Annotated in this window: 62 protein-coding genes (1 of these 62 running past the window's edge); 46 read left to right on the plus strand and 16 right to left on the minus strand. The window is 38.0% G+C overall.

The features are described from left to right. From AC1DCY_RS11475 to AC1DCY_RS11485, 3 genes are all read left to right on the plus strand, one after another. Positions 1-141, plus strand: a 141-nt coding sequence (locus tag AC1DCY_RS11475; protein WP_477350370.1) for an IS3 family transposase, incomplete at its 5' end; no start/stop codon positions are given. Between the two features lie 141 nt (positions 142-282). Beyond that, on the plus strand, positions 283-726 hold the full coding sequence (locus AC1DCY_RS11480; RefSeq protein ID WP_477350209.1) for a CidA/LrgA family protein: 444 nt from the start codon (positions 283-285) through the stop codon (positions 724-726). Then, on the plus strand, positions 719-1,396 hold the full coding sequence (locus tag AC1DCY_RS11485) for an LrgB family protein (RefSeq protein ID WP_477350211.1): 678 nt from the start codon (positions 719-721) through the stop codon (positions 1,394-1,396). Before AC1DCY_RS11480 ends, AC1DCY_RS11485 begins: the two co-directional genes overlap by 8 nt. A gap of 36 nt (positions 1,397-1,432) precedes the next feature. On the opposite strand, the gene AC1DCY_RS11490 is transcribed toward AC1DCY_RS11485, so the two are convergent. Then, positions 1,433-2,029 (minus strand): class I SAM-dependent methyltransferase, encoded by a 597-nt coding sequence (locus AC1DCY_RS11490; protein WP_477350213.1) that lies wholly within the window; start codon positions 2,027-2,029, stop codon positions 1,433-1,435. A 590-nt stretch (positions 2,030-2,619) separates the two neighbouring features. Here AC1DCY_RS11490 and AC1DCY_RS11495 point away from each other — a divergent pair. Next, positions 2,620-2,970 carry a helix-turn-helix transcriptional regulator gene (locus AC1DCY_RS11495; protein ID WP_477350215.1) on the plus strand — a complete coding sequence of 117 codons (351 nt, stop codon included), beginning with the start codon at positions 2,620-2,622 and terminating at the stop codon, positions 2,968-2,970. Between the two features lie 38 nt (positions 2,971-3,008). Here the strand turns inward: AC1DCY_RS11495 and AC1DCY_RS11500 are convergent, their stop codons facing one another. After that, complete coding sequence (locus AC1DCY_RS11500; protein WP_477350217.1) at positions 3,009-4,478, minus strand: aminotransferase class I/II-fold pyridoxal phosphate-dependent enzyme; 1,470 nt, start codon at positions 4,476-4,478, stop codon at positions 3,009-3,011. A 150-nt stretch (positions 4,479-4,628) separates the two neighbouring features. Here AC1DCY_RS11500 and AC1DCY_RS11505 point away from each other — a divergent pair, with 150 nt between their 5' ends. Both AC1DCY_RS11505 and AC1DCY_RS11510 read left to right on the plus strand, forming a co-directional pair. Next, positions 4,629-5,585 carry an NAD(P)H-dependent flavin oxidoreductase gene (locus AC1DCY_RS11505; RefSeq protein WP_477350219.1) on the plus strand — a complete coding sequence of 319 codons (957 nt, stop codon included), beginning with the start codon at positions 4,629-4,631 and terminating at the stop codon, positions 5,583-5,585. Between the two features lie 49 nt (positions 5,586-5,634). After that, complete coding sequence (locus AC1DCY_RS11510) at positions 5,635-5,922, plus strand: UPF0223 family protein (RefSeq protein ID WP_477350221.1); 288 nt, start codon at positions 5,635-5,637, stop codon at positions 5,920-5,922. Positions 5,923-6,229: 307 nt separating this feature from the next. On the opposite strand, the gene AC1DCY_RS11515 is transcribed toward AC1DCY_RS11510, so the two are convergent. Beyond that, entirely contained in the window at positions 6,230-6,856 is a 627-nt protein-coding gene (locus AC1DCY_RS11515; protein ID WP_477350223.1) for a YktB family protein, read from the minus strand. A gap of 122 nt (positions 6,857-6,978) precedes the next feature. Here AC1DCY_RS11515 and AC1DCY_RS11520 point away from each other — a divergent pair, with 122 nt between their 5' ends. After that, positions 6,979-7,176, plus strand: a complete 198-nt coding sequence (locus tag AC1DCY_RS11520; protein ID WP_477350224.1) for a hypothetical protein — start codon at positions 6,979-6,981, stop codon at positions 7,174-7,176. 249 nt (positions 7,177-7,425) lie between these two features. Then, on the plus strand, positions 7,426-8,220 hold the full coding sequence (locus AC1DCY_RS11525) for an inositol monophosphatase family protein (RefSeq protein WP_477350226.1): 795 nt from the start codon (positions 7,426-7,428) through the stop codon (positions 8,218-8,220). Positions 8,221-8,263: 43 nt separating this feature from the next. Here the strand turns inward: AC1DCY_RS11525 and AC1DCY_RS11530 are convergent, their stop codons facing one another. After that, positions 8,264-8,449: a DUF5325 family protein gene (locus AC1DCY_RS11530; RefSeq protein WP_477350228.1), complete on the minus strand. Its 186-nt coding sequence runs from the start codon at positions 8,447-8,449 to the stop codon at positions 8,264-8,266. Positions 8,450-8,587: 138 nt separating this feature from the next. On the opposite strand from AC1DCY_RS11530, the gene typA reads away from it, so the two are divergent. From typA to AC1DCY_RS11555, 5 genes are all read left to right on the plus strand, one after another. Next, positions 8,588-10,432 (plus strand): translational GTPase TypA, encoded by a 1,845-nt coding sequence (typA, locus tag AC1DCY_RS11535; RefSeq protein WP_477350230.1) that lies wholly within the window; start codon positions 8,588-8,590, stop codon positions 10,430-10,432. A 30-nt stretch (positions 10,433-10,462) separates the two neighbouring features. Beyond that, complete coding sequence (locus AC1DCY_RS11540) at positions 10,463-10,861, plus strand: YlaH-like family protein (RefSeq protein WP_477350232.1); 399 nt, start codon at positions 10,463-10,465, stop codon at positions 10,859-10,861. Between the two features lie 260 nt (positions 10,862-11,121). After that, positions 11,122-12,114, plus strand: coding sequence for an ABC transporter substrate-binding protein (locus AC1DCY_RS11545; RefSeq protein WP_477350233.1), 993 nt, complete (start codon positions 11,122-11,124; stop codon positions 12,112-12,114). A 1-nt stretch (position 12,115) separates the two neighbouring features. Continuing rightward, positions 12,116-12,883, plus strand: coding sequence for an ABC transporter ATP-binding protein (locus tag AC1DCY_RS11550; protein ID WP_477350235.1), 768 nt, complete (start codon positions 12,116-12,118; stop codon positions 12,881-12,883). Next, entirely contained in the window at positions 12,876-13,670 is a 795-nt protein-coding gene (locus AC1DCY_RS11555; RefSeq protein ID WP_402995964.1) for an ABC transporter permease, read from the plus strand. The genes AC1DCY_RS11550 and AC1DCY_RS11555 overlap by 8 nt, the downstream gene beginning before the upstream one ends. A gap of 48 nt (positions 13,671-13,718) precedes the next feature. On the opposite strand, the gene AC1DCY_RS11560 is transcribed toward AC1DCY_RS11555, so the two are convergent. Together AC1DCY_RS11560 and AC1DCY_RS11565 are read right to left on the minus strand one after the other, a co-directional pair. After that, on the minus strand, positions 13,719-13,922 hold the full coding sequence (locus AC1DCY_RS11560) for a YlaI family protein (RefSeq protein WP_477350238.1): 204 nt from the start codon (positions 13,920-13,922) through the stop codon (positions 13,719-13,721). A gap of 11 nt (positions 13,923-13,933) precedes the next feature. Beyond that, on the minus strand, positions 13,934-14,434 hold the full coding sequence (locus AC1DCY_RS11565) for a molybdopterin-binding protein (protein ID WP_477350240.1): 501 nt from the start codon (positions 14,432-14,434) through the stop codon (positions 13,934-13,936). A 182-nt stretch (positions 14,435-14,616) separates the two neighbouring features. Between AC1DCY_RS11565 and AC1DCY_RS11570 the strand changes: the two genes are divergently transcribed. Genes AC1DCY_RS11570 through pyc form a run of 3 tightly spaced genes read left to right on the plus strand, consistent with a single transcriptional unit; the run spans position 14,617 to position 19,590 of the window. Further along, positions 14,617-14,898 carry an Fpa/YlaN family protein gene (locus AC1DCY_RS11570; protein WP_053483432.1) on the plus strand — a complete coding sequence of 94 codons (282 nt, stop codon included), beginning with the start codon at positions 14,617-14,619 and terminating at the stop codon, positions 14,896-14,898. 60 nt (positions 14,899-14,958) lie between these two features. Next, positions 14,959-16,143: an FtsW/RodA/SpoVE family cell cycle protein gene (locus AC1DCY_RS11575; RefSeq protein WP_477350242.1), complete on the plus strand. Its 1,185-nt coding sequence runs from the start codon at positions 14,959-14,961 to the stop codon at positions 16,141-16,143. Positions 16,144-16,155: 12 nt separating this feature from the next. Further along, positions 16,156-19,590, plus strand: a complete 3,435-nt coding sequence (gene pyc, locus AC1DCY_RS11580) for a pyruvate carboxylase (RefSeq protein WP_477350243.1) — start codon at positions 16,156-16,158, stop codon at positions 19,588-19,590. Between the two features lie 695 nt (positions 19,591-20,285). Here the strand turns inward: pyc and AC1DCY_RS11585 are convergent. Continuing rightward, positions 20,286-21,209 (minus strand): COX15/CtaA family protein, encoded by a 924-nt coding sequence (locus AC1DCY_RS11585; RefSeq protein WP_477350245.1) that lies wholly within the window; start codon positions 21,207-21,209, stop codon positions 20,286-20,288. 336 nt (positions 21,210-21,545) lie between these two features. On the opposite strand from AC1DCY_RS11585, the gene cyoE reads away from it, so the two are divergent. The 5 genes from cyoE to AC1DCY_RS11610 all read left to right on the plus strand — a co-directional run bounded on the left by cyoE (position 21,546) and on the right by AC1DCY_RS11610 (position 26,549). Continuing rightward, positions 21,546-22,463 carry a heme o synthase gene (gene cyoE / locus AC1DCY_RS11590; protein WP_477350247.1) on the plus strand — a complete coding sequence of 306 codons (918 nt, stop codon included), beginning with the start codon at positions 21,546-21,548 and terminating at the stop codon, positions 22,461-22,463. 100 nt (positions 22,464-22,563) lie between these two features. Continuing rightward, the gene (coxB, locus tag AC1DCY_RS11595) at positions 22,564-23,652 is read left to right on the plus strand and encodes a cytochrome c oxidase subunit II (RefSeq protein ID WP_477350249.1); all 1,089 of its coding nucleotides are present in this window, start codon (positions 22,564-22,566) and stop codon (positions 23,650-23,652) included. Between the two features lie 41 nt (positions 23,653-23,693). Beyond that, positions 23,694-25,577: a cytochrome c oxidase subunit I gene (gene ctaD, locus AC1DCY_RS11600; RefSeq protein WP_477350251.1), complete on the plus strand. Its 1,884-nt coding sequence runs from the start codon at positions 23,694-23,696 to the stop codon at positions 25,575-25,577. Then, complete coding sequence (locus AC1DCY_RS11605; RefSeq protein WP_477350252.1) at positions 25,577-26,203, plus strand: cytochrome (ubi)quinol oxidase subunit III; 627 nt, start codon at positions 25,577-25,579, stop codon at positions 26,201-26,203. Before ctaD ends, AC1DCY_RS11605 begins: the two co-directional genes overlap by 1 nt. 1 nt (position 26,204) lies before the next feature. Then, positions 26,205-26,549: a cytochrome C oxidase subunit IV family protein gene (locus AC1DCY_RS11610; protein WP_049668310.1), complete on the plus strand. Its 345-nt coding sequence runs from the start codon at positions 26,205-26,207 to the stop codon at positions 26,547-26,549. A gap of 100 nt (positions 26,550-26,649) precedes the next feature. Here AC1DCY_RS11610 and AC1DCY_RS11615 read toward each other — a convergent pair whose 3' ends face one another. Continuing rightward, complete coding sequence (locus AC1DCY_RS11615) at positions 26,650-26,799, minus strand: hypothetical protein (protein WP_477350255.1); 150 nt, start codon at positions 26,797-26,799, stop codon at positions 26,650-26,652. A gap of 295 nt (positions 26,800-27,094) precedes the next feature. On the opposite strand from AC1DCY_RS11615, the gene AC1DCY_RS11620 reads away from it, so the two are divergent. The 3 genes from AC1DCY_RS11620 (at position 27,095) to AC1DCY_RS11630 (ending at position 28,893) form a co-directional block, all read left to right on the plus strand. Further along, the gene (locus AC1DCY_RS11620) at positions 27,095-27,289 is read left to right on the plus strand and encodes a hypothetical protein (RefSeq protein WP_477350257.1); all 195 of its coding nucleotides are present in this window, start codon (positions 27,095-27,097) and stop codon (positions 27,287-27,289) included. Between the two features lie 175 nt (positions 27,290-27,464). Continuing rightward, on the plus strand, positions 27,465-28,397 hold the full coding sequence (ctaG, locus tag AC1DCY_RS11625; RefSeq protein WP_477350258.1) for a cytochrome c oxidase assembly factor CtaG: 933 nt from the start codon (positions 27,465-27,467) through the stop codon (positions 28,395-28,397). Between the two features lie 34 nt (positions 28,398-28,431). Then, positions 28,432-28,893 carry a DUF420 domain-containing protein gene (locus AC1DCY_RS11630; protein WP_477350260.1) on the plus strand — a complete coding sequence of 154 codons (462 nt, stop codon included), beginning with the start codon at positions 28,432-28,434 and terminating at the stop codon, positions 28,891-28,893. An 88-nt stretch (positions 28,894-28,981) separates the two neighbouring features. On the opposite strand, the gene ytvI is transcribed toward AC1DCY_RS11630, so the two are convergent. Both ytvI and AC1DCY_RS11640 read right to left on the minus strand, forming a co-directional pair. Further along, positions 28,982-30,046, minus strand: coding sequence for a sporulation integral membrane protein YtvI (gene ytvI, locus AC1DCY_RS11635; protein WP_477350262.1), 1,065 nt, complete (start codon positions 30,044-30,046; stop codon positions 28,982-28,984). A gap of 208 nt (positions 30,047-30,254) precedes the next feature. Next, complete coding sequence (locus AC1DCY_RS11640; protein WP_132357615.1) at positions 30,255-30,620, minus strand: YugN family protein; 366 nt, start codon at positions 30,618-30,620, stop codon at positions 30,255-30,257. A 145-nt stretch (positions 30,621-30,765) separates the two neighbouring features. Here AC1DCY_RS11640 and AC1DCY_RS11645 point away from each other — a divergent pair, with 145 nt between their 5' ends. Both AC1DCY_RS11645 and AC1DCY_RS11650 read left to right on the plus strand, forming a co-directional pair. Further along, the gene (locus AC1DCY_RS11645; RefSeq protein WP_477350264.1) at positions 30,766-31,890 is read left to right on the plus strand and encodes a CAP domain-containing protein; all 1,125 of its coding nucleotides are present in this window, start codon (positions 30,766-30,768) and stop codon (positions 31,888-31,890) included. A 240-nt stretch (positions 31,891-32,130) separates the two neighbouring features. After that, the gene (locus tag AC1DCY_RS11650; RefSeq protein WP_477350266.1) at positions 32,131-33,606 is read left to right on the plus strand and encodes a UDP-N-acetylmuramoyl-L-alanyl-D-glutamate--2,6-diaminopimelate ligase; all 1,476 of its coding nucleotides are present in this window, start codon (positions 32,131-32,133) and stop codon (positions 33,604-33,606) included. Here AC1DCY_RS11650 and AC1DCY_RS11655 read toward each other — a convergent pair. After that, positions 33,587-34,084: a PaaI family thioesterase gene (locus AC1DCY_RS11655; protein WP_477350372.1), complete on the minus strand. Its 498-nt coding sequence runs from the start codon at positions 34,082-34,084 to the stop codon at positions 33,587-33,589. The genes AC1DCY_RS11650 and AC1DCY_RS11655 overlap by 20 nt on opposite strands. Positions 34,085-34,174: 90 nt before the next feature. Here AC1DCY_RS11655 and AC1DCY_RS11660 point away from each other — a divergent pair, with 90 nt between their 5' ends. Next, complete coding sequence (locus AC1DCY_RS11660) at positions 34,175-34,621, plus strand: YlbF/YmcA family competence regulator (protein ID WP_477350268.1); 447 nt, start codon at positions 34,175-34,177, stop codon at positions 34,619-34,621. 170 nt (positions 34,622-34,791) lie between these two features. After that, positions 34,792-35,844 carry a tartrate dehydrogenase gene (locus AC1DCY_RS11665; RefSeq protein WP_477350270.1) on the plus strand — a complete coding sequence of 351 codons (1,053 nt, stop codon included), beginning with the start codon at positions 34,792-34,794 and terminating at the stop codon, positions 35,842-35,844. A gap of 345 nt (positions 35,845-36,189) precedes the next feature. Here the strand turns inward: AC1DCY_RS11665 and AC1DCY_RS11670 are convergent, their stop codons facing one another. After that, positions 36,190-37,089, minus strand: a complete 900-nt coding sequence (locus tag AC1DCY_RS11670; RefSeq protein WP_477350272.1) for a glycerophosphodiester phosphodiesterase family protein — start codon at positions 37,087-37,089, stop codon at positions 36,190-36,192. A 206-nt stretch (positions 37,090-37,295) separates the two neighbouring features. Here AC1DCY_RS11670 and AC1DCY_RS11675 point away from each other — a divergent pair, with 206 nt between their 5' ends. Both AC1DCY_RS11675 and AC1DCY_RS11680 read left to right on the plus strand, forming a co-directional pair. After that, on the plus strand, positions 37,296-37,430 hold the full coding sequence (locus AC1DCY_RS11675) for a hypothetical protein (RefSeq protein WP_477350274.1): 135 nt from the start codon (positions 37,296-37,298) through the stop codon (positions 37,428-37,430). 242 nt (positions 37,431-37,672) lie between these two features. Then, complete coding sequence (locus AC1DCY_RS11680) at positions 37,673-37,945, plus strand: YlbG family protein (RefSeq protein WP_132357596.1); 273 nt, start codon at positions 37,673-37,675, stop codon at positions 37,943-37,945. A gap of 2 nt (positions 37,946-37,947) precedes the next feature. Here AC1DCY_RS11680 and AC1DCY_RS11685 read toward each other — a convergent pair whose 3' ends face one another. After that, entirely contained in the window at positions 37,948-38,337 is a 390-nt protein-coding gene (locus AC1DCY_RS11685; protein ID WP_400721425.1) for a DUF7147 family protein, read from the minus strand. A 56-nt stretch (positions 38,338-38,393) separates the two neighbouring features. On the opposite strand from AC1DCY_RS11685, the gene AC1DCY_RS11690 reads away from it, so the two are divergent. From AC1DCY_RS11690 to coaD, 3 genes are all read left to right on the plus strand, one after another. Beyond that, entirely contained in the window at positions 38,394-39,821 is a 1,428-nt protein-coding gene (locus AC1DCY_RS11690; protein ID WP_477350277.1) for an RNA polymerase II, read from the plus strand. Between the two features lie 183 nt (positions 39,822-40,004). Then, the gene (rsmD, locus tag AC1DCY_RS11695) at positions 40,005-40,565 is read left to right on the plus strand and encodes a 16S rRNA (guanine(966)-N(2))-methyltransferase RsmD (protein WP_477350374.1); all 561 of its coding nucleotides are present in this window, start codon (positions 40,005-40,007) and stop codon (positions 40,563-40,565) included. Positions 40,566-40,611: 46 nt separating this feature from the next. Further along, on the plus strand, positions 40,612-41,097 hold the full coding sequence (gene coaD, locus AC1DCY_RS11700; protein ID WP_477350278.1) for a pantetheine-phosphate adenylyltransferase: 486 nt from the start codon (positions 40,612-40,614) through the stop codon (positions 41,095-41,097). A gap of 446 nt (positions 41,098-41,543) precedes the next feature. Here the strand turns inward: coaD and AC1DCY_RS11705 are convergent, their stop codons facing one another. After that, complete coding sequence (locus AC1DCY_RS11705; protein ID WP_328010712.1) at positions 41,544-42,443, minus strand: hypothetical protein; 900 nt, start codon at positions 42,441-42,443, stop codon at positions 41,544-41,546. A gap of 118 nt (positions 42,444-42,561) precedes the next feature. Between AC1DCY_RS11705 and AC1DCY_RS11710 the strand changes: the two genes are divergently transcribed. Continuing rightward, positions 42,562-43,608, plus strand: coding sequence for a SepM family pheromone-processing serine protease (locus AC1DCY_RS11710; RefSeq protein WP_477350280.1), 1,047 nt, complete (start codon positions 42,562-42,564; stop codon positions 43,606-43,608). On the opposite strand, the gene AC1DCY_RS11715 is transcribed toward AC1DCY_RS11710, so the two are convergent. Continuing rightward, complete coding sequence (locus AC1DCY_RS11715) at positions 43,556-43,906, minus strand: hypothetical protein (protein ID WP_477350282.1); 351 nt, start codon at positions 43,904-43,906, stop codon at positions 43,556-43,558. The genes AC1DCY_RS11710 and AC1DCY_RS11715 overlap by 53 nt on opposite strands. Positions 43,907-44,320: 414 nt before the next feature. Continuing rightward, positions 44,321-45,532 carry a nucleotidyltransferase gene (locus AC1DCY_RS11720; protein ID WP_477350284.1) on the minus strand — a complete coding sequence of 404 codons (1,212 nt, stop codon included), beginning with the start codon at positions 45,530-45,532 and terminating at the stop codon, positions 44,321-44,323. A gap of 203 nt (positions 45,533-45,735) precedes the next feature. On the opposite strand from AC1DCY_RS11720, the gene AC1DCY_RS11725 reads away from it, so the two are divergent. The 12 genes from AC1DCY_RS11725 to AC1DCY_RS11780 all read left to right on the plus strand — a co-directional run. Continuing rightward, complete coding sequence (locus AC1DCY_RS11725; protein ID WP_477350286.1) at positions 45,736-46,269, plus strand: YceD family protein; 534 nt, start codon at positions 45,736-45,738, stop codon at positions 46,267-46,269. 24 nt (positions 46,270-46,293) lie between these two features. After that, entirely contained in the window at positions 46,294-46,467 is a 174-nt protein-coding gene (gene rpmF, locus AC1DCY_RS11730) for a 50S ribosomal protein L32 (RefSeq protein WP_010858320.1), read from the plus strand. Positions 46,468-46,763: 296 nt separating this feature from the next. Then, complete coding sequence (locus AC1DCY_RS11735) at positions 46,764-47,531, plus strand: enoyl-CoA hydratase/isomerase family protein (RefSeq protein WP_477350289.1); 768 nt, start codon at positions 46,764-46,766, stop codon at positions 47,529-47,531. Positions 47,532-47,641: 110 nt separating this feature from the next. Next, positions 47,642-48,019, plus strand: a complete 378-nt coding sequence (locus AC1DCY_RS11740; RefSeq protein ID WP_132357574.1) for a transcriptional regulator — start codon at positions 47,642-47,644, stop codon at positions 48,017-48,019. 463 nt (positions 48,020-48,482) lie between these two features. Next, positions 48,483-49,385: a ketopantoate reductase family protein gene (locus tag AC1DCY_RS11745; protein ID WP_477350291.1), complete on the plus strand. Its 903-nt coding sequence runs from the start codon at positions 48,483-48,485 to the stop codon at positions 49,383-49,385. Then, a complete protein-coding gene (locus tag AC1DCY_RS11750) occupies positions 49,382-49,777 on the plus strand; it encodes a DUF3397 domain-containing protein (protein ID WP_477350293.1) in 396 nt (131 codons plus the stop codon). The genes AC1DCY_RS11745 and AC1DCY_RS11750 overlap by 4 nt, the downstream gene beginning before the upstream one ends. 273 nt (positions 49,778-50,050) lie before the next feature. Then, on the plus strand, positions 50,051-51,667 hold the full coding sequence (bshC, locus tag AC1DCY_RS11755) for a bacillithiol biosynthesis cysteine-adding enzyme BshC (RefSeq protein WP_477350294.1): 1,617 nt from the start codon (positions 50,051-50,053) through the stop codon (positions 51,665-51,667). A 253-nt stretch (positions 51,668-51,920) separates the two neighbouring features. Continuing rightward, entirely contained in the window at positions 51,921-52,352 is a 432-nt protein-coding gene (gene mraZ, locus AC1DCY_RS11760) for a division/cell wall cluster transcriptional repressor MraZ (RefSeq protein ID WP_477350296.1), read from the plus strand. A 39-nt stretch (positions 52,353-52,391) separates the two neighbouring features. Continuing rightward, positions 52,392-53,342 carry a 16S rRNA (cytosine(1402)-N(4))-methyltransferase RsmH gene (gene rsmH / locus AC1DCY_RS11765; RefSeq protein WP_477350298.1) on the plus strand — a complete coding sequence of 317 codons (951 nt, stop codon included), beginning with the start codon at positions 52,392-52,394 and terminating at the stop codon, positions 53,340-53,342. Then, entirely contained in the window at positions 53,343-53,711 is a 369-nt protein-coding gene (gene ftsL2, locus AC1DCY_RS11770; protein WP_477350301.1) for a cell division protein FtsL, read from the plus strand. Continuing rightward, positions 53,708-55,912 (plus strand): penicillin-binding protein, encoded by a 2,205-nt coding sequence (locus AC1DCY_RS11775; protein WP_477350303.1) that lies wholly within the window; start codon positions 53,708-53,710, stop codon positions 55,910-55,912. The genes ftsL2 and AC1DCY_RS11775 overlap by 4 nt, the downstream gene beginning before the upstream one ends. Positions 55,913-55,969: 57 nt before the next feature. Next, positions 55,970-57,671 carry the 5' portion of a stage V sporulation protein D gene (locus AC1DCY_RS11780; RefSeq protein ID WP_477350305.1) on the plus strand. 215 nt of this gene lie beyond the right edge of the window, so the window shows 1,702 of its 1,917 coding nt (coding positions 1-1,702); its start codon is at positions 55,970-55,972; its stop codon lies off the right edge, out of view.

A 57,671-nucleotide genomic window follows, 5' to 3' on the forward strand; every position in this document is an offset into this window, starting at 1 on the left:
ATTAGAGCATGTGAAACGTTAGAAGAAGTAAAAAAAGAAATTAAGAGTTATATGATTTACTACAATCATTATCGAGGGCAATGGAATTTAAAAAAGCTGCCGCCTGCAAAATACAGACAGCAGCTTCAAAAAGTTGCCTAACCTTTTTTAAAATGTCCTTTACAAAGGGTACATTTTAGTTTTGGAGTTATCCTTTTTTTTCTATTGTTTTCCTAAAATTATAATAGACAGAAAATTCATGCAGATGTAGAATAAGCGTTATAGGGGGTGGAATGTGGCGAAATGTTGAACGAAAATTTTGCTTCGATGTTAAAGAGAGTTGTTCGTATTATTGTTCAGATTGGGATACTCAATATTTTTTATTACATGGGTGTCGGTATTGTGGCTTTACTACATGTACCTCTTCCAGGAAGTGTAATTGGATTACTATTACTAGCACTTTCACTTAATTTTAAAATAATTAAAGTAGAATACATTCAAGATGGAGCAGGCTTCTTAATTGGCGTATTAACCTTGTTTTTCATTCCTGCAACAGTAGGAGTGATTGACTACCCTGAACTTTTTTCAACAACTGGCCTCTTGATTATGCTAGCCGTTATAGCAAGCACACTAATCTCTATTTATGTTACAGGATTACTTAGTCAAATGGTTGAGAAAAAAGAGCTGGCTAAAAAAGAAACAGAAGCCATTGTAGAGGAAGGAGAGGGGGAATTAACGGTTGATTGAAATTATTGTTGTCGTTGGCACAGTTGTCTTATTCGTGTTATTTACAAAGCTTTATCAACGTTACCCACATCCTCTAATGATTCCGCTAGTGACGACAACAATCGTCAGTGCTGTTATGTTATTAGTCTTTAATATTCCATATTCTACTTATATGGAGGGAGGAAAATGGCTTCAAAAAATGCTAGGTCCAGCAGTTGTAGCCCTTGCGTATCCTCTATATAATCAGCGTGAGATCATTATGAAATATAAGTATGCTATTTTGTCAGGTATTTTTATCGCTATGATTACGGGCTTAGCGACAATATTTGTTATGCTGAAATGGATTGGCGTCAATAAAAGCTGGCTGCTGACGGCCTTGCCTAAATCATTAACGACACCTGTAGGTATGCAGGTGAGTGAGACAATTGGCGGCATTCCACCATTAACAGCTGTACTCGTAATGTTAGCGGGATTTGTAGGCGCTATTATTGGACCGTTAGTCATTAAATACGGCAAAATTGATTCAGCCGTTAGTAGAGGTGTTGCAGTAGGTAGTGCTTCACATGGCGTTGGACTTGTTAAATTAAGAGAATACGGAGAACAAGAATTATCAGTAGGCTCACTATCTATGGCCTTAACTGCAATTATAGGCGCATTTTTATGTCCACTATTTGTTTATTTATTTTTGTGAAAAAAAGCTATATACAGAAATCTGTATATAGTCTTTTTAATTTTTTTCGATAATAAATTGAATGGTATGAGCAAGTCCTGTGTGGAGTATACCTTCATTTCGCATTTGTTCACCTGTGAAAAAATGGATGATTTTATGAGGCTGACACCACTTTAGAACATCCAAAGGATCATATAAGAAATCAAGCTGTCTTGGGCCACCTGACGCGTAAGGTAGTTGATAAATTGAATAAAGTTCCATCATAATACGACCGCCAGATTTTACAGAGTTTACAATCCGCTTAAACACTTCTTGTTGCTGCTCAGCTGGAAAATGTCCAAACACCATAATAGCAGCATCAAACATTTCTACTGGCAGTTCATCTTGCAGTAAATCAGTAAGATTTGTATGAACGGAAACATTATGTTTTTCTGCAAGCTGTTCTGTTTTTTCAAGACCGCTTTCCGCATAATCAAAGGCAGTTACTGTATGCCCTTGTAAAGCTAAAAATACAGCATTTCGACCTTCACCTTCGGCATATGCAGCTACATTTGGATAATCCTTTAAATAGTGTACATAGTCTTCTATAAATGCATTTGGCTGCTCACCATAAACATATTCGATCGTTTTGAATCGTTGATCCCATGTGTTCATCTCATCACTCCTTTAACTTTTTTCAGCGGGTGTCCAGACATCTGCTGAAAGAGAGGAACTCAGTCTAAGAACGCCACGTCCTGTGGCAACGACTGAGTGACCAACTTCATGCTGCTGACGCTACGTTAGCACTACGCTTTCGCGCAAAAAACATCTGCTGCTGCCGCTTCGCTTTCGCGCAAAAAACATTTGTTGGCCCAAAGTCTCCGGCGGATGTCACAGAATCGGAAAGGAGTTCTTAAAAGGATGTTAGCCTAAAATCATCGCATCCATGCGATAACGGCTAATTGACCTGCATCGGTAAAAACGCCACGTCCTGTGGCATTACCGAAATGACCGACATCGTGTCGGCCCAAGCACAAAGACGATTCTGGACGCATTGTTTATCTGCGCGAAAGCGAAACGGCAGCGGCAATTATGTCGAGGCATAATTGATTATATTGTAAGTGAAGTAAGCTCTATAATCGAATTTTTTGCTTAGTTCATGAAAGCAACTATGCGTTGCGAATTAGCAAATAACAACTTCTAGAATAAAGTGTAATAATCCATTATTATTTGATCAATATCCGATAAATTGGAGGTGAAGTTCAATGAATTTAGAAAACCGTTTAAAGGAATTAAGAGAACAACATAAGTATACACAGGATGATGTCGCAGGTTTTTTAAATATTTCAAGACAATCAGTTTCAAAATGGGAGTTAGGAAAGGGCTATCCTGATATTGATAATTTAAGAAGGTTAAGTGATTTATATAAAATTTCTTTAGATCAGCTTATTACAGGTGAAGAAAAATATCATAAACTAGAAGCCCCAGCCCCAGCTTCAGCCCCTGATTCAAATAAATCCGATCACAAAACTGTTGGTGATTTTTTGTGGAGGCATTGGTGGCTCGTTTTTCCTATATTCGGTATGCTCTCTTCTTGGTTCTATTATTATTTTTAATCGACAAAAAGCTACCTCTTTCTGAGGTAGCTTTGCCATTAAATAATAGGTTTGCGTTCTTTTATGACGCGAATCGTTTTTAATGTTGTATCTTCTGGTCCTTGAACAGGTAAACCAGCTTCAATATTCATTTGAATATAACGAATATTTTCTTGAGTAATTATTTCCCCGGGAATAAAAATCGGAATACCTGGGGGATATACCATAACGAATTCTGCGCAAATACAATTATCCGCTTCTGCAAGAGGAACAACTTCAGTATCTGCATAAAATGCATCACGTGGTGACATAGCAAGTGCAGGGATTTCTGGTACATTGACCATTGTTTCAGTAATAGCAGCTTCTGAATCGAATGCTTTTGACATACGACTAAGGGCATTGATGAGGAGATTAATTTCCTTTTTCGTATCACCTAATGTCACTAAACATAAAATATTGTATAGATCCGATAATTCTACTTCAATATTTGCATTGTGACGAAGCCATTCTTCAGCTTGATGACCAGAGATACCTAAATCTTTAACACTAATTAATAGCTTTAAAGGGTCCATATCATAAGTTGCTGATGAATTTAATTTTTCTTTACCTGCACATTTTAAATGTGGAATTTGGTTAATGCGTTTACGTGCATCCTTTGCCAAGCGAAGTGCATCGCCAATTAAATCATAACCATGGATCGCTAACTGACGTCGTGCTGTGTCAAGAGAAGCGAGTAATGGATAAGATGTCGATGTTGTTGTTAGCATCGACAGGATAGCTTGTACACGTTTTGCAGAAACAAGTCCTTCACGAACATTTAAAATAGACGTTTGAGTCATAGAACCACCAAGCTTATGTACGCTTGTTGCAGCCATATCAGCTCCAGCTTCCATTGCAGAGTATGGAAGATCATCATGAAATTTAATGTGTACACCATGTGCTTCGTCGACAACTACCGGAATATTGCGGCTATGGACGATTTCGACAATACGCTTTAAGTCTGCTGAGAAGCCGAAGTACGTTGGATTAATAACAAGAACTGCCTTTGTATCTGGATAAGCATTTAAAGCTTTTTCGACAGCTTCAGGCGATATTCCATGAGAAATACCATATTCACTGTCTACTTCAGGATGAATAAAAATCGGGATTGCTCCAGCGAAAACAATCGCCGACATTATGGATTTATGAACATTCCGTGGTACTAGAATCTTATCACCTGGACCGACGACGGTCAGAATCATCGCCATGATGGCGCCACTAGTACCTTGAACGGAAAAGAATGTATGATCAGCACCAAAGGCTTTGGCAGCAAGTGCTTGCGCTTCTTTAATGGCGCCCTTCGGTGAATGTAAATCGTCTAGTGGAGCAATATTAATTAAATCAATTGATAAAACGTTGTCGCCGACGAATTCTCGGAACGCAGGATCCATACCTTGCCCTTTCTTATGGCCTGGAATATGGAACTGAATTGGATGTCTGTTCCGATGTTTAAGTAATACGTCGAACAATGGAGTCTCTAATTGTGACAACGCAGGTACCACCTCACTTTATAATATGTAAGAAAACAAATGAATTATAGCACCTAATTGCAAGAAAAAATAGACTTTACAGAAAAAATAAAATAAAAAGGATATTTTGATAATTTCGAGAAAATAGTATCGTAGGAAAGGGGAGATATTATGAATTGGAATACACGTGTGACGAAGCTTTTAAATATTAAATACCCTATTATTCAAGGGGGATTAGCCTATTTAGCATATGCTGATTTAGCAGCAGCGGTGTCGAATGCTGGGGGGCTAGGGCAAATAACAGCAATGAGTTTACGAGATCCTGATTTATTGCGCGCAGAGATTCATAAATTACGAACATTAACGGATAAACCGTTTGGGGTAAATTTTGCAATTGGCATGTATGGTACTGGTTATGAAGATATGGTACGTGTTGCAGTAGAAGAAAAAGTACCAGTAGTTACAATGACTGGCGGGAATCCTGCACCTATTTTTGATATTTTAGAAGGAACGGATATTAAAAAATTAGTACTTGTTGCTGCACGTAGACAAGCTCAAAAGGCGGAAGAACTAGGCGCAGATGCTGTTATGGTTGTTGGTCAAGAGGGTGGAGGTCATCTTGGACGTGATGATATAGGGACAATGGTGCTTGTGCCACAGGTTGTAGATAGTGTGAAAATACCTGTTATTGCCTCGGGTGGAATTGGTGATGGCCGTGGCTGGATGGCAGCCCATGCACTAGGAGCAGAGGGAATTGAAATGGGCACACGTTTTATAGCGACAAAGGAATGTGTTGATGCCTCTGAGGCATATAAAGAAGCCTTAATCGCAAGCACCGAGGCAGATACAACTGTTATAAAACGCTCTATAGGTGCACCAGCAAGAGCGTTGAGCAGTGAATTTACGGAAAAGATATTAGAAATTGAGCGTACTACACCTACGTATGAGGCATTAAAAGATTATATTAGCGGGAAAGCAAATAAACGTTTTATTTATGATGGTGAAAAAGATGAAGGGATTGGCTGGGCTGGACAAGTTACAGGTATGATTCATGATATTCCAACAGTCGAGGAGCTAATCACTCGAATGCTTGCAGAAGCAGAAAGTATTCGGGTAAAATGGGCTTAATGTATATGTTTTTCGTATCGGGTCAGTAATATAAAGGTGGTTATGTCCAATGGAATACTCTTATCCGTTTTCGACGGATTGGTCAACTGAAGAAATTGTTGATGTTGTCCAATTTTTTGAAGGAATTGAACAAGCTTATGAAAAAGGCATTAAGCGTGAAGTAATGATGGCGAAATATCGTCGTTTTAAAGAAATTGTTCCTTCACAGGCCGAGGAAAAAACAATTTTCCGTGAGTTTGAAGAAGCAAGTGGCTATGTCAGTTACCCTGTTGTGAAACAAACAAAAGAAACAACTGATGGCACGATTATTAAAGTTGCCCCTAAGCAACGTCGATAAAAAAACGTGGACGTGAGTATTCTCACGTCCACATTTTTTGTCTAATAGCTTTACACTATCGCTGTGTTAAAAATAAGCGTATTTCATATACTACATAAACAATATAAAAAACATTTTCTCATTTTTGAAAAGCGGAGAAAAAATAAATAATTTCCTCAAATTCCCATGCGTAAGAATATTCCTCAAACAAATTTTCGTTTTCTAGGGATAATAACGTAAAATTTCCACAATATATAAATATAAAGATTAGTCAGTGGAATTGTTTTAGTTATTATGTAACAAATCTTGAAGCACAATCCATCAAACTTTATTTTCCAACAATGACGTTATAAATAGGGAGTAAACGGCTAAAGGTTTCTTCCGTTAATTGCTGAAGTTGACTTGCTGACAGCTTGACAGCTTGTTCTTTTGGAATATGACGACCTACTAAAAACTCTCCTTTTTTAACATCACGTAAACGGATAAGTAATTCATCTAGCTTGTCTTCCTTGGCATCTTGCATGGAAATTGCCGCTGGAGACATGTGATCCCCAGAGACAATGAAATCATCAGGAAGCTGCTGTAGCATTGCTTTGTTGGCAATTAAACGTTCTGCCATCACATTTTTTTGTGGAGCTTCATAAATAATAGCTAAGACGATGAATAAATGTGTGCTCCAAAGACCAATCTGAAAGTGAGGTAATGATTTATAACCTCTTTTGTACGGAGCAAAGGCAACCCAGCTGTCATTAGGGGGATTTACTGTTCTACGCGCATGCTTCGCAACATGAGGATAAAATTCTTCTCCAAGATGACTTGAAAAGAAGGAAGAAAAATCCTCTCCAAGCAATTGGAATTTTGGTCGTACACACACATTTAATGCATCCATTCTCTGTTCTAAACCGTCTATTTGAAAAACATCGAAGTCTTTGTTAGTCCACTTTATTTTCGGCATTTTTATTAACTCCTTTCGATTTATAAGGTTTATTTTATAAGGAAAATGGGAAAAAATCTTATAACAAGCATTTTATCGAATGTGATAAGTTTTGTAAAAAAATAAAAAAGGAAGTGATTTTTATGAAACCAATCGTAAAAATTATACGTAAAGTCGACATTGAAAAGCAATATGAACACATTTTACAATTAGAATTAGATTATGAATTAGCCTCGCTATTCTCGGCAATGAATGAAAAAAATGAGATTGAAATTGAAAAAAGTAAAAAGCGTTTAGCTGAAATTCAGCTGGAACTTGACAGCTTGCACGCCTATGCGTAATGGAAATTTTATACCGATTTGAAAAATCACTTGCTGAATATTCCGACAGCAGGTGATTTTTATTGCTATAAAGGGTAAAATAGACAGTATATCATAATGGAAAGTTATATTTTCATGGAAGAATTATGTGCTACTTATTAACAAAACGTCATAAGAAATAAAGGCATCAGCACATCCTTAAGTAGTGAGTTAAAAGTTTTAAGCAGGCTAAATGTAGGGCCTTTTCTTATAATCGAAGGGTGGGTTTTTATGGATTTACAACAAATTGATCAATTTGCGAAAAGTATTATATATGAAGCGGGTAGCCGTATTCGAGAGGCCTTTTCGTACAATCTAGTTATCGAGACAAAATCAAGTGCCAATGACCTTGTCACAAATATTGACCGTGAAACAGAATTATTTTTTATCGAAAAAATACGAGATTTCGATCCAACCCACAAAATTTTAGGGGAAGAGGGAATGGGAGAGAAAGTAGAGTCGTTAGAAGGCGTTGTATGGATTATTGATCCAATCGATGGCACGATGAATTTTGTGAAACAACATCGTCATTTTATGATTTCTATCGGTATTTTTGTTTATGGGGTAGGCAAGCTCGGTTACATATTTGATGTAATGCGTGAAGATTTATTTTATGCTATTGCAGGCGAAGGGGCATGGTACAATGACTCACCATTACGTAAATTGCAGTCGGTCAAAATAGAGGAATCGGTCATTGGTATAAACGCTCACTGGGTAGCACCAAACCGACATATTCACCATGAAAAAGTAATTGAAATGGTTCGGAAAGTACGTGGTACGCGGTCATATGGTTCAGCCGCAATGGAAATAGCGTTTGTTGTCAGTGGTAAACTAGATGCTTATGTATCTATGAGACTATCGCCGTGGGATATTGCTGGAGGTACGATTATAGCTAAGGAAGTTGGTGCTATCACCACTAATTTACATGGAGAAAGCTTTGATTTCTTGCATCAGGATACGTTTATCATTGCCAATCCTTCTATACACAAAGAGTTATTAGAAAATTATATCGTGCCTTATGAATAATAAAGGAGCCATGTCTATTTTTTAGACAGGCTCCTTTTTACTATTAAAGTAAACCTTGTTCACGCAGTTTACGTTTCATTTTAAAGGCTGTCATGAAGATGACACATGTAGCCACAATGCCTGCTATTATACCTAATACACTACCAACTGCCACTGAATATCCGATAGAACACATTGCTAAAACAGCCGCTAATGCGTAAACGGCCATTACGAATTTTGCACGATTCATAGCCGAGCCTCCTATATTAAAAATTTGTAAATCAAATATATTTTTTAGAATGAGGAAAATTCTAATAAGGACATTTCTACCCTTCTTGTGCTATAATATCACAGTTAAACATTCGAAAAAAGAATATGGAGTGGAATAATGACAAACTTACGTCAAGATCTTCGCAATATCGCAATTATCGCACACGTTGACCATGGTAAAACTACTTTAGTCGACCAATTATTAAAACAATCGGGTACATTCCGTTCAAACGAACGTGTTGAAGAACGTGCAATGGACTCTAACGATATTGAACGCGAACGTGGTATTACGATTTTAGCTAAAAATACAGCAGTAAACTATGAAGGAACACGTATCAACATCCTTGATACGCCTGGACACGCTGACTTCGGTGGTGAGGTAGAACGTATTTTAAAAATGGTAGATGGCGTTGTACTAGTTGTCGATGCGTATGAGGGTTGTATGCCTCAAACACGTTTTGTGTTGAAAAAAGCATTAGAACAACGTTTAACACCAATCGTTGTTGTTAATAAAGTAGACAAAGATTCAGCTCGTCCACTAGAAGTAGTAGATGAAGTACTTGAATTATTCATTGAACTAGGTGCAGATGAAGATCAATTAGACTTCCCTGTTGTCTATGCTTCAGGTGTAAATGGTACAGCTTCTTTAGACGCTGATCCATCTAAGCAAGAAGCGGATATGGAATGTCTATTTAAGAAAATTATCGAAGCTATTCCAGCACCAATTGATAACTCAGAAGAGCCATTACAATTCCAAGTAGCTTTACTTGACTATAATGACTTCGTTGGACGTATCGGTATTGGTCGCGTATTCCGCGGAACAATTTCTGTAGGTCAACAAGTATCTCTTATGAAGTTAGACGGAACAGTGAAAAACTTCCGTGTAACGAAAATCTTTGGTTTCTTCGGCTTAAAACGTGAAGAAGTTGAGACAGCAAAAGCTGGTGACTTAATCGCCGTTTCAGGTATGGAAGACATCAACGTTGGTGAAACAGTTTGCCCTGTTGAGCACCCAGAAGCGCTAACGCCATTACGTATTGATGAGCCAACTTTACAAATGACTTTCTTAGTAAACAATTCTCCATTCGCAGGTCGTGAAGGGAAATGGGTTACTTCTCGTAAAGTAGAAGAGCGTTTACGTGCTCAATTACAAACAGACGTATCTTTACGTGTTGAAGATACTGATTCTCCAGATGCTTGGACAGTTTCAGGTCGTGGGGAGCTTCACTTATCTATCCTTATCGAAAACATGCGTCGTGAAGGCTTCGAATTACAAGTGTCAAAACCACAAGTAATCGTGCGTGAAATCGATGGCGTGAAATGTGAACCTTTCGAACGCGTTCAAATCGATGTGCCTGAAGAAAATGTTGGTTCAATTATTGAATCAATTGGTACACGTAAAGGTGAAATGCTTGATATGGTGAACAACGGCAGTGGTCAAGTTCGTTTAACGTTCTTAGTACCAGCTCGTGGATTAATCGGTTATACAACTGAATTCATGTCGATGACAAAAGGTTTCGGTATTATCAACCATACGTTCGATTGCTATCAACCATTATTACCAGGAAGAATTGGTGGCCGTCACCAAGGTGTACTAGTTTCAATGGAAACTGGTAAATCAACAACTTATGGTATGATGCAAATTGAAGACCGTGGTACACTGTTCTTGGAGCCAGGTACAGATATTTACGAAGGTATGATCGTTGGAGAAAATACTCGTGACGCTGATATCACTGTAAACATCACAAAAATGAAACAAAAAACAAACATCCGTTCAGCAAACAAAGACCAAACGAATGTTATTAAAAAACCACGTATTCTATCACTAGAAGAAGCGCTTGAATACTTAGGTGATGACGAGTACTTAGAAATCACACCAGAATCTATTCGCCTTCGTAAACAAATTCTAGATAAAAACGAACGTGAGAAAGCAGCGAAAAAATTACGTAACGCAGAACAATAATTTTCCGCTGACATGAAAGGAAGAGGAGTCTTGGATATAAAGTCCGCTTTATTGGGTGAACTAAATGTTATTCAAGTTGCTGCATCAACAAATGCAGAGGAAACAACAAAGGTTTATGAGAGAATGGCTGGTATAACAAGATTTTTATATGAAAATTTACCAAGCTATAACATTGCAGGCTACGTTGTATTTCTTCTTGTATTTGTACTTTCTGCAATTGTCTATAAATTAGGCTTTGCAAAGAAGTTAAAGCTATCTCAAAGTATTGTCATTTATGTGTTCCTATTCCTGGGATGTATTATGTTGACATTTTTCGCGTTATTCCTACCTATGATTGAGGGTCTCATCGTAGCGGCGTTAATTTTGATTGTATATAAAACACGTATGTGGCGTGAAAAAAGAGAAGAGCAACAAGCTGCAAATCAATGAGAGTAGCTTGGCTCCTATACCGTGAAACTTGCATGAGTTTTTAAGTAATAAAACAGCCTTAGCATTAATTTGCTAAGGCTGTTTTATTTGGTATAGTAAAAAATTTTATCGTTTTAAGCCATCTACATATAAACGATTGGCTACGGAACCCATTTTCAATCGATTGTGTCTCTCAAACCTAAATTGATAGGCACCGAAATCTTCTAGTGTGAATAAGTTAATGTCGATAGGCTTATTTCATCAATCAAGGAGGAAATGGAATGCGTTGGCTTAAAAAAAGTTTACTATTTAGTGTTGTCGCTTTGTTACTCCTTTCTTTGACAGCGTGTAATAAAACGGAGCTTGAAAAAGTCAAAGTTGGAGAAGTGACGCGCTCGATTTTCTATGCGCCACAGTATGTAGCACTTGAAAAAGGGTATTTCAAGGATGAAGGGCTTTCCGTTGAGCTACAAACAATTGCAGGTGGCGATAAGACAATGACGGCGTTACTTTCTGATGGCATTGATATCGCCTTAGTTGGATCGGAAACATCTATATATGTAACGCTACAAGGCGCCAATGACCCGATTCAAAACTTTGCGCAATTAACACAAACAGATGGCACATTTTTAGTTGCGCGCAAAAAGATGGATAATTTTTCGTGGGATCAGTTAAAAGGCTCTACATTTTTAGGGCAACGTAAAGGAGGAATGCCACAAATGGCGGGTGAGTTTGTCCTGAAAAAGCATGGCATTGACCCTGCTAATGATTTGAAGCTTATTCAAAACATTGATTTTGCTAATATTTCTACAGCCTTTGCTTCTGGAACAGGGGACTATGTACAGCTATTTGAACCAACAGCGAGCATGCTTGAGAAAGAAGGTAAGGGCTATATTGTCGCTTCGTTTGGTACTGAATCTGGGCAATTACCTTATACATCGTTTATGGCGAAGAGCAGTTATTTAAAGGACAAAGCGAAGACCGTTCAAGGCTTTACAAATGCATTGAAACGAGCACAGGATTTTGTACAAAAAGCGAGTCCGGCCGAAATAGCGAAAATTATTCAGCCATACTTTGAAAATGTAGATGTTGGATTAATTGAAACAGTGGTTGAGCGTTATAAATCACAGGGTTCCTATGCTACAGATCCTATTTTGGATAAGGGGGAATGGGATAACTTGCAAACGATAATGGAGGGTGCTGGTGAACTTCCTCAACGAGTGGATTATGAAAAGCTTGTGAATACAACCTTTGCTAAAAAGGCAGCTGAGTAATATGGAATTTTTAAAAGTAGAAAATATTCACCATAGCTATTTTTCGAAAACGCAGGCTAAGGAAGTTTTACGTGATATCAGTTTAGATATTCGTGAAGGTGAATTTGTTTCTTTTATAGGACCGAGCGGATGTGGGAAAACGACGTTATTATCAATTATTGCGGGCTTATTTTCGTCTACAGAAGGTACGGTATACATTGATGGTGAGGAAATTTCAGCTCACAATCAGTCTCTCATTGGCTACATGCTTCAGCAAGATTATTTATTTCCTTGGAAAACTATCGAAGAAAATGTCACAATTGGTTTGAAAATCATGGAGCGAAGCAATAAAACACATAAAGTAACTGCAAATTCACTATTACAAGAAATTGGTTTACCGCATGTAGGGAACAACTATCCGAGAGAGTTATCAGGTGGCATGCGTCAACGAGTAGCACTGGCAAGAACTTTAGCGGTGGACCCTAAAATTTTATTGTTAGATGAACCATTTTCAGCACTTGATTATCAGTCTAAATTAAAATTGGAGGATTTGGTTGTTGAAACCTTAAAGGCCTACCAAAAAACTGCAGTTCTTGTGACACATGATATTGGTGAAGCAATTGCTATGAGTGAACGGGTATTTCTATTCTCGGCAAATCCGGGTACATTGCATAGAGTTTTTGAAATCCCTTCGGAGTTACAAGAGCTTTCACCTTTTGATGTTCGACAGCATCCAACATATTCAGATATATTCCAAACTATTTGGAAGGAGCTGGAGAGTCTTGGATAGTACTTTATTTAAACAGTATCTTCAAATGCTAAAAAAAGAAAAGCGCTATGTTCGATTATATCAGCTTATCATCTTACTCGTATTTTTTTGTGGGTGGGAGCTTCTTTCAAGATTTGGATGGATTGACCGTTTAATTTTTAGTTCACCAACGCAGGTATGGCACACATTAGTAGAAAAAGTAAGCGATGGAACATTAACACTGCATGTTGGTGTTACTTTAATGGAAACGATTATTGGCTTTATTGCCGGTACATTAATAGGCACTTTAATAGCAATCGTATTGTGGTGGTCACCGATGCTATCGAAGGTACTAGATCCATATTTAGTTATTTTAAACGCCATGCCGAAAGTTGCTTTAGGGCCAATTTTAATAGTCGCTCTTGGTCCAGGTTATTTTTCTATTATAGCGATGGGTGCGTTGATTTCAATAATTATTACAACCATCGTAGTTTATACAGCTTTTAAAGGGGTTGATCCAAACTACAGCAAAGTATTACAAACTTTTGGGGCAACCAGATGGCAAATATTTAAAGAAGTTATTTTACCAGCTTCATTTCCAACAATTATTTCTACTTTGAAAGTAAATGTAGGACTTTCTTGGGTAGGTGTCATTGTAGGTGAATTTTTAGTTGCCTCAAAAGGGCTTGGTTATTTAATTATTTATGGCTTCCAGGTGTTTAATTTTAATCTTGTTCTTATGTCACTTCTCATCATCGCTTTTTTTGCAACGATTATGTATCAGGTTGTCGAGTTGATTGAGAAGGCGATTGTAAAAAATAATGGTTGAACGACAAAGGAGGTGTCTCAAATAATGAGGCACCTCCTTCAGTTGCTGTTAAAACTCTTTATCCATTTGTGGTGAAGTACGATGAAAATGGAAATTTCCTGTTTCAATGCGTGCAACGGTATTTTCTTCAATACGATCATGGCATGTTCCACACATATACGTATGAATTGGTCGATTGCGTAATTTTTTTGCTAACGGTAAATTATCATCTAAATTGTTAATTGTATCGCAAATAACGCATTTTACGCGCATTGCATTCCCTCCTACTCAGCACGAATTGCTAATACATTTTTGATAGGGTTGTCTACATTTGAACCGTTTTTAAATAGCACATGAACGGGACCATCTTCTAATAATGGCTTACCATCTTGGCTATATTTTAAAATTAATGTATAAGCTTCTTCGATTGTAAATGAATATTCTTTGCCATCTTCACATTCAATGACGATTGTTGTCGCTTCAGGTTTAATTCCAGCATTTTTCAAGAAGTGACTTAATTCGATACCGAAAGTACCTGTTTCCATCCCTTTGCGGTCAAATTTTCGTTCTGATTTCAATGTTGGTGGGAAAGTAGCTCCTTCCATAATCTCACGTGACCAGTGAGCACCTACTTCACGCATATATTTAATATCCGAATCTTCCTCAACTTCTTTTGCATCGAAGTATGTTTTTAAATCTAATTTACGATCATCGAAAATCCAAACAGTGGGATCTAATGTTAGTTGGAATGTAACTGCGCCCTTGATAGGAATTATTGTTTCCATAATAGAAATCCTCCTCAAATCTTATATATCCATGAAATAGTATAACGCTAATGACTAGAGATAATAAAGAAATATAATTCGATTTCTCTATTTTCCAATGTAGACACTTGCAATTTTAACGACTAAAAGATAAACTTTATTAAGATAGAATCGAAGAAATATCAGATAATGGGGGCGTCCTCATGGATACTAAATCACAAACTTCTTTTCAAGAGAAGGCTTTGGAGCTTTTAGTTGCTGATGCAGACAAAATTGCTCGCCTCATTCGAGTACAAATGGATCATTTAACAATGCCACAATGCCCTTTATATGAAGAAGTATTAGATACACAAATGTTCGGCCTTTCACGTGAAATTGACTTTGCTGTGAAGCTTGGACTCATTGATCGCGAAAAAGGCAAAGAAATTCTCGATTCACTCGAGAAAGAACTTTCTGTACTACATGACGCGTATACAGACAAATAAAAAGAAAAAACTCAAACGCAATTTGCGATTTGAGTTTTTTTTCTAGAATGAGGTTTTCCAATGAAACAATACTTAAAACGTTATGCACAAAATTTTGATTACCCATTATTTTTTACGTACCTACTATTAAGCTTATTTGGGTTAGTAATGATTTATAGTTCAAGTATGATGGTAGCGATTGCAATAAAAGGAAAGGCGCCAGATTATTATTACCACAAGCAAGTAATCAATTTAATTGTAGCTTTTCTTGGGTTTTTAGCAGCGGCATTTTTCCCTTATAAGCATTATGCGAATAAAAAAGTTATGTTGATACTTACGGCTGTATTAGTTGTACTATTTACTTGGGTAAAAGTTGCTGGTAATGGTGATGAAGCAGGAATAGGGTCTAAAAGTTGGATACACGTTCCAGGTTTTGGGAACTTTCAGCCTTCTGAATATGCGAAGCTATTTATAATTTTATATTTTGCTGCTGCTTTTTATCGGAAAGGACAAAAATATACACTTGAAAAGCTACAACCAAAAGAAATATTTTATCCAATATTTATCTGGATTATGGTTGTTGCTGGTGTAGCATTTGAAACCGACTTGGGAGCAAGTATTATTCTATGTGGAATTGCTGTTTCTGTTGTAGCAGCGAGTGGCATACCATTTAAAACGTTTTGGAAGTTTTTCGGGGTATTGGGTGCGTTTGGAGGAGTCATCTTTGGTATACTAATGCTGTTTAAAGGAAATATGTTAACGACAAACCGTCTGGGACGTCTTCAATCTTTCATAAACCCGTTTGAGTATGAGAATGGTAGTGGTCACCAAGTTGTCAATAGTTATTATGCCATTGGCGGAGGCGGTCTAGAGGGAAGAGGTCTCGGTCAATCGATTCAAAAATTGGGGTATTTACCTGAACCACAAACCGATTTTATTATGGCGGTTATTATGGAGGAACTAGGAATTTGGGGCGTTCTTATCGTTTTAGGTGGTTTAGGATTTATTGTATATAAAGGATTTTCGATTGCGTTGCGCACGAAAGATCCACTAGCACGTATGATTACGGCCGGTATTGCGAGTTGGATTGGCTGGCAATCGTTTATCAATCTTGGGGGTGTAACTGGGTTAATCCCGTTAACCGGTGTAACGTTACCTTTTATTAGCTATGGCGGGACATCTATAATTATTCTATCTTTAGCAATGGGAATATTAATCAATGTTTCTATGTTTGAAAAGATAGAAAGGAGAAAGACACAATCATAAAGGGGGATATCAATGGAGTCAATCAAAAAAATTCTCGTAGCCAATCGAGGAGAAATTGCAATTCGTATTTTCCGTGCATGTACGGAGTTGAATATCCAAACAGTGGCCATTTATTCGCGAGAGGATAGTGGTGCATTTCATCGCTTTAAAGCAGATGAGGCCTATTTAGTGGGAGCTGGCAAGAAACCAATTGATGCTTATTTAGATATTGAGGGCATTATTGCTATTGCCAAAGATGCTAATGTTGATGCGATTCATCCGGGTTATGGTTTTTTATCGGAAAACGTAGAATTTGCACGTCGATGTGAAGAAGAAGGGATTGTCTTCATTGGGCCAACTTCCCAGCATTTAGATATGTTTGGAGATAAGGTGAAGGCGCGTGAACAAGCAATTGCTGCAGGCATTCCTGTTATTCCTGGTACAGATGGTCCGGTGGATAATTTAGCAGAGGTAGAGGCTTTTGCTAGCGCTTATGACTATCCAATTATGATTAAGGCAGCGCTAGGCGGCGGTGGTCGTGGAATGCGCCTTGTTCATACAGAAGAGGAGCTAGCTTCCTCCTATGAACGTGCAAAATCGGAGGCGAAGGCAGCATTTGGCTCTGATGAGGTGTATGTAGAAAAGGCTATTATTAAGCCGAAGCACATTGAAGTCCAAATTATTGGCGATCAACAGGGCAATATCATTCATTTATATGAACGTGATTGCTCGATTCAACGTCGTCATCAAAAGGTTGTTGAAATCGCACCATCTAATTCAATTTCGGAAGATTTAAGAAGCCGAATTTGCGATGCGGCGGTTCAATTAATGAAAAATGTCTCATACATAAATGCGGGGACAGTAGAGTTTTTAGTTGCAGGCGAGGATTTTTATTTCATCGAAGTTAACCCTCGTATTCAAGTAGAGCATACGATTACAGAAATGATTACGGGTGTTGATATTGTGCACGCCCAAATTAAGGTGGCAGCAGGCTACGGTCTGCATAGTGAGGAAATCCATATTCCACAACAGGCGGATGTTCCATTGATTGGCTATGCGATTCAAGCGCGTGTCACAACGGAAGACCCAGCTAATGACTTTATGCCAGATACAGGGAAGCTCATGGTGTACCGTTCAAGCGGTGGCTTCGGCGTTCGATTAGATGCCGGAAATGGCTTCCAAGGGGCAGTAGTAACACCGTACTATGATTCATTACTAGTGAAAATTTCAACAACAGGGATGACGTTTAAAGAAGCCGCTGCAAAAATGGACCGAAATTTAAAAGAGTTCCGTATTCGTGGGGTGAAAACGAATATCCCATTCTTAAATAATGTCGTGACGCATGAGAAATTTTTAACGGGAGCATTTGATACAAGCTTTATCGATACAACGCCTGAACTATTCATTTTCCCTGAGCGCAAAGACCGTGGGACAAAACTTTTAAGCTATATTGGTAATGTGACGCTAAATGGCTTCCCTGGGGTAGAGCAGAAGGTAAAACCAATTTTTGTAAAGCCGAGCATCCCAAAAGTCGATAAATTAATCGTTCCTCCGGCGGGGACAAAGCAAATTTTAGATACCCAAGGAGCAGACGGGCTTGTGAAATGGATTCTAGAGCAAGAAGACGTGCTATTAACGGATACAACTTTCCGAGATGCACACCAATCACTTCTTGCGACACGTGTACGTTCACAGGATATGTTCGAAATTGCAGATGCAACAGCTCGCATGATGCATGATTTCTTCTCACTTGAAATGTGGGGAGGCGCGACGTTTGATGTGGCGTATCGTTTCTTAAAAGAAGACCCATGGGAGCGTCTTGCCAAGCTACGTGAACAAGTACCGAATGTGTTATTCCAAATGTTATTGCGTGGTGCGAATGCAGTCGGCTACACAAACTACCCAGATAATTTAATTCGTGAGTTTATCGCTGAATCAGCGGCATCAGGCATTGATGTTTTCCGTATTTTCGATAGCTTGAACTGGATTAAAGGAATGGAAGTAGCCATTGATGCTGCGCGCCAATCAGGTAAAATTGCTGAAGCCGCGATCTGTTACACAGGAGATATTTTTGATGAAACAAGAGCAAAATATTCAGTTCAATATTACAAGGAAATGGCAAAGGAGCTAGAAGCAGCAGGTGCCCATATTTTAGCGATAAAAGATATGGCTGGATTATTGAAACCAGAAGCAGCTTATCGTTTAATTTCCGAGTTGAAGGAGACGACAAGTCTACCAATCCATTTGCATACGCATGATACAAGTGGCAATGGTATTTATTTATATGCCAAAGCGATTGAGGCGGGAGTGGACATCATTGATACGGCGCTCGGTTCAATGGCAGGATTAACGTCCCAGCCAAGTGCAAATTCCTTGTACTATGCAATGAAGGGCAGTAAGCGTGAGGTTCGTGCCGATATCGATGCGCTTGAAAAGTTATCGTACTACTGGGAAGATGTGCGTAAATATTATAAGGATTTTGAAAGCGGCATGATTAGCCCGCATTCAGAAATTTATGTCCACGAAATGCCAGGGGGCCAATACAGTAACTTGCAGCAGCAGGCCAAAGCAGTGGGCCTTGGGGACAGATGGGAAGAAGTGAAGCACATGTATTCACGTGTAAACCTTCTATTTGGCGATATTGTCAAAGTAACCCCATCATCGAAAGTTGTCGGTGATATGGCGTTATTTATGGTACAAAATGATTTAGATGAAAATTCTGTACTGACAAGAGGGCAAACTATCGACTTCCCAGATTCTGTGATTGAGTTCTTCCAGGGGTATTTAGGACAACCGCATGGTGGCTTCCCAGAGGCACTGCAAAAGGTTGTGTTAAAGGATCGTGAAGCAATTACGGTACGTCCTGGCGAGCTATTGGAGCCTGTGAATTTTGAGCAACTAGAGGCGGTACTAGAGGAAAAATTAAATCGTGCCGTGACGAAACAGGATGTGCTAGCGTTTGCTTTGTATCCAAAAGTGTTTGAAGAGTATGCAAAAACAGTGAACTCTTTCGGCAATATTTCGGTATTAGATACGCCAACATTCCTGTACGGGTTAAAACTAGGTGAAGAAATCGAAGTCGAAATCGAAAAAGGAAAAACACTGATTATTAAACTTGTTTCCATTGGTGAACCACAGCACGATGGTACGCGTGTTATTTACTTTGAGTTAAACGGTCAATCCCGCGAACTCGTGATTCAAGATATGACTGTCGAAGTAGATGGTAGTTTGGCATTAAAAGCGGATCCAAGCAATCCAAATCAAATTGGCGCGACGATGCCAGGTACGGTCTTAAAGGTAGTCGTATCAAAAGGAAGCCCTGTAAAACGGGGGGATCACTTATTAATTACCGAAGCAATGAAAATGGAAACGACTGTCCAAGCACCGAAAGACGGCATCGTGAAAGAAGTATACGCAAGCGCGGGCGACGCCATTTCAACAGGTGATTTGTTAATTGAAATTGAATAATTGATAAAAAAGAAGGTTATTAGATGGCTTATATAGCATACTAATAACCTTTTTTGTTTGCTATATTGGTTCATCAGCATAATGTAGGATTGCTTTCCTGGGGGGGCGGGGCAACAAGTCTGTGCGAAAGCGAAGCGACAGCAACAGCACGATGTTGGTCACGAAGGCGTTATCACAGGATGTGATGGTTAAATACTGAAATTGTTCCGATAAAACGGGATATTATTCCGATAAATCTACAAAGTATTCATATTAAAATGAATTCATCACAATATAGTGGAGTGATTTCCTGGGGGTGTCCGATGAGTCACTTCACTCACGTGGCTCTACTCCAATCAACCAATCCACGTGGCATACGTTTTAACATAATATCATCCAACTTTTTAGTTTTATCGAAACACTTTCAGGAATTATCGCCCAACTTTTACGTTTTATCTACTAACTTTTGAATTTTAACTACCAACTTTCACGTTTTATCACCAACTTTTAATTTTTATCGACATCCACATTCCAGAACTGTGTATGAATCCTTTTGCTTTATTTTGTCGCCCAGCCTCGCTTCAAATTCCTAACTTTTGATGATGTGCCTATCAATTTGCTATTTTTCAATAATAAAATTGTGAAATTTTTGAGGCAGAAGCATTTGAAAATAAAAAGATTCGCCATCGAAAAATATGGCGAATCTTTTTCTACTATTATTTGCTTTTTTCATTATAATTGCTACGTGCAACTAGCATTACCATATAGCAAAGTAGACCAAATAGAATTGAAATTAATAATGAATGAAGTAATGCGACTGTTAAATTCAATTTAGTTAGGACTATTAACATACCAGCAATCACTTGTAAAATTACTATAGTAAAGGCAATAATCCAGCCATAGTAAATAACTCGTTGATTTTTATATTCTTTAACAGCGTGCCAAGTTATGTATGCAATCCAAATGAAAATGATAAGAACAGCTAGACGATGCCCCATTTGCACCCATTCGTACATATTATTAAAAGCTGCGAATGGTGTTTCGTTATAGCAAAATGGCCAGTCAGGACATATTAAGCTAGAATCTGTATGGCGAACAAGCGCCCCTGTATAAACGACTAAATAAGAATAAATTGTGACAGCAATCGTATGCCAACGTAATTTTTTTCCAATAAAAACGTTATCGGCATCAAATTTCCGATCGACTTCAAATACAATCATAGAAAGAAGGAGAACAGAAGCAAAGGAAATAAGAGAAATCCCAAAGTGGAGTGCTAATATGAAATCACCTTGTCCCCATAACACTTGAGCTGCTCCAATAAGAGCTTGTGCGATTAAGAAAAACATCGCTAAGAAACCTAACAATTTTACTTCACGAATATGACCGAGTTTACGCCATGTCCAAACTGTTAACGCAAGAATTGAAATAGATACGACCCCAGTTACAAGACGATGTGAAAATTCAATTAAGACTGCTGGTGTAATTTCTTTTGGAATAAGAGAACCATTGCAATCTGGCCAGTTTCGACCACAGCCTAAGCCACTATCTGTTTTGGTAACAAGTGCTCCACCTAGTAAAATAAGGAGCATTCCAACTGTAGCGGCAACAGCAAACCATTTCATATACCTGTTGTGTTGCATAAAATGAGTCACCTACTTTATCTATGAACATTACATGAAAGTAATGTTTCTGCTACTAGATGATATCGAAAATACAGGTAAAAAACAACTTGTAAAGAGAAGGGAGTATTAGATGTTGATTCCATTTCACAAATTGTTCATAATTTCGTACTCTAACCTTCACAATTCATTTTAGAAAATGTTTTACTATAGATATGATGTTTTTAATTATTTTTCTAGACAAAGCTAATTTTTACAACTTCATCTAAATTTCACTTAATGTCTAGAAATCAATCGCAAATTTCGCTATAGTAATTGGTAGCGGAATATGCTTACAAAAATGAAAGGAGAGGTATTATGTCAAACGGTCGTGCACTGACGGCTACTAGAAATAGTGGACCAGCATCAACATCTGTTGTAAAAGATTTCTTAGCACTAATAAAAATTGGAATCGTCAACTCGAATCTTGTCACAACATTTACAGGGATGTGGCTGGCATTTCAATTTACTAGTAGACACTTCTTGCAAGAGCTCGATGTCATATTGTTCACCATGCTGGGTGCGGCATTAATTATAGGTGGCTCAGGCGCAATGAATAACTTTATTGATCAGGATATTGATCCAATCATGAAAAGAACGAAGGGTAGACCGACAGTAACGGGTAGATTTAAGCCGAATTTTGTATTGACCATTGCCCTCTCATTTTTAATTGTAGGTGAAATTTTGTTATTTGCGGCATCGTTTGCGGCCGGCATGTGGGGACTAGTTGGGATATTTGCTTATGTCGTTCTGTACTCAATGTGGTCAAAGAGGAAGCATGTTAGTAACACGGTTGTTGGAAGTATTTCAGGGGCGATTCCACCAGTTATTGGATTTGCAGCTGTTGAACCTGCATTAGGTCCTGGAGCACTTGCCTTATTCCTTATTATGTTTGCATGGCAACCACCGCATTTTTATGCACTTGCTATGAAGCGTACGGAGGAATATCGTGCAGCTAATATACCAATGCTACCTGTAGTAAAAGGATTTAAACGTACAAAGTACTCGATGTTTTTCTGGATTCTTTTATTATTACCATTACCATTCCTTTTACCAGAGCTTGGTGTTGGCTTCTTAATTCTTGCCACTGCATTGAACTTGGGCTGGTTGATTCTAGCTTTTAAAGGCTTTACCACAAAAGATGATATGAAATGGGCAAATAATATGTTTATCTATTCGTTGAATCATATGACCATACTATTTGTATCCATCATAATTTTTGCGTTGTTTAGCTGAATTTAGGAATTCTTTCTTTTCCTAAAGAATTCATATAGACAGAACTTATTTCCTAGGTACACATGAAAATACAACAAAGAAAGAGGGGTTTAATTAAGCTATGATGAAAGGGCTTAAAAAATGGCGTCTTTTTTCACTACTAGCAGTGATGATGGTTTTCCTTTCTGGTTGTGGTGAAGATTATATTTCTGCACTGAAACCATCTGGTCAAGTAGGTAAAGAACAATTCAATCTATTAATGCTAGCTACTGGGATTATGACGTTAGTTGTAATAGTAGTATCCGTTGTCTATTTACTTGCATTCTTAAAATTCCGCCGTTCAAAAGTTGGCGAAAACGTTATACCTAAGCAAGTAGAAGGAAGTCACACTCTTGAAATAATTTGGACAGTTATTCCAATTATTTTATTATTAATCTTAGCAGTACCAGTTGTTACGGCTACTTACAAATTTGCAGATGTTGCTGCAATGGACGAAGTAGATGAAAACGGTGACAAAACAGCACTTACAGTAAATGTAACTGCTAAATTATATTGGTGGGAGTTTGAATACCCTAACCAAGGTATTGTAACTGCACAAGAATTAGTTGTACCAACAGGTCAAAAAGTTTACTTTAACTTAAAAGCTGCCGATGTTAAGCACTCATTCTGGATTCCTGCTATAGGCGGTAAAATGGATACGAACGTAGATAACTTAAACAAGTTCTATCTAGAATTTGATAAAGAATCAAAAGACCTTAAAGACGGCGTATTCTATGGTAAATGTGCTGAGTTATGTGGTCCTTCACATGCTCTAATGGACTTCAAAGTTAAAGCATTAAGCCCAGATGCATTCGATGCATGGGTAGCTTCAATGAAAGCAACAGATGGAAAAATGCCTGACAAAACTTCAGCTGATCTTGGAGAAGCAACATTTGCTAATAGCTGTATGGGATGTCATGCTGTATCTGGTACAAGCGGTCCAGGTTCAAAAGGTCCTAACTTAACTGCATTTGGTGACCGTAACCGTGTTGCTGGTTTCTTAGAACATAATGAAGAAAACTTAAAAGCATGGATTAAGGATCCAGGACAATTTAAACCAGGTAACTTAATGATGAATGCTGAAGGTACTGCGCCAATTTATGGCGACTTAACTGACGAAGAAATTCAAGCTCTAGCAACTTATATCATGGGCTTATCTGTTGAGAAATAATTTTAAGTTTTATGTAACAAACTTTGAGGGAGGTAAAAGTTGTGAGCTCATACACACAGAAAAAGGGCTTTGGAGCAACTGTCTGGGAATACATTACAACTGTTGACCATAAAAAGTTAGCAGTAATGTATTTATTAGCAGGTACATTGTTCTTCGCTATCGCTGGTTTTGAAGCGTTATTAATGCGTATTCAATTAATGAAACCAAATAACGATTTCGTCTCAGCTGGTTTTTTCAATCAATTATTAACAATGCACGGAACAACAATGTTATTCCTAGCTGCGACTCCATTACTATTCGCATTTATGAACATGCTTGTACCATTACAAATTGGTGCGCGTGACGTAGCATTCCCGTTCCTTAACTCTTTAGGATTCTGGTTATTCTTCCTAGGTGCAGTATTCCTTCACCTATCATTCTTTATGGGTGGCGCACCTGATGCGGGCTGGACTTCTTATGCATCATTATCTTTATATTCCCCAGGACATGGTATTGACTTCTATGTTCTCGGTTTACAAATATCAGGGGCAGGTACATTAATATCCGGTCTTAACTTTATCGTTACGATTATTACAATGCGTGCTCCAGGTATGACATTCATGCGTATGCCATTATTCACTTGGACTGCGCTAGTATCAAGTGCATTAATTCTATTCGCATTCCCTCCATTAACAATTGGTTTATTAATGATGTTATTTGACCGTATGTTCGGTGGTAACTTCTTCGACCATACAATGGGTGGTAACACAATTATTTGGGAACACTTATTCTGGATCTTCGGACACCCAGAGGTTTATATCTTAGTATTACCAGCATTTGGTTTATTCTCTGAGATTATCCCAGCGTTCTCTCGTAAACGTTTATTTGGATACTCTTCAATGGTATTCGCAACAATTTTAATCGGTTTCTTAGGGTTCATGGTTTGGGCTCACCACATGTTTACAGTTGGTCTTGGGCCAACGGCTAACGCAATCTTTGCTGTTGCAACAATGGCCATTGCCGTTCCAACAGGTATGAAAGTATTTAACTGGATCTTAACTATTTGGGGCGGATCTATTAAAGTTACAACACCAATGCTTTATGCACTTGGTTTCATCCCGTCATTCGTTGCGGGTGGTGTTACAGGGGTAATGCAAGCATCTGCACCTCTTGACTACCAATTACACGATTCTTACTTTATCGTTGCTCACTTCCACTACGTAATCGTTGGTGGTATCGTAACAGCGTTATTTGGTTCAGCGCACTTCTATTGGCCAATCTTCTTCAACCGTATGTTAAACGAAACACTTGGTAAAATTACTTTCTGGGTATTCTTTATTGGATTCCATTTAACGTTCTTCGTTCAACATTTCTTAGGTTTAATGGGTATGCCACGTCGCGTATTCACTTACATGGAAGGTCAAGGTTGGGATCAGTTCAACTATATCTCTACAATCGGTGCATTTATGATGGGTGTAGGGGTTATCTTAATGGTAATCAACTGCTTAATGTCTATCAAAGGCAAACCAGCAGGTCGCGATCCATGGGGCGATGGACGTACATTAGAATGGTCAATTCCACAACCAATCCCATTCTATAACTTCCGTCAAACACCACTTGTTCGTGGTTTAGATCCTTGGTGGATTGAAAAACAAGAAGGTAATAAAGAAATTACATTTGCTGAGCCAGTCGGTGATATTCATATGCCAAATAACTCAGCTATCCCATTTGTTATTTCTATCGGTATGTTTATCGCTGCATTCGGTGCTCTTTATAATCCAGATGCAGATAAACCGTGGTCAATTTATGTTTTAATTGCGGGTCTTGCAATTACATTTGGTGCTATGATTTTCCGTTCTGTTAAGGACGATCACGGCTTCCACTTACACAAAGAAGAAATTCTTGAAATTGAAGAACATCTTTACGGCAAAGGAGGAAATAAATAATGGATTTCAATACTAAATTTACTCCTCATACTTGGCCAGATCATCCTGAACAAGCTACGATGGAAGGGAAAAATAAAGTTGTTGGTTTCTGGATTTTCCTTGCCTGTGAAGTTGTACTTTTCGCAAGTTTATTCGCTACTTACCTAGCACTTAAGAACAAAGGGCCAGCTGGCATGGAGTTCACTACACAAGGTTTATTTGAATTACCTTTAGCTTTTGCAATGACGATGTTATTATTAACATCTTCACTAACGTCTGTTTATGCAATTTACCATATGCGAAACTTTAACTTTAAAGCTATGCAAACTTGGTTAGGTATTACAGTGCTGTTAGGTCTTGGATTCTTATGTCTGGAAATTTATGAATTCAATCATTATGTAGGTCTTGGTTTTACATTTAACCAATCTGCATTCTCAACTGCTTTCTATTCATTAGTTGGTACACATGGTTTCCACGTAACATTAGGTCTTGTGTGGATTACTACGTTAATGCTTCGTAATGCTAAGCGTGGTCTTAACTTATACAATGCACCTAAATTCTTCGTGGCTGCCTTATACTGGCACTTTATCGACGTAGTTTGGGTATTCATCTTTACAGTAGTATACTTGATGGGAGTGATCGGATAATATGTCATCACACGATACATCTATAGTTGCTAAGTCTCAGGCACAATACGAGTATGATCGTCATCATAATGCCGTTCATATGCGTAAACAAGTAATCAACTTTGCGATTATGATTTTCTTTACATTTATCGCATTCGCAGTAGTTGCAGCTGATTTTTCTAAATACTTAATATTACCACTCATCTTATTGCTTGCTGGTGTTCAAGTTGTTCTTCAACTTTACTCTTTCATGCACTTAGAAGACAAAAAAACACACTTCGGTGGTGTAATTGGTTTCTTCATGTGGATGGGTATACTAATCGCATTTACATTCTTCTTAGCATTTTTAACAATTATTTGGTGGTAATCACCAAAAAAGCACGTTCTCTACTTTCAGTAGGAACGTGCTTTTCTTTTTGGGTTTTATTCACGTTATAGTGATGAGCAGGTAAGAACCAAGGCATCCATTATGGCTCTTGAGCAAAACGAGTGGTTGATTTCCGTTCCGACTGGGCGCTTTCCTGGGGGCGTCCGATGAGCCGCTTCACTCGCTTTGCTCGCTCCAGGGTCTCATCTGTGACGCTAATCCCCGAGGAGTCGCCCAGTCTCCACTCCAATCAACTGATTTACATAGAGTGTTCCTCTTATATGTAGCTTTAATTTAAGTGATAAGACGCGACTTTAGCAAAAGGGTTTCGTCTGTACGAAAGCGAAGCGGCAGCAAAAACAAATGTACAATTACGTCACTGTTATACATCTATTCTGTTCAATTATGGTGCGTTGTCATAGCGTCCACTTTTGAAATGTTAAAATTAATAAAAATTCTACGCTACTGTTGATTGGAGTGGAAGGCTACTCGACTCCCGTGGGAAAGCGAGACAGACGAGACCCTGCACGGAGCGGATGTTTTCTGTGCGAAAGCGTAGTGCTAACGTAGCGGCAGCAACAACAGCGGAGGAAGCGGCTCGACGCTCGCTCACAGGAAGCTCTGCTCTGCGCGAAAGCGAAGCGTCAGCGACAAATGTTTATCTGCGCGAAAGCGTAGCGACAGCAACAAAGCGAGTAGCCTGGAACGGAAATCAACTCCACGTTATGGTGAGAAGCTAGCAAGAAATAATATAATTCATGTTGGTTTTTTATACTTTGAATATTTTTTCTATAAATACGATAATCCTGAAAGAGAGGTAAACTATAGATAGTAATTTGTTCACCTTTCGTTCATTGCAGAATAAGTGTAAGAGTTCTATAATAGGAGTACTGAAGTTAAAGGAGTGCGTTCTGTATGCCACTTAGTATATTTGGTTTCCAAGCTTTATGGAGCCCATACTTAATAGGGGTTCTTGTTTTCATAACAGTCATCTATTTTCTAGTCACAACAAAGTGGCGCAAGGATTTTAAAGTAAGTGAGCCTTTGAAAAAGGAAGAGGCTATTTATTTTGTACTGGCAATGGTAACGATTTATATTATTAAAGGATCTCCAGTAGATTTAATGGCGCATATTATGTTTACGATGCATATGGTGCAAATGGCTATTTTATTGTTACTTGTACCGATTTTCTTAATTAAGGGGATTCCTTGGTGGTTATGGAAAGTTGCGATTGAAGCACCAGTTGTTAAATCTTTATTTAAAACATTGACACTCCCTGTCGTTGCGGTATTTGTGTTTATTGGTTTATTTTCTTTCTACCATTTACCTGCAGTATTAGACTACATTAAATTAAACGAAACTTTACATGGTACATATACATTTGTATTATTTGTTTCTGCTGTTTTAATGTACTGGCCTTTGATTCAAAAGATACCTAATAGTCCGCAAATGAAACCTTTGCATAAGCTAGCCTATATCATTGCTAATGCGGTCTTAATTACACCTGCGTGTGCGTTAATTATCTTTGCGCCAAATGCTATGTATGAAACATATACAAATGGTGAAGCATGGCTAAAGGCAATGGAACTTTGTGTACCAGTGTCCACATTATCTAGTTTATCTTTATCTGGACCAGAGCTCTTTACAAATATGACACCTGTTGCCGATCAGCAACTAGGAGGCGTTTTAATGAAGATTTTACAAGAGCTTATTTTTGGTGTATTACTTGGAGCAATCTTTATTAATTGGTATCGTTCAGAACAAAAGGATCCTGATAAAATTACGGCTGATGCGTTAAAAGAACATCAAAAGAAATGGGAAAGTCAACAACAACAACATCAGTTGTAAAAAGAAACTTTAATTTGTATAAGGGGTTTTGTAAATGGAATTGCAAATTTTGCCTACTATAAGTACATCATTCATCGTTATTAGTGCTGTACTTGTAGCTATTGGTTGGGGCTTAATTATAAAAAGAAAAGTTGAGGCACATAAAAAAGTAATGCTTGCAGCAGGAGTTGCAGCACTTACCTTCTTTATTATATATGTTTCACGTACAGTCTTTATAGGTAACACAGCGTTTGGTGGCGGAGAAGATTTAAAACCATATTATACTTTCTTCTTAATTTTCCACATTACACTCGCAACAACTGGAGCAGTATTTGGAATTGTTAGTATTATTTCTGGTTTGAAAACTAATCTCAAGCTTCACCGTCGTATTGGACCGATTACAAGTATTATTTGGTTCTTTGTAGCTATTACAGGAGTTTTAGTATACATTTTACTATATGTAATGTTTGAACCAGGTGAAACAACATCTGTCATTAAAGCTATTTTAGGCTTTTAACTTCTTTTAGTAATTAATTTCTGTAGCGACAGCTACAATTAAAGCCCAAGGACTCAATTTGCCGAGGCATAATTAAAAATCTCCCTCCTTATTTTTGAGAAGGTGGGAGATTTTTTATGGATGTTTGATTAAATAGGGAAACGACAACAACAACGAGTAAAGGACCAATTAAAATACCGGAAAATCCAAACATTTTAAAACCGATAAACATTGCAATAAAAGTTGTTAGTGAGGAGAGTCCGACTTTATTTCCAATAACTCTAGGCTCAATCATACGTCGAACTAAAAATTGTGCGATCGTAAGTACGACTAGCATGACTGCATAGATATAATCACCTGTAAAGGCTTTGTATATTGCCCAAGGAAGAAGCAAAATAAATGAATCTAAAAATGGAACGAAATCTAAAATGACTAGTAAGAGTGCTAAAATAAGTGGGAATGGCGTTTTAAGAAAATAAAAGGCTCCAAAGGCTATAGCAAAAATGCAAATACCAACTAAAAATTGTGCTTTTACAAAACCAAATAAAGCAAGTTTTACGCGCTGTCCAATAAATAGTATTTTTTGATGATAATGAAACGAAATAGGTGCTAACATTTTACGGTTAATATTCGGTAACTCTAAAAGAAACATATATAATACAACCCAATAAACAAAAATATCGAACAAACGAGAAGTTATATACGTAAGTGAAGATGACCAAACATTCACATTTGTTAAAGAAAGAGCATATTTCTCGATTGAAGATAGAGCCCGTGCTATCATAAGTTGAATTTGTATAACAAGATCTAAGGGTAAATGATACGTAAAGTTGGAAAGCTTGGATTGTATTTGAATCCATAGTGCTGATAGCTGATTAAGGTACTCTGGAATATGAATGATAAATGTTGAAAATTGTTTCCAGCTTATAAATATAATGAGAATACATAATAGTAATGTCATGCTTGAAAAGAATAAGAAAAAAATGGATGCAACTATTTTGCGTTTTTTTCGGAACCGTTTACTAATTCGTATGATGACAGGTTCCAATAATAATGCAGTTACGTAGGCAAGCAGTATGGGTAATGACAGGGATATAAACCAGAGAATTGCAATTCCGATAGCTATAACAATGATCGGATGGCGAAAAAAGGGGTGTTTGAAAAATTGTAACATTTATCTCACCTACATCATGTAAAAGATATAGTTAGTATGAGAAGAAATAAAGTTTTTACTCAAAATAAAAAAGACTGGACCACCAGTCTCTTTTCAGATTTAGCTATTGCACTGCATGCTGTTGCCAATTTACTGTTAACCCTTATAAAAAATAAAATAATTTCGATGTTTAATCGACATGTATGCAAAGTGAAATAACTATCTAAAATTATGCATGAATTTCAAAAGCTTCTAGGTCTAATTTAACCTTTTTTAAGATTTCTTCACATTTTTTTACAAGATGAGCTGGGTAAACTTCATCATCACCATACTCAACGCCGTGTGGATAGTAGTACTTACCAAGTACTGGTTTCATTAAAGTTAGAATTGCATCGTGTGCACCAACATCACCAGATTTAGCATACGAGAATACACGTAGGTAATAACGACCTTCGCGAGTATCGAAACGCTTATCAAAAGTCATACGTTCGTAATCCCAGCCGCCATCACATTCTAAACCATTTTTTTTCATGACGCTTACAATAAGTTCTTGATCAGCTGTTAAATTTTCAAGGTTAGTATTTTCGAAATACATCTATAATCCTCCTTTAGGTTCTCGTACAAAGTATACGCTCATTTTTATAATAGAGCATATTCGACATTGTTGCAATGACAACATTGTGTCAACCCAATTACAATTGATATAATAAATAGAATAATGTGATAAGAAGGAGTCATGTATGAAAGCTTTATTTCGCATTTTTATGGCATGTGCTGCAATTGCATTGATTGGCTTTATGTTTTTTAATACACCACCACGTGAAAATGAACCACTAAAAGGCCCGAATGCCAATTCAAATATTATTCCCAAAACTGAACTAAAGCAGCCTGAAATGGGGGCAACGACTCGTCCAAAAAGCGGGATGTCGACATTAATTGGCCAAGAAGCTAAGGTGGTTTTAGAGAAATATGGTAAACCAGTACGCAAGGAACCATCCTCTTTTGGATATGATTGGTGGATATATAATGCCGACACTTCTAGATTTTTTATGGTAGGCGTTGACAATAATGTTGTGACGCAAGTTTACATTGCTGGTGAAGATTTGGATGCTTTTCCTTTTAAGGTTGGTCAGAAGCGTGATGATATATACCGAATGACAATTATTGATTATGAAGTAACTGCAAATGTCGGTAAAAATATTTTCGTTTTCTCGATGAGTGAAGAGGATATGCAGACTCGACTGCTTGTAAAATTCGATGGGCTATTTGCGCAACTTTATATAGATAGAGAAACGGGTGAGCTACAAGGAATACGCTTTACTAATAGTAAAACCCTTGTTCTCCATCAACCGTATGAAATGACTTATCAAGGTGAGCTAGTTATACCAACACCACCATCTTCCTTTTTACAGCAGAAAATTAATGCAGCGAGTGCTGCACAACTTGACGATTTAATAAATGTAACAAGAGTTCAACATGATTTAACTCCAGTAAATATGGATGAATCATTAGAAGAAGTTGCAAAATTGCATAGTGAAGATATGAAGGTTCACAATTTCCTTGCTCATGAATCACCAACAAATGGAGATTTGAAAAAGAGATTAGAAACACTGGGAATCGAATATAACGAGGCGAATGAAAACCTTGCGACTGATTATTTTGATGCGATTGAAGCAATGCATGGCTGGCTTAATTCACCTGAGCATCGCAAAGTCATTTTAAATGATAAATATACGACTGTGGGATCTGGAGTATTTTTAAACTATTATACGCAAATATTCTTAGAATCTTCTTCTCAAGAGCTGGAAAGTGAGAATAAAGACTCTGTGGAACCAGTAGAAAATATGGATGAATCATCACCATAAATAGAAGTTTAAGACTGAAGATAAACTTGGCGAAATCAAGTTTATCTTCAGTCTTTTTCATTGTGCAAGCACAAAACCGATTCCGGACGCATTGTTTATCTGCGCGAAAGCGTAGCGGCAGCGGCAATTATGCCAAGGCATAATTGATACGAAAAAGATAAGCACAATGACCGCCTACATTTTTCGTCACACCGTTACATACGCCGTCATATGATAGAGAACCGAAAGGGGGAATGAAGCTTGCAATTAGCTGAACTGTTAAAAGACTGGCCATGTAGCGTAACCGGAGGATCTATTCGCACAACTATTACAGGCGTCGAGGATTATGCTCAGGCAGTTAAACCTGGGAATATTTTTATTGTACGAAAGGGTAAGAAAACATCGGGAAGTCGTTTTGTAAAAGAAGCATTAGCTCGGGGTGCCGCCGCTATAGTATCAGAGGAAAGTATTTCAATGCCTATTACCGATCAAAATATTCCTTTTGTTTGGGTTCCGAATACATCCCTATTTTTATCGTATGCGAGTGCAAAGCTTTCAGCCTTTCCCGCAGAAGCATTAACAGTCATTGCGATTACTGGTACAAATGGTAAAACAACAGTGAGTCATTTTGTGAGCCAATTATTAAGAGCCCTACATAAAAACGTTGCAGTTATTGGTACTGTAGGATTTTTCATCAATGAGCAGAAACAACAAACTGTGTATGAGCAATTAACTACATTGCAGGCAAAAGAGTTGCATCCGATTTTAAAGCAATGTGTACGAAATGGTGTTACACATGTTGTTTTAGAAGCTTCATCAATGGGATTACAGCAAAATAGACTTGATCATTGTGATATCGATTGTGGCGTTTTTTTAAATTTATCGGAGGACCATTTAGAAGATCACGGAGGACTTGAGGCATATAAGCGTGCGAAAAAAAGATTGGCAGATTTATCGAAAAAGCTAGTGCTAAATGGAGATGATAATTTTTGCCGTTCCGTTGGTATTTATGATAAGAAAAAATCCTGCTCATTTGGCTTTGATAATCATAATGATTTACATATCCAAATTGTCAGTGAATCATTTGGAAAAACGGTACTTTGTTTACAAACGTCATCGAGTGAGCACATTGTAGAAATCCCTTTTGTTGGTAAATATCATGTACAAAATGCTGTAGCTGCGTTGATGACTTTATGGCGCCTAGGTTTCTCAATTGAAGAAATAGCAGAGCATATGTGGTTGTTAAGGCTACCAGAAGGAAGACTTGAGAAAATAGACAATCCATTTGGTATTGATGTGTACGTAGATTACGCACATACTGCAGAGGCATTACAGGCTGTTCTGCAAACTTTTGATCGCTCGAAAACCTTGTACCTTGTATTTAGCTGTGGTGGAAATCGAGATAAGGCGAAACGTTTTGCGATGGGAGCAGTAGCTAGTAAGTATGCGGATGTTATTTTTTTAACAACTGATAATCCACGAGATGAAGATCCGATTTTAATTAATGAAAGTATTATTGCTGGTTTTACTGAGCAGCAATATTATGAAATCTATCTAGATCGGAAAATTGCTATTCATCAAGCATTAGCGAAGGCAGAAAAAGGTGATATTGTACTTGTTGCCGGAAAAGGGCATGAACAGACCCAACAAATAAAAAATCAAAAATTCCCTTTTTCCGATCAACAATGTATTCGAGATTACTTTTTAAATCTTATGACTAAGGACGGCGTTGAATGACAAAGAAAGAACCAGTTGCAATAGCAAGTTTTCGTCCAGTTTCATCCTCGATATCACATTCCATCACAAGTGTCTGACGCCCTTTATGCACGAAACGTCCACGAGCAATCAGTTCTTTGTTGGTTGTTGTAGCAATATAAGAGATATTCATATTTGTTGTGACAACATTAAAGCCTTCTGGTACTGAACGCGAAGCAAGTCCTCCCATTGCTGCATCTGCAATTGTTGCAATAATCCCACCGTGTGGTACCTTAATGGTATTATGGATAACAGGTGTAATGGGAATGCGGACTTCGCTAACTTCAGGCTCAAATTTGCCAACCATGTGTAAGGCAGCATTAATATAACGTCGATGAATACCTTGTTGTTTATCGCGAAGGCCAGACAATAAATGTAGTAAAACTTCCTCATCTTCAGCTGTACTATGTTGTAAAATCTCTGAAAGTAATTGTTCTATTTCTTCTTTAGACGATGGCACCAATTTAAAAACTCCTTCATTTAAAAATATCAATAATGTAAAATTACCATAAAATCTGTTATGATGGGAAAGAGATTGGGGGAATTAAAAATGATGATGACCTCTGACTGGGCAATCATTTTGGATGAGGCCGATGTGCTTTGTGAGATGATTCTTTCCTCTGAGCCTGCTAAAATGCTACAGCAAGCATATGATGCTGTATATAGCGATGTCCAAATAGTCGAAGCTATTTATGCATTTAATCGCATGAAAGAGCAGTATGAAGATGTACAACGTTTCGGAAAGTATCATCCGGACTATCATACAATTATGAAATCGATTCGTCAGCAAAAGCGCGCACTCGATTTAAACGAAAAGGTTTCAGCTTTAAGAATTGCTGAGAACGATTTTCAAGATTTACTTGATCAAATAAGCTTACTTATAGGGAAAACTGTTTCAGAAGCGGTAAAAGTTCCTGTAAGTAATCCGTTCTTTGCATCAGGTTCTTCATGTGGTGGAGGATGTGGCTCAGGCGGTTCTTGCTCTTGCTCTGCATAAACAAGGTAATACTTTTTCTAAGACTGTATGCAAACTCGTGTGAGTTTCTATACAGTCTTTTTTTATACGATGTTACTGTAGTGACAGCCATAAACATCAGGGTGTAATTGCTGCGGAGAAATTGTATAGTAATTGCATAGGCGTTATAGAAATTAAAGGAGGATTAACAGATGAAGACTTATCGAATTGCCGTTATACCAGGAGATGGGATTGGTAAAGAGGTTGTACCAGCCGCGATAGAAGTTCTTGATAAAGCCGCTCAATTAGATGGCAGCTTTCAATTTGAATGGACAACATTCCCATGGGGTTGTGATTATTATTTAGAGACAGGTAAAATGATGCCTGATAATGGTATTGAAATTTTAAAAGGTTACGATCAAATCTTTTTAGGTGCTGTAGGTATGCCAGATTTAGTACCAGACCACATTTCATTATGGGGGCTACTTATTAAAATCCGCCGTGAGATGAAGCAATCTATTAATGTACGTCCAGCAAAGCTACTTCAAGGTTTGCCTTCACCTTTACGTAACCCAAATGGTTTTGATTTTGTTGTTATACGTGAAAACTCAGAGGGAGAGTATGCTGAGAGTGGTGGCAGAATACATAGTGGACAGGATGAAGTTGCTATCCAAAATGCTATTTTTACAAGGAAGGGAACAGAACGTGCAATGCGATATGCATTTGAAATGGCAAAAACTCGACGCCAGCATGTTACAAGTGCCACAAAATCTAATGGAATTACATACAGTATGCCTTTTTGGGATGAAGTATTTTCGCAAGTTGGTAAAGACTACGAGAACATAGGACAAGTATCTAATCATATTGATGCTTTAGCTGCCTTTTTAGTGATGAAGCCAGAAAACTTTGATGTCATTGTTGCATCCAATTTATTTGGGGATATTTTAACCGACTTAGGTGGTGCAATTATGGGGAGTATCGGAATTGCTCCAGCTGCAAATTTAAATATAGAACGACAATATCCATCTATGTTTGAACCAGTCCATGGCTCTGCTCCTGATATTGCAGGACAAGGGATAGCAAATCCACTTGGACAAATTTGGACAGGTAAAATGATGCTTGATTTCTTAGGGTATCATGAACTTGGTACAAAAGTGCTGAATGCGATGGAAGCAACATTAGCAGAAGGTATTAAAACAGGTGATTTGGGAGGAAAAGCGACATTACGTGATATAACGGATGCGGTATTACATCATCTACAATAAAGCAAAACTTTAAACAGTGGGGTTTTCTTCAGCCCTGTTGTTTATTAGATTTTACTAATCGGGCGTAAATTTGAGATGAACTCTGCTGAAAAAATGAATGGGTAAAGGTCTCTTAGGATACAAATGCTTATACAAAAAAATGGGATTTTAACACCATGATATTGCACATGAAATTCATCGTATAGGGTAGCTTTCTGTGTGGGCAAGAGAATTAGGTTTATCCCCTGTAGCTGCTAATAATATAGGTAGAGAAATTAATAAAAGGTAAGGGCTGTTAAAAGATGGCCCTCACCAATCAATGTGTTAACCATAATAAACTGGAAATTAGCCTCCGGTTTATTATAGTTATTTTTGTAGTAATTCTACTGCAATATCAGGTCGATCTGTAATAATACCTTTTGCTCCGTTGTGAATTAATTTATTCATTGTTGCTATGTCATTGATAGTCCAATAATGAACAGGGATGTTTAAATTGTTCAAAAACTGGATAAACTTCGGAGATTCTAGTGTAATTACTCCTGATTTAGGCGGTATCTGGAATACGTCTACCTTTGGATGATATAAGTGTCCAAATTGGCTTGAGAAAGAAGCAAATGCTTTACGAATATCTGAATCACCTGCACCGAGCGCTACTTGATTTTGTGCATATAAATTAAAGCGATCGATCTGTTCACCGTAAAGGCTTGTGACTACTACTCGATTTTCAGTACCAAGCTCTTCAATTAAACGCCATAGTTTAGATGGCATTAAACTTCCTTCATACGTATCTGGTGCATCTTTAATATCAATATTTACCAACAAATTTGGATAAGTTTCTAAAAGTTCACGTAATGTGACAACGTCTACTTTTTCATCTCGATAAGGAAATTCTCCATCTAAATCTTCAAATTGATAACCGTGGTTTAATGCATTTATTTCTGCTAAAGTCATGTCTGCAACAAGTCCATAGCCATCTGTTGTACGATCAACAGTATCATCGTGGAAAACGATAATTTCCTCATCTTTGGTTAAGCGAATATCTATTTCAAAGCCATCAACACCTAACTTTGCGGCTTTTTCAAAAGCAGGCATCGTATGCTCAGGTGCTAAATGAGCACCGCCACGATGTGCGAGAATAATTGGGTGATCAAATTGTAATGCTTGTTTACCTTCTCGTTGTTGAGGTTTAGAAATAGCTTTACTACCTGCCCAAGCAGCTGCACTTGCCGCTGCGATTGCAAGCGCAATCTTTGTTTTCTTACCCATATTCGTCCTCCTTAACAATTAAAATGATATAAATAGTACTGGTAATTTCACTTTTTAACTTATTTCAGCAAATGTTTTTTGTACCGAAAGCAAAGCGTCAGCTACAAATGTTTTTTGTAGCGAAAGCAAAGCGTCAGCTACAGATCTCTTTTGTACCGAAAGCGTAGCGACAGGTACAGAAGTCTCCCGCCTCTATAGGTGGTGAGATGAATGCGGATTTAAGTTACTTTTCAGTGGTTGTCCAAACACCTGCTGAAATAGAGGAACTCAGTCTAAGAACGCCACATCCTGTGGCAATTTATCTGTGCGAAAGCGAAGCGACAGCAAAAATACACGACTGAGTGACCAACATCCCGTTGGCCCAAAGCCTCCGGACGCAATTATGCCGAGGCATAATTGATTTTTCAGTAAGCAAACAAAAAATTCTAGTACTCTATAATTTGCATAAGTGAATGTAAAACTCTTAGTTAACGTTGTATGCTTTTCCATTATAACGGAAAATTGAGCGTTCTGTCAGCTAAACTCTGTTGCTATCATTTTCCGGTCTATGGTATTCTTTTATGTAAGAAATGAGGGGAATACTATGAACGAACGCCAAGGACTAATCGTTTACGTCCATCAATTAAAACATGCGAAGTCTCTTCGAAAGTATGGTCATGTTCTTTATATTTCTCGGAGGCAAAAATATGTAGTAATTTATTGCGAGCGAGAGGAAATTGAATCAATGACAACAAAACTACAACGCCTTCCATTCGTGAAAGACGTTGTAAAGTCTTATCGTCCATTTGTTAAAACTGAGTATGAAAATGCAAAACCAGATAAAGCGAAAGAATATGACTATAAAGCAGGTCTATAATACTATGTTAACGCCGGAATATAGTGATGAAGTCTCATTATTCCGATCAAGTATTGATAAAATAGTTTTGATTCCGAAAATATAGAAGAGTGCTTTATTTCTACAACAACCGCTTTTCTATCTAGTCGTTTAATACTTTCTTCAAATATTTTTTGTCGCTGTGAAGGCTGCTCTTCATTATAAGGGATGCCTTCTCGACAAATATAAATCGGCATGAATTTACTTTCACCGACTGGTTTTAAAGCGACTGCTAAAGAGGCAACCTTTTTTTCTTCTTTAGTGGATGTTAGTATAAAGGCTTGGTGGAAGCGATCTTGATTGGTTCTCACTATTTCAAGTAGCTCATAAACATCACCATAGCCCTCACCTAATTCTATAAATTGTTGTGGCATAAAAATTGCACATCCTTTCCAATACACATAGTATCATGCTGCGGGAGGTCAAGCACATGAAATTTGCAATGAGTTTTTTTTCCATTCTAGCACTAATCATTACCGGAACGTTATTTTTTCAGTACCATGCTTATTCGTCTGACTTAGAGACAGGCAATGGCGAATTCCGTTATTCACAAGAGATAGAAATTGTCTATCGAGAAAATAGCTTGGATATTCGTCAACATTTTAAAAATTTACCCAACCAAAAAGTGAAGATAAAGTGGCCAGAAAATGCGGTAAATCCTAGTTGCTTTATCGATAACGAAAAAAGCTGTAATCGCTTATCAAAAGAAGTCTCATATTTTAATAAAGGAGAGACTAAATCACAATCTGTTTCATACATAATTCCAATTAAGGGTGGCTTAAAAGATAAAATGCTCATCCAAAATGTTTTCGCCACATTAACGAATGGGGAATCATCTTATTCTGTTGTACATATTTCAACTGATAGTAAAATTGCTGGTCAATGGATAACGGGCTTACCTTTAGTAGGTCAGCAAAAACTATCGCTTGTTAACTATACAATGTTTAGTGGATATGGTACAGTTCGTGATATTTATTGGCAATCGGGAAATTTAAAAGTACAAGAGCAAACTCCTGTGTTGTCTATTTATGCCCCGGGAACTATTTCGAAGGATTTCTTGAAATCATTGGAGAATTTTAAGTTTTTGAATGATCAACATATTGCTATTATTCAAGAAAAGAATCCAGTAAAAGAACATGATGACCGACTTTTATTTTTGCCAGAGCTAACTGAACAAGCTGTTGAACAGGAAGTTATACTGTCGCAAATAAAGTCGCAATATAAGTTTAAAGATTCACCAACATGGTTGCCGGAAGTGGTGGCATCCTATTTAGTGAAGGATACGATTGGCTCAGATAAAGCGAAGAAAATAGTGAAGACGTTAAACGAATATATGACAGCTAATCAAGAGTTGGCATGGCAGGAAGCTTTGAATAGACTTGGGGAAGAGCCGATTTCCCCTGCTTCAATGGACGATCTTTTATCCGAGGTATTAGATGCAAAAACGTCCTATTTTAAGTTGAATACGGCCAAAGAAAATGGCACATATCCACTATTATTCGAGGATGATCGAAGTGTTTACGTGAATGACGTATTGAGAGAAGATGTTCATGTAATACTTTATGAAGGGCAAGTATTATATAATGCTGATAAATTGTTACCTTATCTAGGCTATACTGCTAGTGAAGGTGAAAATGGATATTATATCAATAGTGATAATCGCACCTTCCGATTCCCGAAAGAACCTGGGTTTTATGTATTTAATCAACGTAGATATTCGACTATTTCAGAACCGATTATTAAAATTGCCAATAATTATTATGTTGAAGAAGCTTGGCTACAACGATTATTTTTAGTAGAATTACAAAAAAGTGATGGTCGTATCAATATTAAGATGTTAACACAAGAACAAGAATAATTTTTTTGCAGCGGAGGTTCGTCTTTCGCTGCAAAAATGCTTTTATCTCCATTCAGCCTATTTTTTAGTGAGAGTGAAGCGGCAGCAACAAATGTTTTTTCTGTGCGAAAGCGAAGCGACAGCAACAACAATTACGCCAAGGCGAAATTGATATATGGAATAAGAAAGTACGGTGGTTTACCTATGAGAGTTGTAGCAGGAGAACGTAAAGGGATGCCGTTAAAGGCGATTACAGGGAACACGACGAGACCTACAACTGATAAAGTAAAGGAATCTATATTTAATATTATTGGTCCTTTTTTTGATGGAGGCATAGCGCTCGATTTATTTGCAGGGAGCGGTGGCTTAGGTATCGAATCTTTAAGTAGAGGGGCTGAGCACGCCGTTTTTATTGAAAAGGATGCAAAGGCGTTCCAAGTGCTTCAGGAAAACATAAAAAAATGTCGTTACGAGGATTGCTCTGAGCTTTTTCGTATAGATGCGAAGCGTGCTGTGAAAGCGTTATTAAAACGCGATATAACGTTTAAATTAGTATTTTTAGATCCACCATATCATCACAAAGAATATTATGACTTAGTGCAGATTCTTGTCGACAATGATAAAATTCAACATGATGGCATTATTTTATGTGAGCATGCAAAAGAAGTAGAATTACCACAGAGATTTGGGGACTTTGTATTAAAAAGACAAGAAACATATGGCGGAACGATTATATCCGTTTATCTTCATTCAGAGGGTGTCTAAACGCCCCTGAAAATTGATCGTTGCATAGAGGAAGAGGGAGAATGAGTTGTCAGAGAAGATTGCTGTAGTTCCTGGAAGTTTTGATCCGGTGACATTTGGTCACTTAGATATTATTAAAAGGGCGGCAGATGTTTTTGACACAGTTTATGTTGCTGTTTTAAATAATTCATCCAAGCAGCCGTTATTTTCAGTAGAAGAGCGTATGGCTTTAATGGCGGAAGTTACTAAATCATTGCCGAATGTACGTATTGAAAGTTCATCGGGGCTATTAATAGACTATGCTAAGGAAAAAAAAGCAAAAGCGATTGTGCGTGGTTTACGTGCTGTTTCGGATTTTGAATACGAAATGCAAATTACTTCGATGAACCGTTTTCTAGATGAAACCATTGAAACGTTTTTCATCATGACAAAAAATCAATATTCATTCTTAAGCTCGAGTATTGTTAAAGAGGTCGCGAAATACGGTAGTGATGTTAGCGAGCTTGTTCCTGCTTGTGTTGTAGAAGCTTTAAAAGAAAAGTATAGTTTTTAACTTCTTTCAGCGGATGTCACGGAATCGGAAAGGTAGGATGTTAGCCGTTATCGCTCGATGCGATAACGGCTAACTGACCTGCATCGATAAAAACGCCACGTCCTGTGGCATTACCGAAATGACCGACATCGTGTCGGTGCTTGTGCGGCCCAAGCACAAAGCCGATTCCGGACGCATAATTGATAAAAAACTAAAAAAGTGAGGCTGGGACAAAACTGGCCAAAGTCTTAAAAAGCGCGAGAAATCATTTTTAGAAATGTTGATTTCTCGCGCTTTTCTGACGTGATATTACCCTAGCTTCTGGTTAGTTTGATAAAAAATGGTTTTAGGAATTATCATAATTTTTTCTGCAATTATTTGTGGAAGGTTATAGGAGCGAACAAGTGATTGAATTCCTCTGCTATGCATACTCCAAAAAATCCATTCTTTACTCTAAAGATGATTATTTATTTTAAGAAAAAAAGAGCATAAATAGTGGGTACAATGATTATGCTAAGTAGGCGGAATTTTAGATATGGTCGAACGGAAAGTTTGGCTGATTTCGCAATTACGAATATTTGTAAGTGGATGCTTATGCTTTGCATTGTTAACAACATAACAACTAGTAACGGTAAATATGGAAGATTTGGAAAAGCTGAGACGGTCATTTTAAGACCATTTGTAACTTCAAGAATTGCGGCTATGGAAAGCTCAGCTGTATAGGGAAGCTTAGGTAGTAGTGAATCTAAGCCTTGTTGGACAATCGTCTGGATGGTAGTGAAAAAAATTATTGTAGTTCCAACTAATAGTATTGTCGGTGCTGTTTCTTTAATACTTTCAGAAAATGGTGCTGTATGCAAAGGCGTATTGTGTATGGAGATGCTAGGAGGATCCGTTTTACGAAATAGGAAGTAACCAGTTATTAAACAACAAATATTAAAACTATGTAGTAAACATAAAAACATCCATCCGAACGTATTACTGTTTAATAAATCAAGGCTTACAAAGCCTAGCACGAAAAGGGGACTTGGTGCGTGACATACGGCTAATAAAAAATTTGCTTCTTTTGGATGTAGTTGCCCACTGTTTTTTAAGTAAACAATTGTTGTTGCTCCAGATGGATATCCCCCGAGTGCGCTAATAATGTAGGCTTGTACGTATAAAGAAGCTCTTTTTGTTTTCGTTCTCATAGGAGCCGTTAAACGGAGAAGCCATTGCGTTAAAATAAGGTAAGGTAGTAAATACGGGAAAAGGGCCTCCATAAAAAGATTTAAACCTAAATCAGTACCGTTATGAGCAGTTTGTGGGAATAACAAGAGTAATAGAATAAGAACTATGCAAATCGCTATTTGAATTATCGCATACATGTTATCATCTCGTTTCAACTTTTTGTCATTCACATAGGCAAATGCTAAAATCAATATATGTAAAAAAGGCAAAAACATGAACGTATGGTTTTGCGAGCGTCCTAGGAGGTGTTTTTCTTTGAAGAAAAAAATTAGTATTTATGCAGTGTTATTAGTCGTGATTTGTTTTTTAATGTTGTACCGACTAGACGCTTATATCATGAAGCCAGGAAGTGCTTATGATGTTAGTAAATTTGTTAACGTTGAAAATAGCCACAACAATGATAAAGGATCCTTGAGTTTAATGACGGTGGCTATGCAACAAGCTACACCTTTTTCATATTTGTGGGCGAAAACTCAAAAATATCAAAAATTAATGGATATTGACCAAGTTCGAAATCCATTAGAGGATGAAGAGGAATATAATGTTCGACAGTTTAAATTAATGTCTGATTCTCAATTTAATGCAAAGTATGTAGCTTTTCAAAGGGCTGGCCTTCAAACAAAAATTCTCTTTAACGGTGTTTTTGTATTAAATGTCCTAGACGGCGGTGCTTCGGATAATTTATTGAAAGCTGGAGATGAAATTATTGAAGTTGATGGGCAAAAAATTAGAAACCAACAAATGCTGGTAGATCTTTTAAAGCCAAAGCAACTTGGAGATAAGGTGACAATTAAATTTAAACGTAATACAAAAGAACAAGAAGTAACGATTACCTTAAAGGAAATCCCTAAATCAGAAGAGAAAAGGGCAGGGTTAGGTATTACTTATACTGAAAGTAAATCGATTGAAACAAATCCCGATGTGTCTATGAAAACGGAGGATATTGGAGGTCCGTCTGCGGGGTTAATGTTTACCTTAGAAATTTTAGACCAACTTCTCGAAGAAGATTTAACGAAAGGTTATGCTATTGCAGGGACAGGGGAAATGCTGGTTGATGGCTCTGTTGGAAGAATTGGTGGAATAGACTATAAAGTCATTGCTGCTGATCGTGATGGTATGGAAATCTTTTTTGCACCAGACGATGAAATTACTCCAGAAATGAAAGCTAAATATCCTGATCTGGAATCTAATTATGATACAGCAGTAAAGACTGCTAAAGATATTGGAACAAAAATGAAAATAGTTCCGGTTAAAACTGTTGATGATGCAATCGAATATTTAAAACAGTTACAGCCGAAATAAAGTTTTTTCTGTAGCGTGGGGTTGATTTCCGTTCCGACTGGGCGCTTTGTAGCTGCCGCATCGCTTTCGCTACAGAAAACATTTGTAGCTGCCGCATCGCTTTCGCTACAGAAAACATTTGTAGCTGCCGCATCGCTTTCGCTATAGAAAACATTTGTAGCTGCCGCATCGCTTTCGCTACAGAAAACATTTGTAGCTGTCGCTTTGCTTTCGCTACAGAAAACATTTGTAGCTGTCGCTTTGCTTTCGCTACAGAAAACATTTGTAGCTGTCGCTTTGCTTTCGCTACAGAAAACATTTGTAGCTGTCACTTTGCTTTCGCTACGGAAAACATTTGTAGCTGCCGCATCGCTTTCGCGTAGAGCAAAGCTTCCTGGGGGCGTCCGATGAGCCGCTTTTACGTTTTAACAAAATGACCTCCAACTTTTTAGTTTGAACGGGACCTTTTCAGGAATTATCGCCCAACTTTTAAATTTTATCTACCAACTTTCACGTTTTATCACCTAACTTTTAATTTTTATCGACATCCACCTTCAGAAGAACAAAAGGATTCACACACAAAACTGTGAGTGAATCCTTTTAGCTCAACGCTCGCTCACAGGAAAGTAAGTGAAATCACCCTCATTTAAAGCGCCACGACATTTCTTGACCATTTTGTTTGTCAACAGCAAAAAAGGATGCTAGAAGAATTTCTGGCATCCTTTTTCGTTACTTAAAAACGAATCGGTGGTGTTTGATAATCTTTGGAAAGACTATGTTCTTTTGTTCCTTGTTCTACACTTAGATTGTATACCTCTGCTGCATGAATATCTACAGCAAGCATAGCATCATCCATAGCTGCTACACGACTGATTAAAGGTAAAGGTATATCTTTTTTATGCATTCCTAAATAGCCTTGTCCCTTCTTGCTCATACCAAGTAAACGTATACTAGATGGAGCGTCAAAGCTTCGCAACTGTTCCTTTGTAAACCCAGTATAAATGTGTGTGAGCATACGTTGAAGTCGCGTCCAAGTATAGCGTTTTGATTTGATTTTCTCCATAAAGCTACTGAATGAATGGCTCGTTTTCGCTGCTTTAATTAGAGCGTTCTCAATGCCTTCTGATACTTCAGCGTAGCGCGTAAGTTCATGAGGTGTGTGGCGAATAAGTGTAAACTGTAAAAATGGCCAAAAAGTTTCCCAACTTGCAAAATCACCATATTTTTCGTGCCATTCGGCTAAATAATCAAACGATGCTTTAGGGAGAAAATCTTGTACACCTTGTAGAGTGTTGGTTGTTGCTAGAGCCTTGCGTATTCCTGTGGCACTAGCAATGGATGCCCCTTCTTGCAAAGCGTCATGGTAACCTGCAACAATGCGAGGAATCGTTAAAGGTTTAATGTTACTGCCTAGAGCTATAGCAGCCTCAATATAATGAAAACCAAGTATATTGTTTGGTTGGCCCAAATCAATGTATGTTGCAGGGAACTTTTGAGAAAGCTGTTCATAGGCGTAATGTAGACTTTTAGGATAGCTTGCACCCGTTTTAAGGCTTTCTTTAATAAGAGTGTTATATTCAGTGCGATTACTATTAATGAGCTGAAACGTATTCATAAAGGGTTGAATGGAACCATCTTCGCTTCCAAAGGCAAAAGAATCGCAACCAATTGCAGATAGTAAGGAAATTGCTCCTTTTGCGAAATCAGTTGCAGGTGCGGTACTATAAACGTAGGGTAGTTCAATGACTATATCAACACCACCAGCGAGAGCCATTTTTGTGCGTGTCCATTTATCGACCATGGCTGGTTCACCACGTTGCAAAAAATCCCCACTCATGACTGCGATAACAATATCCGCTTGTGCTACTTTTTTTGCCTGTTCCATATGATAGGCATGTCCGTTGTGAAAAGGATTGTATTCAACAACTATTCCGACTGCTTGCAAATTTAAGCCCCCTTTATCAATATCATTTGCTTCTCGTTCTTGTAGATTTGGAGCCTTTTGCTTATTATAGAACGATTTGGAGCAAATTCACTTATTATAATATATAATTATAGGTGGGTTTTATTGTGGTGACAAGAAATTATCTTGACATCTATTTTTACACATTATATAATCAACATTGTTGTCTCGAGGTGATTAAACGAATGAAATGGTCAATTCATCAATTATCTAAATACCGCCAAAACGGGATGCCAATCGATGCCTATGTCCAACTGGACGAGGTGATGGAGCGAAACCAGGATATTCGAGCAATTTCGCCCGTTCATGTAAAAGGGCTATGTACTTTCGGTGCATCGCAAATGACATGTCAGCTAACTGTGACAGCGACGTTAACACTACCATGTGCACGCACGTGGGAAGATGTTGAGTTTCCTATCGAAGTTGAGACAGTTGAAGTTTTCAGCTGGATTGACGAGGATAAACGAGGGGAAGATGACGGAGAAATTCACTATCTTGATGGTGAAGTAATCGACATGAAGCCAGTTCTCGAGGAGTTAGTGCTTCTTGAAGTACCTTTGCAAGTGTTCAAGGAAAATTCCGAAGGACAAGTGCAAGGTGGTAAAAACTGGTCTTACGCAACAGATGAAGACGTTGAACTACACAAAAAAGCTGACACACAAAAAGTGGATCCAAGACTAGCTAATTTAGCTAAGTATTTTGATCAAACAGACGAATAGACGATCTGTAAGGAGGTGCCATCAATGGCTGTACCATTTAGAAGAACTTCTAAAACTGCAAAAAGAAAGCGTCGTACGCATTTCAAACTATCTGTACCTGGTATGGTAGCTTGCCCAAACTGTGGGGAAGCAAAATTATCACACCGTGTTTGCAAAGCTTGCGGACAATACAAAGGTAAAGAAGTAGTAAGCAAATAATACAGTGTTTGCTCACTTAAAAGGCTAGTAGAGAGACCATGGCTCTTTACTAGCCTTTTTGTTGGTTTTAACTTCTTTCAGCGGGTGTCCAAACACCCGCTGAAAGAAGTTAAAGCCTCCGGCGGATGTCAAGGAATCGGAAGGGAGCTCTTTGTGCAAGCACAAAGCCGATTCCTGACTCAATTATGCCGAGGCATAATTGATAAGACGGAATCTTTCGGTAATGGCGAAAAGATATATAGTACTATAATAATTGTATGATACAATTTATCCATCGGGACAAAGGGGGAAATAGTATGGCTTACATAATTGATAACAAAGAAGGTATTATGACGTTTACGATTAATCGAGAAGAAAAACGGAATGCGGTGAATGATGAGGTTATGGATGGGCTACAAGAAGTCATTACATATATTCGAAATCATGATGATGTTCGTTTTTTAGTCGTAACGGGAGTAGGGGATAAATCATTTTGCTCTGGAGGGGACTTATCTGAATTCCATTCGCTCGAAACAGAGGATGAGGCGTTTGGGATGTTGGGTAAGATGGGCGAAATATTATACGACCTTGCAACGTTGCCAGTGCCAACGATTGCGTTAATTAACGGAACAGCGGTTGGTGGAGGCTGTGAAATTGCAACAGCTTGCGATTTTCGTCTAGTGGCAAGTCACGCGAAGTGTGGTTTTATACAGGGGACATTAGCAATTACGAGCGGCTGGGGAGGCGGTACATACTTATTCGAACGAGGATTACGCCATGATCGTGCGATGAAGATGCTAGTCGATGCGAAGCCTTATCCAGCGGAATTACTATATGAGATTGGTTGGGCAATGCGCGTTTTTGAAGGTTCAAAAGAAGCGGCATTGAATGATTTTATCGAACATATGCGTAAAATTCATCCTTCTGTTCATAAGGCTTATAAAGAAATTGAGCTTCGTAAGTGGCGTGAGCGTAATATGTATGAACGTGTTATGGAGGAAGTTCGTACATGTGCGAAATTGTGGGAAAGTGAAGCTCACCACGAGGCAGTTGCTAATTTCCTAACAAAGAAAAACAATAAATAATGTATAACGGCAGTGATTATAACAAAACATAATCACTGTCTTTTTTAATTCGATGATTCTATTTTGCTCGCGCACGCATATAGTAGTAAAAAATGCGAGGGTGATAGATTATGGAATTGAAAAAAAGAAAAGATCAATGGACAAAGGAAGACGATGAAAGATTAGCAGAAATTGTGTTGCATAATGTGCAAAATGGCAAAACACAGCTAGAAGCTTTTGAGTTGGCTGCTGCTGAACTAGGTCGTACAAAACAAGCATGTGGTTTCCGTTGGAATAAAACATTACGTAGTCAATATAGTCAGTCACTACTAGCTGTGCGAAATCAACCGCAACAATCTATGCGGAGCCATTTGAAACTGGCATTAACAAGTTTCGATGAATTAACAGAAGCCTATCAAAGTCTCGAAGTAAGGCACCGTGAATTACAAAATGAGCACGATAAACTAGTGAAATGGTTGCAACAAGGGTATTCTTTAATGAAAGATTAAAATAAGGAAGTTGACGAAAGTTAGTGAGGTACTTAGAAAAAATGTAAACTTGTACGAAAACATAATGCTGCATGCTGTGCTAAGTGTTTCAACAGCCGAGTTAACGAGCAGTAATTTATCTGTAACGGAAGCGAAGTGTCAGGAACAAACTTATTTGTACCGAAAGCGTAGCGTCACGTACAAACCTCACACCTGAAAATTCAGTAGAAGCAAAGGGGTTAGGTGTGAGATTAACTGCCCCTCAAATATTATCGTAAACACTTAGTCAATCCTGTATAATAAAATAACCTGCATAAGAGGTGCCTTAGAACGATTTCTAAGGCACCTCCTTCTGTAGTGAGGGGCAAAAAAGAACGTATGAATGATGGACGGTAGCGGCTAAGATGTAATTGTGGTAGAACTGTTTAGGAGGGCGTTCTCTTATGGAGATCGTCCATTATAAATGTGGGAGGTGTAATGTATTGTGGATGTAGCGATTATTGGTGCGGGGGCTGTAGGTCAGTTAACGGCGAGTTTTTTAGCTGAGTCTGGTATGTCTGTAACGTTGGTTGCAAGAAGGCAGGGACAAGCAGAGGAACTTAATGCAAATTATTTAACACGAGTGAATGTTGATGGAACAAAAACTGTGCAAAAAGTTACTTCAATTACGAAATTAAAGGAACTACCACAGCAAGATTTAATTGTAATTGCGGTTAAGTACGGTCAATTACAAGAGCTTTACGGACAATTATGTGCGTTGCCAAGTACAGTTTCGTTGTTGTTTATGCAAAATGGTTTAGCACATTTTGACGAAGCACTGCGTTTGCCACAAAAAAATATTGCCTTTTGCTCTGTGTCATTTGGTGCTCAAATGATAGATCAGTCAACCGTGCAACATAGAGGTGTAGGTGTTTGTAAAATTGCGATAGAACGAGGGAACAGTGATGTGTTTAACGATTTGTTACAATTAAAAAATCCCTTGTATCCGCTTGAGTTGGTTGCTAATGCTGAACAAATGTTATTTGAGAAAGCGGTATTTAACTGCTTGATTAATCCATTAACGGCAATATTGCAAGTGAGGAATGGAGAGTTAGTAACGAATAAGCAAGCGTTTTTATTAATGCAAACTATCTATCAAGAATTAACGGATGCTTTTGAAGGCATAGAACAAGCCATACCTTTTTTCAAGGTGATAGAGTTATGTGAAAAAACAGCAAGTAATACATCATCTATGCTAGCGGATCGGATTCACGGGAGAAAAAGTGAAATTGACACGATTGTAGGAGTAATACTAGAAAAAGCTCTAGCAAATGGTCATGATTTGCCTACTTTACGCACTTTATATCACCAAGTACTTGCGATAGAGGAGAGCGGTGAAAGACGTTGAAAGAAATTTTACATATAATTATAAGTATCGTTATTTTTTGTCCGATCCTCCTTTTTGTGATTGTCTATTTAATTAGTCGGAAGGTTAAAATTCGAGGCACTCATGCTTTTGGAGTGGCATCGGACTTGACAACATTGTGTTTGTTTTTTTCAGTACCACTAGCAATTCGTGTACTGTGGAATGTCAATGTTAGTGCGCTATTAGTAACGTTGGCGATAATGATGGCAATGATTTTTACATATATTGATTGGCGAACGAAAAAAGAAATTGAAGTGAAATCGCTACTTAAGAAAATTTGGCGCTTTCAATTTTTAGTACTAAGTACTGCGTATATTGTTATTTGTATAGTAGGTGTTATTCGATCTGTTATAGAATATTTACAGGATGTCTAAGCATTTTCTTTTCATGTTGAAGCCATAAGCGTTAAAATAATAGCATTAAATATTGTTTTTTTATTAATAACTCTATATGTGCAAAAAATTAAATAAAATTCCAATGTACGACAACGTTTGAGTATCTGACAAAAATCGTATTATGTTTTTCTGAATCTTGGGATGTCATGTTGAATAAATGTTCTAAGGATATCGGTAAAGGGATTTATTTTATTTCAAGTTTGCTTATGAAGAGTAAGAAGATGATTTAGTGAGTAGAGGAGTTTGTGTTAAATGAAACTGGAGTCAATCCAAGTACCCATAAAAAATCGTTTGCTAGCAGATTATTGGTCGACGAATACTGCGATTCATGAGTTTTTTGAATACGAATATAACGATATATCTTTTGAAAAACGAGCGCAATATTTAGATCAGCATGCATGTGATCAAAAAGAATTAACAGCCATCATACGTCAATTTATGGAGCCGTTCGGTTTATCAAAGAAAGCGAATGAACATTTGCAGCAACTGGAACAAGGAGCTGTTGCGGTTGTCGGTGGGCAACAAGCGGGTATCTTAACAGGCCCTCTTTACTCGGTGCATAAGGCGATTTCGGTCATTGCATTAGCGAAAGAGCAAAGTGTAAAACTTCAGCGACCGGTTGTTCCTGTTTTTTGGATAGCTGGTGAAGATCATGATTTAGAGGAAATTAACCATACGTATACAGTACGTGGTGAAGATATTAAAAAACGTGTTTACGGTGAACGTTCAAGACGTAAAACGATGGCTTCTGAAACAAGTATAAACAAAGAATCTATGACACAACTAATAAATACGATTGCCAAGGATATGGGCGAAACAGAATTCACCGAAATGCTTATAGAACAATTAGTGGATACTCTTAATAAGAGTGAAACATTTACGGACTTCTTTGCGCAACTTATGAACCTGCTGTTTAAAGATGAAGGTTTATTGATGATTGATGCAGCGGACTTTAAATTCCGTCAATATGAGCGTGAGAATTTTACCCGTATCATTCATAAAAATGAAGAAATTGCTAGAGTGGTAACAGAAAAAGAAGCAGAGCTTGAACGTGCAGGCTATGGCAATCCTATTTTGGCAACAAACGAAGCGGCCAATTTATTCTATGTAGAAGATGGGGAGCGTCATCTTTTAGAAAGAAAAAACGAGCAATTTGTCAATCTAGCTGCAAATATCAAGCTATCACGTGAAGATGTTTTGGAAATTGCTGAAAAACATCCTGAGCAGTTAAGTAATAACGTTGTGACGCGTCCGCTAATGCAGGAAATGACATTGCCTGTGCTTGCATTTGTTGGTGGACCAGGGGAGCTTGCGTACTGGGCGACATTGAAGGATGCATTTGCGGTATTAGGCTTACAAATGCCGATTTTTGCTCCACGTCTTCATATCACGATTGTCACACGTCACGTAGAACAACTGTTACGTGAATATCGTTTAAATGTTGCTGATGTTTGGGATGGGAAAGCGTTACAGCTTAAAGAACAATTTGTTGCTGGAATACAGGATACTGAGGCGAAGCGTCAAATTCAGATGATGCAACAAGAGCTTTTAGAAAAGTATGGCGCCCTTCAACTTTATTTAGAAGAGCAACATCTATTACTAGATAAAATTCTTGTGAAAAATAAAGAGAATCATCTAAAACAATTTGAGTATTTACAGCAAAAGGTTGAACAAACTGTTCTTAACAAGCATGAAACGACAATCCGAAAATTTATGACGCTACAAAATGAGTTGTATCCAAATGAAGGATTCCAGGAAAGAACTTATAATCCTTATCAATATTTCAATGAGTTTGGACCTGTGTTAATTACTGAAATGCTGAAACAAAATTATAGCATTGGTAATCACCACTATTTAATTTATTTATAATTCCAATGTTTGTAACTTTATACCTAATTAACAATTTAATACAATGTTGATTTGATGAACAATGACGACATAAATAGTAAACAGAGAGCTATCCTACTAAGGATAGCTCTTTTTTTATGTCATTTAGCATGGATTCGATAATTCGTTGAAGGCCTATTCACGTATTAAGTGTTAAAATGTCAAGTTTTTTTTAAAAAAAGTGGTGGAAAGTGGGGGGATGTGGTACATTATTTAATAAAGTGGGGTGAATAGCATGTTCATGGGAGAATATCAACACTCTGTTGATGCGAAAGGACGATTAATCGTGCCCGCGAAATTTCGTGAAGCCTTAGGTGAAACATTTGTTGTGACACGCGGACTTGATAATTGTTTATTTGGCTATCCTATGGATGAATGGCGAAAACTCGAAGAAAAATTAAAGGACTTACCGATGACCAAAAAGGATACACGTGCTTTCGCAAGGTTTTTCTTTTCTGGGGCAACGGAAGTAGAGATAGACAAGCAGGGGCGCATAAATATTCCTTCAACTCTTATGCAACATGCACATCTTCTGAAAGAATGTATCGTGCTAGGAGTTTCGAATCGAATTGAAATATGGGCAAAAGATGCTTGGGAAACTTACTTTAGTGAGTCGGAACAATCCTTTAATGAAATTGCAGAAAATATGATTGGCTTTGATTTTTAACTTTTTGTATGAAGTTAAGGCCTGAAGGGAGCAAGTGGTATGTTCGATCATACAACCGTGCTATTAAAAGAAACAGTTGATGGGTTGAACATCGATCCTGATGGTGTGTATGTGGACTGTACTTTAGGTGGGGCAGGACACAGTGAATATTTAGTACAACAATTATCTGAAAAAGGGCGTTTAATTTGCTTCGATCAAGATACGACAGCTATTAACAATGCAAAAATTCGATTGGCGCCATATATTGAGCATGTGACATTTGTCCATTCGAATTTCCGCTATTTAAAAGAAGAGCTATTAGCACTTGGTATTGAGCAAGTTGATGGCATTTTATATGATTTAGGCGTATCTTCACCACAGCTAGATACACCAGAACGTGGCTTTAGTTATCACCATGATGCACCTCTAGATATGCGCATGGATCAAACGGCAACGCTTACAGCATTTCATGTCGTGAATGAATGGGCATATGAAGATTTAGTACGTATATTTTTCCGTTATGGAGAAGAGAAATTTTCTAAGCAAGTTGCTCGTAAAATCGAAGAAGCACGTAAAGTGGCACCGATTGAAACGACCAATCAACTTGTAGAACTTATTAAAGAGGGTATTCCAGCAGCGGCTCGCCGTAAAGGTGGACATCCAGCGAAGCGCATATTCCAAGCAATACGAATTGCTGTTAACGATGAGCTAGGCGCGGCGGAGGATTCATTAGTCGATGCGATTGATATGATAAACGTAGGTGGACGCATCAGTGTCATTACGTTCCATTCATTGGAGGACCGCCTATGCAAGACTATTTTTAAGGAAGCGTCGTCATTACCGGAATTACCACCGAATTTACCAGTGATTCCTGATGACATGAAGCCAACTTTAAAGCTTATCACGAGAAAGCCGATACTTCCTTCTGATGAAGAATTAGCAGTAAACAATCGTGCTCGTTCAGCAAAGCTTAGAGTGGTAGAGAAAATTAACGACAAAGGGCGTGAGTAAATGGCAGCAGTTCGTGTAAGGCAGCACCAGCAACAGCAAGTGCAACAACCGATAACACCCCCTAGTCCACAACCCACTATCATACGTCGTAAAAAAACGAACCAGAAGTTTGAAAAAACAATGCTAATTGTTTTAGTTAGCATTGTTGCTGTATTATCAGTACTAGCTTTGAATAATCAAGCAGCAATTCAAACGACAAGCATGGACATTCAAAAAATCGAAACTGAAGCAGAAGAGATTACTAAACAGAATGTTGACTTGACAGTTCGTGTAAGTGAACTTTCTACATACGATAACATATGGAAAAAAGCTAAAGAACTCGGTTTAACTCAAAATGAGAAAAATGTAAAGGTAGTGCCGGGAGAATGAAAAAAAAGAGATTTCGATTCCAATGGGGAGCCTTTCTATTATTAATTTTTTATGGAGGGCTCTTTTTTCTATTGTTCTCAAGAATGTTTATGTTACAGGCAACAGGTGAAGTGGAAGGGCAAGAGCTTGCGGCAAGGGCAGCTGCGAAATATAGCAAAGAAAGTGCAATAACAGCAAGCCGTGGGAAAATTTATGATACAAATGGACAAGTCATCGCTGAGGATACACTTAGTTATCGAATAATCGCAGTCGTCAATGAAAAAGCCACGACGGATGCAAAAAAACCTCGACATGTAGTAGATGCTGAAAAAACTGCAAAAATATTAGCAGATTATATTCCTATGGATGAAGAAAAAATCTATAAACAGCTTACTAGGGTAAATAATGAGGGTGAAAAGCCTTATCAAGTTGAATTTGGTAGTGCGGGCCGCGGAATAAGTCATGAGATTATGAGTAAAATCAAAGCGGAGAAATTACCGGGGATTTTATTTGTAAACGATTTAAAACGTTATTATCCAAATGGTATTTTTGCCTCGCACTTAGTTGGTTTCACTGTCAAAGAGGAAAATAAGGATAGTACGTTTACAACAAAAGGGAAAATGGGTCTTGAGCTTACCTACGATAAAGAACTAACCGGAAAAGACGGTAAGGTAGAGTATGAGACAGATGCTTTCAGTTATTTATTGCCGAATAGTGAAAAAATGGTAACACCTGCGAAAAATGGTGATGACATTTATTTAACACTAGATAAAACAATTCAAAGCTTTTTAGAGGAAGCAATGACAACGGTTGAAAAGGAGTATAACCCTGAATCGATGACAGCTATCGTGGCAGATCCGAAAACCGGTAAAATCCTTGCGATGTCTCAACGACCTACGTTTAATCCTGATACACGCGAAGGCGATAATATGAAATGGCTGAACGAGGCTATTGAAGAGACCATTGAACCAGGCTCGACGATGAAAACGTTCACACTCGCTTCGGCTATTGATACAGGGGTTTGGGAACCAAATGCTTACTATCCTTCAGGTCAATACAGAGTCCTTGATCGTGTAATTAAAGATTACAATAGAGTTGGTTGGGGGTATATTACTTATTTACAAGGTTTCCAACGTTCATCCAATACTGCAATGGCACACTTATTAGAGCATATTGGTGAGGATGTATTTTTTGACTATTTAGATCGATTTGGGTTTGGTAAAAAAACAGGTATTGATTTACCGAATGAAGCATCAGGTAAGCTTTTATCGAACTATCCAGTAGAACGAGTGACAACAACGTTCGGTCAAGGTTCTACGGTAACGCCGATTCAGTTAATTCAAGCATTAACAGCGATTGCGAATGACGGGAAAATGATGCAACCGTATGTCATAGATCGTATCGTTGATCCTTCGACAGGAAAAACGATTAAAAAGCATGAGCCGATTGTTAAGGGAACACCAGTTTCAGCCGATACAGCGAAGCAAGTAAAAGAAATTCTTGCATCTACATTAACAGTTAAGGATGGTACGGCGAAGGACTTTATCCTTGATGAATATGAAGTTGCAGGGAAAACAGGTACTGCCCAAATTCCACTTGGAAATGGTAGATATTCATGGGGATCAAATGAATTTCTGTATTCTTTCTTAGGGATGGCTCCTGTAGATGACCCTCAGCTCATTATGTATGTCTCCGTTAAAAGGCCAAAGTTAAAGGGAGATGCTGGTTCTATACCGGTTTCAAAAGTATTTAACCCCGTTATGTTAAATAGTTTAAAGTATTTAAACGTTAATCCAGAAGATGTAAAGCATGTTGACGATACATCAATACAAGATTACACAGGTCAAAGTGCTGAGGCTGTACAAGTAGAGCTAACGAATGATGGTCTACAGCCAGTTATTGTTGGTAGTGGTGGTAAAATTATTGACCAATATCCAAAAGGTCCTCAAAAACTCGTTAAAGGTAACTTGGTGTTTTTAAAGACAGAGGGCGACGTAACACTGCCAGACTTCACAAATTGGTCGTTGCGAAATGTACTTGCTTTTAAGACAATGGCAAATTTAGAAATTGAAGTTGTTGGAGAGGGCTTTGTAGCTAGTCAGAGCGTCTCGGCAGGTACCGTAATTTCAGATAGTTCACCGATTGTCGTGAAGCTGAAAACGCCGGCTGAAAGCTTTAAGCAAGATGTAGAGACCCCACCCGAGGGTGAAACAACTGAATAAACCTGAATAGAAGCCCACTTTATTTCATACGTTGTAAAAAACAAGGTGTGATGTCGAATGAAGTGGATTTCTATCCATTCCAAAAAGCGATTGCGTTTTTTATACGTATTGTTTATGTTTGTAGCCGCTGCGATTATTGTTAGGCTTGTCTTCTTGCAAGTATTAGATCAAAAAGAACTGACACAGAAAGCCGAAGAGAATTGGGACCGAGAAATTCCTTTTGCCAATGAGCGAGGGCACATTACTGACCGTAAGGGGAAAAATATTGTCACAAATAAGCTTGCGCCAACTTTATATTTCATGCCTTCGCAAAGTAAGGATATTGAAGGGGCAGCGGCGAAAATTGCACAAGTTTTGGAAGTAGATGAACAAAAGCTTTTGGAAAAAATGAAGAAAAAAGCATACTTAGTAAAGCTGGCACCTGAAGGAAAAAATATTCCCTATGAAAAAGCAGTGGAGTTACAAGGTATGCAAATTGAGGGATTATATAGTGGTGTCGATTATTCAAGGGATTATCCATACGGTACCCTACTATCTCGTTTTTTAGGTTTCACAGGCTATGATGCACAAGGTTTAGCGGGAATTGAATATGAATACGATAAGCTGTTACAGGCTAATTCTTCGGCAATACGGATCTTTACAGATGCGAAAGGGAATAATTTACCGAATGTAAAGAGCGCCTGGAAGGCTGGTGAAGATGGTGCAACGGTCGAGCTAACGATAGATGTAGATGTACAACAGGTCGTTGAACGTGAATTGTCACAAGCTATGGAGCGATATGATGCTGACCAAGCAATGGCGATTGCCATGAATCCAAACAATGGCGAAATCTTAGCGTTAGCCTCATACCCTACCTTCAATCCAGCAGAATATCAAACGGTAGAGCCTGCTATCTACAATCGGAATTTACCAGTTTGGATGACATATGAGCCCGGGTCAACGTTCAAAATTATAACTCTTAGTGCTGCTTTAGAAGAAAATGTAGTGGATTTAGAGAAGGATACTTTTTATGATCCAGGCTATTCAATGGTTGCTGGAGCAAGATTACGTTGTTGGAAACGTGAAGGTCATGGCTCTGAAACCTTCCTTGAAGTTGTAGAAAATTCTTGTAACCCAGGCTTTATTGAATTAGGTCAGAGAATAGGTAATGAAAAACTACTACAATATATTAAAGATTTTGGTTTTGGTAAAAAAACAGGGTCAAATATCGCTGGTGAAGCGTCAGGGATTTTATTTTCCAAGGATTCTTTTGGACCTGTTGAGCAGGCCACAACTTCATTTGGCCAAGGTGTTGCCGTTACACCAATTCAACAAGTGCAAGCAGTAGCCGCAGCAGTAAATGGGGGCAAGCTTTATACGCCATATGTTGTAAAGAGAATTCTTAATCCTAACAATGGAGAAGTTATAGAAGAGACTAAACCGGAAGTGAAAAAACAGGTTATTCGTGAGGAGACGTCTGCAAAGGTTCGAGGTGCATTAGAATCTGTTGTAGCGAAGGGCTCAGGACGTCAAGCTTATCGAGATGGATTACGAATCGGCGGCAAAACAGGTACAGCACAAAAGGTAGAGAATGGCCGTTATAAAGACGGCGAATATATCGTATCGTTTATTGGCTTCGCACCTGCGGATAATCCGCAAATTGTCGTTTATGTAGCAGTAGATAACCCGAAAAAGGCAACACAGTTTGGCGGTGTGGTAGCAGCTCCAATCGTTGGTCAAATTATTGAAGATGTTGCACCTTTTGTTGGCATTGAAAAAT

The sequence above is a fragment of the Lysinibacillus sp. 10T31 genome (assembly GCF_056394365.1).

Excerpts from the sequence above, each read along its gene's own strand:
- rsmD (WP_477350374.1), top strand. The coding sequence starts at position 40,005 with ATGAGAGTTGTAGCAGGAGAACGTAAAGGGATGCCGTTAAAGGCGATT.
- AC1DCY_RS11560 (WP_477350238.1), bottom strand. The coding sequence starts at position 13,922 with ATGCGCGTAAAATGCGTTATTTGCGATACAATTAACAATTTAGATGAT.
- AC1DCY_RS11705 (WP_328010712.1), bottom strand. The coding sequence starts at position 42,443 with ATGTATGCGATAATTCAAATAGCGATTTGCATAGTTCTTATTCTATTA.
- AC1DCY_RS11605 (WP_477350252.1), top strand. The coding sequence starts at position 25,577 with ATGGATTTCAATACTAAATTTACTCCTCATACTTGGCCAGATCATCCT.
- coxB (WP_477350249.1), top strand. The coding sequence starts at position 22,564 with ATGATGAAAGGGCTTAAAAAATGGCGTCTTTTTTCACTACTAGCAGTG.
- AC1DCY_RS11645 (WP_477350264.1), top strand. The coding sequence starts at position 30,766 with ATGAAAGCTTTATTTCGCATTTTTATGGCATGTGCTGCAATTGCATTG.
- AC1DCY_RS11550 (WP_477350235.1), top strand. The coding sequence starts at position 12,116 with ATGGAATTTTTAAAAGTAGAAAATATTCACCATAGCTATTTTTCGAAA.
- AC1DCY_RS11685 (WP_400721425.1), bottom strand. The coding sequence starts at position 38,337 with ATGCCACAACAATTTATAGAATTAGGTGAGGGCTATGGTGATGTTTAT.
- typA (WP_477350230.1), top strand. The coding sequence starts at position 8,588 with ATGACAAACTTACGTCAAGATCTTCGCAATATCGCAATTATCGCACAC.
- mraZ (WP_477350296.1), top strand. The coding sequence starts at position 51,921 with ATGTTCATGGGAGAATATCAACACTCTGTTGATGCGAAAGGACGATTA.
- AC1DCY_RS11520 (WP_477350224.1), top strand. The coding sequence starts at position 6,979 with ATGAAACCAATCGTAAAAATTATACGTAAAGTCGACATTGAAAAGCAA.
- AC1DCY_RS11670 (WP_477350272.1), bottom strand. The coding sequence starts at position 37,089 with ATGGGTAAGAAAACAAAGATTGCGCTTGCAATCGCAGCGGCAAGTGCA.
- AC1DCY_RS11610 (WP_049668310.1), top strand. The coding sequence starts at position 26,205 with ATGTCATCACACGATACATCTATAGTTGCTAAGTCTCAGGCACAATAC.
- ctaG (WP_477350258.1), top strand. The coding sequence starts at position 27,465 with ATGCCACTTAGTATATTTGGTTTCCAAGCTTTATGGAGCCCATACTTA.
- AC1DCY_RS11510 (WP_477350221.1), top strand. The coding sequence starts at position 5,635 with ATGGAATACTCTTATCCGTTTTCGACGGATTGGTCAACTGAAGAAATT.
- AC1DCY_RS11480 (WP_477350209.1), top strand. The coding sequence starts at position 283 with ATGTTGAACGAAAATTTTGCTTCGATGTTAAAGAGAGTTGTTCGTATT.
- AC1DCY_RS11735 (WP_477350289.1), top strand. The coding sequence starts at position 46,764 with ATGGCTTACATAATTGATAACAAAGAAGGTATTATGACGTTTACGATT.
- ytvI (WP_477350262.1), bottom strand. The coding sequence starts at position 30,046 with ATGTTACAATTTTTCAAACACCCCTTTTTTCGCCATCCGATCATTGTT.
- ftsL2 (WP_477350301.1), top strand. The coding sequence starts at position 53,343 with ATGGCAGCAGTTCGTGTAAGGCAGCACCAGCAACAGCAAGTGCAACAA.
- pyc (WP_477350243.1), top strand. The coding sequence starts at position 16,156 with ATGGAGTCAATCAAAAAAATTCTCGTAGCCAATCGAGGAGAAATTGCA.
- AC1DCY_RS11565 (WP_477350240.1), bottom strand. The coding sequence starts at position 14,434 with ATGGAAACAATAATTCCTATCAAGGGCGCAGTTACATTCCAACTAACA.
- AC1DCY_RS11515 (WP_477350223.1), bottom strand. The coding sequence starts at position 6,856 with ATGCCGAAAATAAAGTGGACTAACAAAGACTTCGATGTTTTTCAAATA.
- AC1DCY_RS11660 (WP_477350268.1), top strand. The coding sequence starts at position 34,175 with ATGATGATGACCTCTGACTGGGCAATCATTTTGGATGAGGCCGATGTG.
- AC1DCY_RS11585 (WP_477350245.1), bottom strand. The coding sequence starts at position 21,209 with ATGCAACACAACAGGTATATGAAATGGTTTGCTGTTGCCGCTACAGTT.
- cyoE (WP_477350247.1), top strand. The coding sequence starts at position 21,546 with ATGTCAAACGGTCGTGCACTGACGGCTACTAGAAATAGTGGACCAGCA.
- AC1DCY_RS11680 (WP_132357596.1), top strand. The coding sequence starts at position 37,673 with ATGAACGAACGCCAAGGACTAATCGTTTACGTCCATCAATTAAAACAT.
- AC1DCY_RS11715 (WP_477350282.1), bottom strand. The coding sequence starts at position 43,906 with ATGTTTTCTGTAGCGAAAGCAAAGCGACAGCTACAAATGTTTTCTGTA.
- AC1DCY_RS11570 (WP_053483432.1), top strand. The coding sequence starts at position 14,617 with ATGGATACTAAATCACAAACTTCTTTTCAAGAGAAGGCTTTGGAGCTT.
- rsmH (WP_477350298.1), top strand. The coding sequence starts at position 52,392 with ATGTTCGATCATACAACCGTGCTATTAAAAGAAACAGTTGATGGGTTG.
- AC1DCY_RS11630 (WP_477350260.1), top strand. The coding sequence starts at position 28,432 with ATGGAATTGCAAATTTTGCCTACTATAAGTACATCATTCATCGTTATT.
- AC1DCY_RS11740 (WP_132357574.1), top strand. The coding sequence starts at position 47,642 with ATGGAATTGAAAAAAAGAAAAGATCAATGGACAAAGGAAGACGATGAA.
- rpmF (WP_010858320.1), top strand. The coding sequence starts at position 46,294 with ATGGCTGTACCATTTAGAAGAACTTCTAAAACTGCAAAAAGAAAGCGT.
- AC1DCY_RS11490 (WP_477350213.1), bottom strand. The coding sequence starts at position 2,029 with ATGAACACATGGGATCAACGATTCAAAACGATCGAATATGTTTATGGT.
- AC1DCY_RS11775 (WP_477350303.1), top strand. The coding sequence starts at position 53,708 with ATGAAAAAAAAGAGATTTCGATTCCAATGGGGAGCCTTTCTATTATTA.
- AC1DCY_RS11505 (WP_477350219.1), top strand. The coding sequence starts at position 4,629 with ATGAATTGGAATACACGTGTGACGAAGCTTTTAAATATTAAATACCCT.
- AC1DCY_RS11495 (WP_477350215.1), top strand. The coding sequence starts at position 2,620 with ATGAATTTAGAAAACCGTTTAAAGGAATTAAGAGAACAACATAAGTAT.
- AC1DCY_RS11525 (WP_477350226.1), top strand. The coding sequence starts at position 7,426 with ATGGATTTACAACAAATTGATCAATTTGCGAAAAGTATTATATATGAA.
- AC1DCY_RS11665 (WP_477350270.1), top strand. The coding sequence starts at position 34,792 with ATGAAGACTTATCGAATTGCCGTTATACCAGGAGATGGGATTGGTAAA.
- bshC (WP_477350294.1), top strand. The coding sequence starts at position 50,051 with ATGAAACTGGAGTCAATCCAAGTACCCATAAAAAATCGTTTGCTAGCA.
- AC1DCY_RS11530 (WP_477350228.1), bottom strand. The coding sequence starts at position 8,449 with ATGAATCGTGCAAAATTCGTAATGGCCGTTTACGCATTAGCGGCTGTT.
- AC1DCY_RS11690 (WP_477350277.1), top strand. The coding sequence starts at position 38,394 with ATGAAATTTGCAATGAGTTTTTTTTCCATTCTAGCACTAATCATTACC.
- AC1DCY_RS11675 (WP_477350274.1), top strand. The coding sequence starts at position 37,296 with ATGAATGCGGATTTAAGTTACTTTTCAGTGGTTGTCCAAACACCTGCT.
- AC1DCY_RS11545 (WP_477350233.1), top strand. The coding sequence starts at position 11,122 with ATGCGTTGGCTTAAAAAAAGTTTACTATTTAGTGTTGTCGCTTTGTTA.
- AC1DCY_RS11725 (WP_477350286.1), top strand. The coding sequence starts at position 45,736 with ATGAAATGGTCAATTCATCAATTATCTAAATACCGCCAAAACGGGATG.
- AC1DCY_RS11640 (WP_132357615.1), bottom strand. The coding sequence starts at position 30,620 with ATGTATTTCGAAAATACTAACCTTGAAAATTTAACAGCTGATCAAGAA.
- AC1DCY_RS11575 (WP_477350242.1), top strand. The coding sequence starts at position 14,959 with ATGAAACAATACTTAAAACGTTATGCACAAAATTTTGATTACCCATTA.